The organism is Sphingomonas sp. PL-96 (assembly GCF_020707215.1).
Classification (GTDB): Bacteria; Pseudomonadota; Alphaproteobacteria; order Sphingomonadales; family Sphingomonadaceae; genus Sphingomonas.
In genome coordinates this window covers 115,344-171,254 of the sequence record NZ_JAJFET010000005.1, presented here as the reverse complement: position 1 = coordinate 171,254, position 55,911 = coordinate 115,344, and the positions used below count along the sequence as shown (strand labels likewise).

Sequence of the window (55,911 nt, the reverse complement as noted above, 5' to 3'; positions counted from 1 at the left end):
GTGGATGGCCGCGAAGGGCTGGCCGATCATCGGCACCACCAGCTCGGCAATGCCGAAGGCGACCGGGTTGAGGAAGGCGGCGCAGGCGACCAGCACCGCGGCCAGGCCGACCAGCGAGTGAAAGGCGGCGACCAGCTGTGGCATCGCCGTCATCGCGATCCGGCGCGCGGTGGTGAGGCCGATGACGGCGCCGAGTGCGATGGCGCCGAGAATTTCGAGCAGCGTCAGCGTGTCGATACGCGCAAAGAGCGGGCCGGTCGCAGCGACGGCCCCGCTGGGATCGGCCAGAACCAGCCCCAGCGTCTGCACTGGCATATGGGTCACCAGCGTCGTGACCACCGCGATCGTCATGCCCGCCATGCCGAGCCGGTTGCCGCGCCGCGAGGTGGCGGGGGAGGAGAGGCCCCGCAGTGCGAGAATGAAGCACACGCCTGCGATCAGGTAGGCGAGAGCCACCCAGGGGTTGACCGAAGTTCCGTGTTCCATCCTGAACCCCTTGTTCCGTCACCCCGGCCTTCGCCGGGATGACGACTAATGCGATGACGACGAGTGCCTGGCGGCAGCCTCCGGCCGTTCCTTCTTCTTGTACATGGCCAGCATGCGTTCGGTGACCGCAAAGCCGCCGAAGATGTTGATGCTCGCCAGCACCACCGCCAGCAGCCCCAGCCATTTGGCACCGGGCACGCCTGCCGCGGCGGCTGCGACCAGCGCGCCGACGATGATGACGGAGGAGATTGCGTTGGTGACCGCCATCAGCGGCGTGTGCAGCGCCGGGGTGACCGACCACACCACATAATAGCCGACGAAGCACGCCAGCACGAAGATCGACAGGATCGAGACGAAGTCCATGGCCTTGCCCTTTCGTCAGCGGCTCGCGGGGATCGCGCGCAGGCAGGCTTCGAACGCCGCCATTGCCGCCGGATCCCCGTCTGCGACCGTCACCCATTCTCCGTGCGACGCGACCGCGCCGCCCAGCATCAGATTGTCCTGGTGGCCGAAATCCTCGACCACCGCTTTGGCATCGTCCCCGACCAGCGCACGCATGCGGGTGGCGAAATCCCCCACGGCCGAGGAATAGCCATGGATCGGCCGGTCGAGCGCGGCGAAGAAGCCGAGTTCGAACGCAGTGCCGGCATCCGCGCCGACCCCGCGGAACGGCGTCAGATTGGCGACGATCGCATCGGCCGAGCGCATCAGCGCCAGGTTGGCGCGATAGATCGCCACGCCCTCGTCGAAAGTGCCGCTGGCCGAAGGGCTCGCCTCCACATCGAACGGAAAGATCCCCTCGAACCCCAGCGCGGCGCAGAGGTCGAGCTTGGCGCGGGCGATTGCGGGGGCGTTGGCCAGGAACACGTCCGGGCCGGCAAGATAGAGGCGCTTCGCCATTCTGGGGTCAGGCCTGAAGCAGCCGGGGATGCACCACGGCGCCATCGCGGGTGAGGCGAATGCCCTGAGTTACCTCGTCCTCGTCCGGCAGCACCGGACGCCCGGCATCCTTGTCCCAATAGGCCGAGAGGAAGTTGTAGAGGTTGCGCGCGAACAGTGCGGAAGTGTCGGCGGCGAGCCGGCTCGGCACATTGCGATGGCCGAGGATGCGGACACCGTGACGCTCCACCACTTCGCCCGCGACCGCGCCCTCGACATTGCCGCCCTGCTCGACCGCGAGGTCCACCACGATGCTGCCGGGTCGCATCGTCTGGAGCTGGGCGTCGGTGATGAGCCGCGGGGCGGGGCGGCCGGGGATCAGCGCGGTGGTGATCACCACGTCCTGCTTCGCCAGGTGACTGGACACCAGCTCGGCCTGCGCCTTCTGGTACTCGGGCGACATTTCGGTGGCATAGCCGCCCGAACCCTCACCCTCGATGCCGGCGACATTCTCCACAAAGATCGGCTTGGCGCCCAGCGACTGGATCTGCTCGCGGGTGGCCGACCGCACGTCGGTGGCGGAAACCTGCGCGCCCAGCCGGCGTGCGGTGGCGATCGCCTGGAGGCCCGCCACGCCCACGCCCATCACGAACACGCGCGCGGCCGAAACCGTGCCCGCAGCCGTCATCATCATCGGGAATGCACGGCCATAGGCGGCGGCCGCATCGATCACCGCCTTGTAGCCGGAAAGGTTCGACTGCGAGGACAGGATGTCCATCGACTGGGCGCGCGTGATGCGGGGCATCCACTCCATCGCCAGCGCCTCGATCCCGAGCGCGGCATAGCCGTCGACCCGCGAGCGCTCACCGAACGGATTGAGCCCCGCCACCAGCCAGGCACCGGGCCGGATGCCGGCAAGCGATTCGGGGGCAGGCCCCCGCACGCCCAGCACCACGTCCGCGCCAGCCAGTATCTCGGCCCGGCTGCCGATCGTCGCACCTGCCGCGGCAAAGTCGGCGTCTGCAACCGAGGCGTTGCTTCCGGCTCCCGCCTCCACCGCGACGCTCGCGCCGAGCTGGACGAACTTCTTCACCGTTTCGGCAGTGGCGGCCACCCGCCGCTCGTCCGCGGCGGTTTCGGACAGAACGGCGATCTTCATCAGCCGGCGATCAGCCAGACGACCAGCGCGGCGATCAGGAGCACGACAATCGTCCCCCATTTCACCAGCCAGAGGAATCCGCTGTACGTTTCCTTATGGGCAGTCAGGTCGCCATTGCCGGCCATGCTCGGATCCCTAACAGTCTGCTGTGGTGACAAGCTTAGCTGCACCATGGCAAAGCGCCAAGTGCCCCGCGTGCAGCCTTAAGCGACCCTTTACCGTCTATGCTATAGCGCTGCCGCGACAAGGCTTGGGGAGTCGGGGATGACGCGCAACGGCCAGCGCCTGCTGATGGTGATTGACGACGATCCTGCCCAACGCCGCCTGGTTTCGGTGATCGGCGGGCGCCGCAACTGGCGGACGATCTTCGCCGACGACATCGATTCGGCACTGGAGCTGCTCGCAACTCCGGAAGGGCTCGCGCTGGATGCCATCCTGCTCGACCATGAATTCCCGGAAACCGAGGCGGAGCTCGCCGGGCTGATCGCGGCCCTGCGCCGCAACCGCCCCGCGCTGCCGCTGCTGATGCTCACCGCCGATGGGTCGGTGGCGCAGGCGGTCGCGGCGATGCGCGCCGGCGCCAGCGACTTCCTGGTAAAGCCGCTCGCGCCCGAACGGCTGCTCGCGGCGCTGGATGCAGCGGCCGGGGCCGGCGAGGCGGGCGAGCTCCGGCCGTTGGCGGAAAAGCTGTCGATGCCGCTCGCCTTTGACGAGGTGGTGGGGTCGGCGCCCCAGTTCCGTGCCGCGCTGGCGATCGCGGCCAAGGCGGCACGCGCGCGCGTGCCCGTGCTGATCGAGGGCGAAAGCGGCGTCGGCAAGGAAGTGCTGGCAGAGGCGATCCATGCGGCATCCCCCCGCGCGCGCCGGCAGATGGTGCATGTGAATTGCGGCTCGATTCCTGCCAACCAGATCGAAAGCGCGCTGTTCGGGCATGAAAAGGGCGCGTTCCCGGGCGCTTTCGAGCGTCGGACGGGCCGGTTCGAGGAAGCGGACGGCAGCACGCTGTTCCTGGACGAAGTGGGCGAAATGCCGCTGGCGGTGCAGGCGAAGCTCCTCGACGCGATCGTGGCGGGCGAGGTGCGACCGATCGGCGCTCCGTATGCGCGCAGCGTCGACGTGCGCGTGATCGCGGCCACAAACCGGACGCTTGCCGACGAGGTCGAGGCAGGGCGGTTCCGCGAGGACCTCTATTATCGCCTCAACGTCGTCCAGCTGACGATCCCGCCGTTGCGCGAGCGGCCCGGGGACGTCGCCCCGCTCGCTCGCCATCTGCTCGCTCGGATCGGGCGGCAGCCGGGGCTGCGGCCGCTCGGCATCACCGACGATGCGCTGGCACTGCTCGCCGGCTATGGCTGGCCCGGCAACGTCCGCCAGCTCCAGAACGCGCTGTTCCGCGCCGCGGTGCTGTGCGAGGGCGATGCGCTTACCCGCGCCGACTTCCCGCAGATCGCGCAGCTTTCCGACGAGGAGACGATCCGCCGCCCGGCACCGCTGCGCCCGACGGAGGCCGGGGTGACGCTGTTCCGCCCCGACGGCAATCTGCGCGCGCTCGACGAGATCGAGGCGGACGTGATCCGGCTCGCGATCGGCCATTATCGCGGCCGGATGAGCGAGGTTGCGAGGCGGCTCGGGATTGGCCGCTCCACCCTATACCGCAAGCTCGGCGAGCTGGGGATCGACCAGAGCGCGGCGTGAGGTCCGGCTAGTAGCGGATGACGTTGAAGGACGCTCGCCGATGCTCCGATACGGAGCTTCGGCGAGCTCAGCCCCACCTCGGCACATAGGACTTAGAGGTATCCGGCTCTAGAGGCAGCGCCGCGGCCCGTCTGCGATGGCGCGGGCACGCTCGTTCTGGCCGGGGCCGGGCGGGATCCTGTCCGAGATGCAGGGCGTCGGAAGCAAGGACACGGGCACGAGGTAGGACGTCGGCCGCGTCGGCTCGTTCGGGTCCTCCACCACCGCATAGCGCAGCACGATCGCGTCGGGGCGAAACGCGCCATTCTCCTCGCGACCGCGCCACTCGATCCGGTCGCCCAGCTTGCTGAACCCGCCGCTCGATGCGGCGACCAGGCCGAGGCGATGTTGCTTGCCGTTACGCAGCAGCATCATTTCCTCGCGCGCGTCTCCATCGACAACCTCCAGCCGATAATCGGCAAGTCCCGGGCAGGCGACACGGGAATAACCCTCTTCCGGAACCAGTTCGATCGTCTGGCACGATTGGAGGCTGGTGTAGCGCGACACGCGGGCAGGTGGCGCTGCGGTTGCAGATGGCGTGGGTGACGGCAGCTGCGAGACGATAGGCGGCGAAGGCGAAGCCGTGGCGGGCGCAACGGTGTTGGGCGGGGCGTCCTCGGGTGCGTCGCCGCATGCGGCGAGTGCCGCCGGGAGCAGGAGCGGGATGGCCCGGATCGCGTGTGGCTTCGGCACGGCCGCTCCCTTCTTGCTGAATGGCCTGGCGAAGATGCCGCAAGGCGGCGATCCTGCCTACCCCGCCAGCGCCGTGTCGCGCAGGCCGCGCCACACGCGCAGCGCCTGCACCGTATCCCCCACGTCATGGACGCGGATCAGCTGCGCGCCGGCATCCGCGCCCTTCAGCGCCAGTGTCAGCGAACCGCCCAGCCGCTGGTCGGCAGGCGCCTCCTTCGAGAGCGCACCGATCATCCGCTTGCGGCTGGCGCCGAGCAGGACCGGGCAGCCCAGCCCGTGGAAGATCGCGAGGCCGTTCACCAGCGCGAGATTTTCGGCCAGCGACTTGCCGAAGCCGACGCCGGGGTCGACCAGGATGTTGGCGCGCGCGACGCCGCCGGCGACCACCGCCTCGACCCGCTGTTCCAGCCAGTCGAACACGTCGGTGAGCACGTTGCGATACCCCGGCCGCGCATGGCCGCCGGTTGCCGGATCGGGCGAGTGCATCAGCACCACCGGGCAGCCGGCGCGGGCAACCACCTCAAGCGCGCGAGGCTCGAACAGCAGGGCGGCGACATCGTTGACGATGTGTGCGCCTGCCGCCAGCGCCGCCTCCATCACCGCGGCCTTGCGGGTGTCGATCGAAATGGGAGTACCGCTTGCGGCCAGCCGCTCGATCACCGGCACCACGCGGGCGATCTCGTCTCCTTCCCACACGGTCGCGGCACCGGGGCGAGTCGATTCGCCGCCGACGTCGATCAGCGCTGCGCCGGCTTCGGCCATGCGATGGCCTACCGCGGCGATGCTCGCGGGATCGGCACCGTTGCGGCCGCCATCCGAAAAGCTGTCGGGCGTGCAGTTGAGGATGCCGGCGACCAGCGGCTGGTCGAGCCGCAGCATGCGCGCGCCGCAGGCGATCGGCGCGCGCGGCGCGGTGATGCGGGCGTGGAGCAGTTGCAGCCGTTCGGCCTGAGTGGTCGAGACGCGCTCCAGCAATGGGGGGAAGTCGGCGAGCGGCACTGTGGCGCGGAAGCCGGGGGCCAGCAGTTCGTACGCAGCAAACCACTGCATCCCGCCCGCCAGCCGCGCGGCCTGCCCGTCGAGCCCGACGGGCGTGTCGACGAAGTGGATCGGTCGGAGGTGCAGGCGGGCGGCGGGCGGAGGCAGCGTCATGCCCCCGCTTTCGCGCAGTGTCGGTCGGGCTGCAACGGTGCCAACGTCGTGCTTCTGCGAAAGCAGGAGCACGGGTTCTATGTGTCGTCGCCCACCCTTACGGCTGCGTCGCCAGCAGATACGTCTGGCGCAGCGTGTCGATCGCCTGGAGGCGACCCTCATGCTCGTGGTGCCAGAAGGTCCAGCCGTTGCACGAGGGCGCGCCCTGGAGCGTGGCACCCAGCTTGTGGATCGAGCCGCTCTCCACGCCGCAGGCGAGCGAGCCGTCGGCGCGGACCACCGCCTGGAAGCGGCGCTTGGCGTCCGTCAGCACCAGGCCGGGCGCAACCATGCCGTTTTCCACCAGCGTGCCGAACGCCACGCGCGGCGCGCCCTTGGGCGCCTGCATCGTGCGCAGCGAGGATTCGTCGAGCGGCAGCGCCTCGGCGATGCGCTGGGTCGCGGCGTCGATGTAGACGCCTTCGCGCTCGATGCCGATCCAGCGGCGGCCCAGCCGCTTGGCGACGGCGCCGGTGGTGCCGGTGCCGAAGAACGGGTCGAGCACGACGTCGCCGGGATGGGTGGCGGCCAGCAGCACGCGATAGAGCAGCGCCTCGGGCTTCTGGGTCGGATGGACCTTGTGCCCGTCCTTCTTCAGCCGCTCCGGCCCGCCGCAGATCGGGAATTCCCAGTCGGAGCGCATCTGCAGCTCGTCATTGAGGGTCTTCATGCTGCGATAGTTGAAGGTGTACTTCGACTTCTCGCCCATCGACGCCCAGATCAGCGTTTCGTGCGCGTTGGTGAAGCGGGTGCCGCGGAAGTTCGGCATCGGGTTGGCCTTGCGCCACACGATGTCGTTGAGGATCCAGAAGCCCAGGTCCTGGATCGTCGCACCCACGCGGAAGATGTTGTGGTAGCTGCCGATCACCCAGATGGTGCCATCCGGCTTCAGGATGCGGCGCGCCTCGGCAAGCCAGTCCTTCGTGAAGCGGTCGTAGCTCGCGAACGAATCGAACTTGTCCCATTCGTCGGTGACGGCGTCGACATGGCTGCCGTCGGGACGGTTGAGATCGCCGCCGAGCTGGAGGTTGTAGGGCGGATCGGCGAAGATCATGTCGACCGACGCGGTCGGCAGCGCACGCATGTGCGCGATGCAGTCGCCTTGCAGGATGGTGTCGAGCGGCAGTGCCGCGCGCGGTTCCGCTGCCGTCTTTAGCGACCGCGCCCGCACTTTCTCCAACACCCCCATCGATTCACGCCCCCTTGTTGTTGCCCACACTCCTGCGGATCGGCGGACTCGGGTCAAGCAAACAATTTTTAACCAGAATCCCGGCGATTCCACGGACATGCGCCGCACCGACGCCAAGCGGAAGATGTTGAGTCCGAGAAGGCCGCCATGCCCCACTGCTGGTGGGTGTGGCGCAAAGGACTCAGCCGACGCTTTCCAGCGGCAGCCAGGCCTGGGCGACCGGCGCGAACGAGCGGCGGTGCAGCGGCGTCGGCCCGAGCGACTTCAGCGCATCCAGGTGCGCGCGCGCCGAATAGCCCTTGTTCGATGCCCAGCCATAGCCGGGGTGGCGGGCGTCGGCCTCGATCATGATGGCGTCGCGGTGGTGCTTGGCGACGATCGAGGCGGCCGCGATCGACAGGCACAGCGCATCGCCGCCGACCAGCGCGCGCGAGGGGTGCGGCCAGTCGGGGCAGCGGTTGCCGTCGACCAGCACCATGCCCGGCGCCACGCCCAGCGCATCGACCGCGCGGTGCATCGCCAGCATCGTCGCCCAGAAGATGTTGATCGAATCAATCTCCTCGACGCTGGCGATGCCGATGCCGACCTTGGCGCAGGCGAGGATCTCCGCGCACAGTCGCTCGCGTCGCAGCGCCGTCAGCGCCTTGGAATCGTCAATTCCGTCGGGGATGCAATCGGGGTCGAGTACCACGGCGGCGGCGACGACCGGGCCGGCGAGCGGGCCGCGGCCGGCCTCATCGACGCCGGCGACCGGGCCGGGGTGGAGACGTTCGTGCGAATAATCAGGCATTTGCGATGCGCCATGGCGGAAACCGCCGCATCTCGCCAGCCTGATAGAGGCAGACGGAATTGCCCGCAGGATCGGTGAGCCGCGCCTCGCGCCAGCCCCAGGGCTGCTCGGTCGGTTCCTGGTTAAAGGCGATACCCTGCTGGCGCAGGTAGCGGACGGCAATGTCGAGGTCGCCGACCTCGAAATAAACGGTGGGGCGGTCGGCGCCCTCGACCATCTCGATCGAAAAGGTCGCGCCCCCCTCGCTCTCGAATCGCGCATAGCGCCGGCTGGAGCGGACGATCTGGCGCAGGCCCAGCATGCGGTAGAAACGCTCGCTTGCGGCGAGGTCGGTCGCGGGCACCGTCACCTGGTTGAGCATCGGCGACCAGCGGCTGGCGTTGAGGTCGAGCCGGACGCCCTGCTGCGCCATCGGGCCGTGGCCGTCGCCGAGCGGCTCGGCCCCCAGCATCGCGATGCGCACGAAGCGGCGCGCGCGTGCCACCGCTTCGGTCAGGCTCCACTCGCCGGCGAGGCCGCAGGCGATGGCGGTCGACAGCGTGCAGCCGGTGCCGTGCGTCGCGGCGCTGTCGATGCGCGGATCGCTCCATTCGACGACCGGCGGCCCGCCCGGTTCGGCAGGGTAGAGCCGGTCGACCACGGTCGGACCATCGTCATGCCCGCCCTTGGCGAGCACCGCGCACCCGTGGGCGGTGGCAAGCCGGCGCGCCGCCTCGGCCCGTGCCTCCACCGTCGCAAGCGGCGCGTCCGCGAGGGCTTCCAACTCGGGGATGTTCGGGGTGACCAGCGTGGCGCGGTCCATCAGCCGCTCGAAGGCGGCGATGGTGGCGGCATCCGCCAGCCGGGCGCCGCTGCTCGCGACCATGACGGGATCGAACACCACCGGCACGCCCGGCAGCTGCTCCAGCCGCTCGGCGAGCGCGAGCGCGGTGCGAGCGGATCCGATCATGCCGATCTTGATCACGTCGACGCCGATGTCGGAGACGACCGAATCGATCTGCGCCAGCACCATGTCGTTCGGGATCGGATGCACGCCGTCGACGCCGAGCGTGTTCTGCGCGGTGATCGCGGTGATCGCGGTCATGCCATGGCCGCCGAGCATGGTGACGGTCTTCAGGTCCGCCTGGATGCCGGCGCCGCCGCCTGAATCGGACCCGGCGACGATCAGGATGCGCGGCATCGTCACGCCGCGTGCCGCCGTGTCGTGGAGGCAGGATGGTCCTTGAGCGCCTTGCCCACGCGCGCCGGGCGGTCGAGCAGCTCGCCGCCGCAATTGGGGCAGTGCTCGTCCAGCTCGTCCGCGCATTCGGCGCAGAAGGTGCATTCGAACGAGCAGATGAACGCGCCGCCCTGGTTGGGGGGCAGGTCCATGCCGCAGCGCTCGCAATCGGGACGCATCTCCAGCATCAGGCGGCCGCCTTCTGCACGGCGTCGCAGATGCGGGTGACCACCGCCTCCACCTGCGCGCGGTCGTCGCCCTCGGCCATCACCCGGATTACCGGCTCGGTGCCGGACGGGCGGATCACCAGCCGGCCGCGCTCGGCCAGCTCGGCCTCGGCCGCAGCGATGGTCTCGGTGACACGCGGGTGCTCGAGCGGCTTGCCGCCCGAAAAGCGCACGTTGCGCAGCAATTGGGGAAGCGGATCGAAGCGGTGCAGCACTTCGCTGGCCGGCGCACCCGCGCGGGTGACTTCGGCGAGCACCTGAAGAGCTGCGACCAGCCCGTCGCCCGTCGTCGCATAATCGGACAGGATGATGTGGCCCGACTGCTCGCCGCCGACATTGTAGCCGGATGCGCGCATCTTCTCGAGAACATGGCGGTCGCCAACCTTGGTGCGGACCATGCCCAGGCCCTGTGCCGCCAAGTGCCGTTCGAGCCCCAGGTTGGACATGACGGTCGTGACCAGACCGCCGCCTTTCAGCCGCCCCTGCCGTGCCCAGCCGGCGGCGATGGTGGCCATCAGCTGGTCGCCGTCCACCACGCGGCCGGTCTCGTCCACCACGATCAGCCGGTCGGCATCGCCGTCGAGTGCGATACCGATCGCCGCGCCGGACGCGACCACGGTCTCCGCGAGCAGTGCGGGCGCGGTCGAGCCGACCCCGTCGTTGATGTTCTTGCCGTTGGGCGTAACGCCGATCGCGATCACGTCGGCGCCCAGCTCCCACAGGGCGGAGGGGGCGACCTGATAGGCGGCGCCGTTCGCGCAATCGATCACGACCTTGAGCCCGTCGAGGCGCAGGTTTTCCGGAAAGGTCGCCTTGGCGAAGTGGATGTAGCGGCCGCGCGCGTCCTCGACGCGGCGGGCGCGACCGATCTCTTCGGAGGGTGCGAGTGCCACCTCGCCGTCGATCAGCGCCTCGATCGCGGCTTCGTCCGCGTCCGAGAGTTTGAAGCCGTCCGGCCCGAACAGCTTGATGCCGTTGTCCGCATAGGGATTGTGGCTGGCCGAAATCATCACGCCCAGGTCGGCGCGCATCGAGGTGGTGAGCATCGCCACCGCCGGGGTGGGCATCGGCCCCACCAGCACCACATCCATGCCGACCGAAGTGAAGCCCGCGACAAGCGCGTTTTCGAGCATATAGCCCGACAGGCGGGTATCCTTCCCGATCACGACGCGATGACGATGGTCGCCGCGCAGGAAGTGGGCCCCGGCGGCCATGCCGACCTTCATCGCCATCGCCGCAGTCATCGGCGCGCAATTGGTGGCGCCGCGAATCCCGTCCGTACCGAAATATTTTCTTGCCATCGGCTCAGCTGCCCTCAGGTTGTGCCGCTTTCGTCGCGCGTGGATAGCGCGCGTTTTGATAAAGGGCGAGCATGTCGCAAGCGGCGCGTATTCTTGTGGGACTGGTGGCCGGGCTGGCGCTGGGGGTGATCCTCGCGTCGCAGGCGCCGGATGCGGCGATTGCCGGCATCGGCGTGGCGGAGCCGATCGGTACCGCCTGGCTCAACGCGCTGCGCATGACGATCGTACCGCTGGTGGTGGCGCTGCTGGTGACCGGCGTCGCCCAGACCGCCGAGGCGGCACGCGCCGGCCGCATCGCGACACGCTCGATCCTGCTGTTCGTCGTGCTGCTGTGGAGCTTTTCGGCGCTGGGGGCCGGCGTGACGCTGGGGCTGCTCGACTGGTTTCCGCTGTCGGACACCGCGGCCGCCGCGCTGCGGACCACCTTTGGCCAGGCTGGGCCGAGTGCCGAGGTGCCGCCCTTTACCCAGTTCCTGGTCGCCATCGTGCCGACCAATCCGGTCGCGGCTGCGGCGAACGACCAGTTCCTGCCGCTGATCCTGTTCACGCTGGTGTTCGCCTTTGCGCTCACCCGGCTGGGCAGCGAGCCGCGCCAGCTGCTGGTGCGGCTGTTTCAGGGGCTGGCGGACACGATGCTGATCGTGATCAACTGGGTGCTGTGGCTGGGGCCGATCGGCGTGTTCGCCCTCGGCTATGTGGTCGGCGCGCGCGCCGGCACCGCGGCCTTCGGGGCGCTCGTCCATTATGTGCTGATCGTGATGGCGGTCGGCATGGTGGTGTGGCTGCTCGCCTATCCGTTGGCGATGTTCGGCGGGCGCGTGCCGCTCGGCCGCTTCCTGCGCGCGACCGCGCCGGCCCAGGCGGTGGCGATCAGCACCCAGTCCTCGCTCGCCTCGCTGCCGGCGATGCTGCGCGGATCGGAGGAGGCGGGGGTGCCCGTCGCCACCTCTGGCGTAGTGCTGCCGATGGCGGTGGCGCTGTTCCGGGCGACGGGTCCTGCGATGAACGTCGCGGTCGCCGTTTATGTCGCGCATGTGTTCGGCGTCGAGCTCGGCGCCGGGCAGATCGCGGCGGGCATCGCCGCGGGCGCGATCACGACCATGGGCGCGGCAAGCCTGCCGGGTCAGATCAGCTTCGTCTCCTCGATCGCGCCGATCGGCGTGGCGATGGGCGTGCCCGTCGAGCCGCTCGCGCTGCTGGTGGCGGTGGAGACCTTTCCCGACCTCGTCCGCACGCTTGGCAACGTGACCATGAACCTGGCGGTGACCAGCGTGATCTCGGAGCGGGTCGCGGGCGGGTCGGTGCGGACCGAGACGGATGCGCTGCTCTCGGGAGGGGAGGCGGTGCAGGTTCGCTAGAGCACCGACCCGCTCATTCTTCCCGTGCTCCCGCGAAGGCGGGAGCACGGGGTTCCACACGCTAGCCTGGTCCTGCGTAGCCCTGGATCCCGGCCTGCGCGGGGGTACCCGCGCGGAGGGTGCCCGCCTCAGCGCATCAGCACCAGTTCCTCAGCCATGCTCGGGTGCAACGCCACCGTCTGGTCGAACGCGTCCTTGGTGAGGCCGGCCTTCACCGCCACGGCCGCCGCCTGCAGGATCTCGGGCGAATCCGGGCCGATCATGTGCAGGCCGACGACACGGCCGGTCTCGCTCTCGCAGATCATCTTGTAGAGCGCGCGCTCGTTGCGGCCGGCCAGCACGTTCTTCATCGGGCGGAAGTCGGACTGGTAGACCTTGACCGAGCCGAGCTTGGTCTTGGCCTGCGCCTCGGTCAGGCCGACACCGGCCATCGGCGGGTGGCTGAACACGGCGGAGGGGATGTTCTCATAGTCGACCCGGTGCGGCTTGCCGCCGAACACCGTGTCGGCGAACGCCTGCCCCTCGCGGATCGCCACGGGGGTCAGCTGCACGCGATTGGTGACGTCGCCCACCGCATAGATGCTGTCGCAGCTCGACCTGCTGTCCTCGTCGACCTCGATCGCGCCCTTGTCGTCGAGCTTGATGCCGGCGGTCTCCAGCCCGAGCCCCTCGGTGTTCGGTACGCGGCCGGTTGCGAACATCACGCAGTCGACGGTGATCGGCTCATGGTTGGACATGGTGACGGTCAGGCAGCCGTCCGCGCCCTTTTCGATGCGTTCGAACTCGGCGTTGAAGCGAAAGTCGATGCCCTTGAGCATCGAGATCTGGAGCAGCCGGTCGCGGATGCTCTCGTCATAGCCGCGCAGGATCACGTCGCTGCGATTGATCAGCGTGACCTTGCTGCCGAACTCGTTGAAGATTCCAGCGAATTCATTGGCGATATAGCCGGCGCCGGCGATCAGGATACGCTTGGGCACGGCATCGAGGTGGAATGCCTCGTTGGAGGTGATGCCATGCTCATGGCCGTCGAAGACCGGGATCGCCGGACGCGCGCCGACCGCCACCAGGATCTTGCCCGCCGTGATGGTGCGGCCGGACGCCAGCTTGACGGAATGCGGGCCGGAGACGGTCGCGCGTTCGCCGATGATCTCGACGCCGTGGTTGGTCAGCGTGGAGGTGTAGGCGCCGTTGATCCGGTCGACTTCGCTGAGCACATTGTCGCGCAACCGCGGCCAGCTGAAGTTGCACGGCTCCGGCACGTCCCAGCCGAACTGCTTGGCGTCCCGCAGATCCTCGGCGAAGTGCGCGCCATAGACGAGCAGCTTCTTGGGCACGCAGCCGCGGATCACGCAGGTGCCGCCGACCCGATACTCCTCCGCGATCGCCACCTTGGCACCATGGGCGGCGGAAACGCGCGCGGCGCGCACCCCGCCCGAACCGGCGCCGATGACAAAGAGGTCGTAGTCGTAATCAGCCATGATGCTCGCCTGCAGGAAGGGGCGCGGGGATTGCCCGCGAAAGAAGTGCGCCTGTAAACGTGTGGTCGGCGCGGGGGCGGTGCAATGCCTCCCCCGCGCCGGCCACGGTGCGCGCTTAGCCCGCGAGCCCGGCGCGGCGCAGCAGGTCGGTGGTCGACGCGTCGAACGCCTGGCCGCCCTTGTCGGCCGCCTTGGCCATTTCCTTGCCGAGCTCGACGCCGAACTGGTCGAACGGGTTGATGCCCAGCAGCACCGCCGAGACAAAGGTGCGATGCTCGTAAAAGGCGATCAGCGCGCCCAGCGTGCGTGCGTCCACCCGGTCGAGCAGCAGCGTCGACGACGGACGGTCGCCCGGATAGGCGCGCGCCTGGTCCTCATTGCCGCGGCCGGCCATCAGCGCCGCGCCCTGGGCGAGCACGTTCAGCAGCAGCTGGCGGTGATGGCCTTCGTTCAGCGAATCGCCGGCCTCGATCGCGGCGACGAACTCGACCGGAACCAGGTGCGTGCCCTGGTGAAGCAGCTGGAACACCGCATGCTGCGCGTCGGTGCCGACGCCACCCCAGGTAATCGGCGCGGTCGGGCGGGTGACGGGTGCGCCGTCGGCGGTCACGCGCTTGCCGTTCGACTCCATCTCCAGCTGCTGGAGATAGGAGGGCAGCAGCCGCAGCCGCTCGTCATAGGCGAAGGTGGCGCGGGTCTGCGCCTTGCGGACCTGGGTGTAGTAGAGGTCGGCAAAGGCCGCGAGCACCGGCGCGTTGCGCAACGGCTCCGACAGGCGGAAGTGGCGGTCCATCTCGGCCGCGCCCTCCAGCAGCTCCTCGAACACGTCCCAGCCAAGGCCGATCGCGGCCGGAAAGCCGATCGACGACCACAGCGAATAGCGGCCGCCGACGCTTTCGGAGAAGGGCAGCACGCGAGTCTCGTCCACGCCCCATTCGATCGCCTGTTCGGGGTTGGCGGTCAGCGCGATCACCTTGCCATAAGGATCCTCGACGCCGTTCTCGGTCATCCAGCCGATCGCGCTTTCGGCGTTCAGCATCGTCTCGGTGGTGGTGAAGGTCTTGGACGCGATCACCAGCAGCGTGGCGTCAGGATCGAAGTCCTCGATCGCCTCTTCCAGCGCGACGCCATCGACGTTCGAGACGATCGCCACGTCATAGCGGTCCGAGTCGCGGCCGAGCGCATCCATCAGCAGGTCGGGGCCGAGCGCCGAGCCGCCGATGCCGACGTGCAGCACATGGCGGATGGGCCCAAGCGCATCCGCCTCGATCGCATCGATCAGCGCGCGGGTACGCGCGTGGAAGCTGCGGGCCAGCGCCACGGTCTCCGGATTGCCCTCGCCGCGCTGGGCCGGGTGCTCGGCGGCGCGGCCTTCGGTCGCGTTCACGACCTCGCCCGCGAACAGCGCGTCGCGGCGTGCGGCAAGCCCGGCGGCTTCGGCCAGCTGCGCGAACGCCTGGAGGCCGGCGGCGTCGAGATGCGTCTTGGACCAGTCGAAATGGATGCCCGAGACGTCGAGCGTCAGCGCGTCGAGCCGGTTCGGCTCGGCTTCGAACAACTCGGTCAGCGGCTTGGGGCTGAGGGCCTCCACGGCCTGCCAGGCGGTGTCCGTCATGCAAATTCTCCTTGGAGCCGTCGTCCTGCGGCGACCTAGCGCGGCACAGGCCGCTCGGCTACTCCCAACAGGCCGGCTTGACGTGGGCTGGACTCCCCCGCACAGCATGCGCCATGGCCAGCAAACCCGCCGCCCGTGCTCCGCGCTCCGAACTGCGCGAGACGGTGCTGTTCTTCGTGAAGCTCGCGATCTTCGTGTTCGTGATCCGCAGCTTCTTCTTCTCGCCCTTCAACATTCCGTCGGGGTCGATGCTCCCGCGGCTGCTGATCGGCGACTATCTGTTCATCACCAAGTGGAACTACGGCTATTCGCGGCACAGTCTGCCGTGGAGCCTGCCGCTGATCCCGGGACGCGTGTTCGCCAGCACGCCCGAGCGCGGTGACGTGGTGGTGTTCAAGGCGCCCCCGACCGCCGAGGACAATTGGGTCAAGCGCGTCATCGGCCTGCCAGGCGACAGCGTGCAGATGCAGCACGGCCAGCTGTTCCTGAACGGCAAAGCGATCCCAAAGCAGCGCATCGGCGACTTCGTGCTGCCGGTCTCGCCCAATTTCGGCTGCCGCTTCGAATTCCAGGACGAGGACGCGGCCGGCAAGCCGATCTGCCGCTATCCGCAGTTCGAAGAAACGCTTCCCAACGGCAAGCGCTACCGCGTGCTCGATCAGACGACCACCGCGGCGGACGACACGGGCGTCTACAAGGTGCCGGCCGGCCATGTCTTTCTGATGGGCGACAATCGCGACGACAGCGCCGACAGCCGCTTCCCCGCACTGCCCAACCAGGGCATCGGTTTCGTGCCGATGGAAAATCTGGAGGGCAAGGCGGTGGTGAACTTCTGGTCCACCGACGGCAGCGCCCAGTGGCTCCTGCCCTGGACCTGGGTGAGCGCGGCGCGCTTCGACCGGATCGGGGAAGGCTTCTGAGCACGCCGCCTCTCAGCCCCTGGCTCGCCGACACCTTTGGCTGCGACGGTCTGCCGCTGCCGCCGTTCGAACGCGCGCTGACGCACGGCAGCCATGCCGGGGACAGCTATGAACGGCTCGAGTTTCTGGGCGACCGGGTGCTCGGCCTGCTGATGGCCGAGTGGCTGTTCGAACGCTTTCCGGACGAGCCCGAGGGCAAGCTGTCGCGGCGTATCAACGCACTGGTGACCGGCGCCGTCTGTGCCGAGCTGGCGCGCGAGCTGGGCGTGGTGCCGCATCTGCGGCTCGGCAAGCAGGCTCGTGACGACGGCGCGACGCAAAGCGACAATGTGCTGGGCGACGTGATGGAGGCGCTGATCGGCGCCTTTTACCTCGAGGCCGGGCTGGAGGCGACGCGCAGCTTCGTGCGCCGCATCTGGGCTGACCGCATCGAAACTCAGGTGCGCGCCCCCAAGCATCCCAAGTCTGCGCTGCAGGAATGGGCCGCGTCGCACGACCGGCGGCCGCCCGAATATACCGTGGTCGACCGCTCCGGCCCCGGCCATGCCCCGCGCTTCACGGTAAAGGTCGCGATCGGCAAACTCGCCGAGGCGTCCGCGCAGGGGACGTCGAAGCAGGAAGCCGAAACCGCCGCCGCCAAGGCGCTGTTGCGCCAGCTGGAACGGTAGTCAGAACGCGCCGTTTGTCCTGAGTAGCCATTGAGCGAAGTCGAAATGGCGTATCGAAGGACCGCCACCCGTGCTTCGATACGGGGCTTCGACTTCGCTCAGCCCCTACTCAGCACGGACGGTTCTGCTCGAAGCCATCCTGCTCTAGGCTTGCGTTGACCGGCGCGGGCCGCACCCCCATTCTCCCTTTTCCTCTTCGTCAGGCTTGCACATGAACCTTTCTTCCCAACGCTGCGGCCTGGTTGCCGTGGTCGGCGCGCCCAACGCGGGCAAGTCCACGCTGGTCAACGCCATGGTTGGCCAGAAGGTCGCGATCACCAGCGCCAAGGCGCAGACCACGCGCACCCGGCTGATGGGCATCGCGATCGAGGGCGATACCCAGCTTCTGCTGGTCGATACGCCCGGCATCTTTGATCCGCGCCGCCGGCTCGACCGGGCGATGGTGGCCGCCGCGTGGGAAGGGGCGGAGGGCGCCGATGCGATCGCGTTCGTGGTCGATGCCAAGGGCGGACTTGGCCCCAAGGTCACCGACATCGCCGAGCGGCTGGCCCATCGCCGCGAGCCCAAGCTCCTCATCCTCAACAAGGTCGACATCGCCGACAAGCCGCGGCTGCTGACCCATGCGGCGCGCCTCAACGAGCAGATGGGCTTTGACGAAACCTTCTTTGTCAGCGCCCAGACCGGCGACGGCGTGCCGGAACTGAAGGCCGCGCTCGCCGGCCGTATGCCCGAGGGCCCGTGGCACTTCCCCGAGGACCAGGTCTCCGACGCGACCGACCGCATGCTCGCGGCCGAAATGACGCGCGAGCAGATCTACCACCAGCTCCACGCCGAGCTGCCCTATGCGATCGCAGTCGATACCGAGCTCTACAAGGAGCGCGAGGACGGGTCGGTCGAGATCCACCAGCAGATCCTGGTCGGGCGCAAGAGCCAGCGCGCGATCGTGCTGGGCAAGGGCGGCACCCGCATCAAGGAAATCGGCGCCAAGGCGCGGGCCGAGCTGCAGAGCGTGATGGGCGTGCGCGTCCACCTCTACCTCCACGTCAAGGTGAAGCCCGACTGGGAGGAGGACCGTACCCTCTATCGCGACATCGGCCTCGACTGGGTGGAGTGAGGGTCAGCGCTGCGTCAGCACCGCCTCCACCCACTCCGGGACCAGCCGGGTAGCGGGGCCGAGGCGGGTTTCGTCGAACCAGTGACTGCCGGCGGAGCGCTCCAGGTTGAGCTCCAGCGTGGCGGCGCCGAAATGCGCGGCCATCTGGACGAAGCCTGCGGCGGGATAGACCGCGCCCGAAGTGCCGATCGACACGAACAGGTCGGCCTCCGCCAGCGCCGCCTCGATCCGATCCATCTCGTACGGCATCTCCCCGAAGAACACGATGTCGGGGCGCAGCGCCCGGGCACCACAGGCGGGGCACACCGCACCCGGTGGGAGCTCGGTACCATGCGGGCTCCGGGCGCCACAGGCCGCGCACAGCGCCGAGCGCAGTTCGCCATGCATGTGCAGCAGCCGCCGGGCGCCGGCGCGTTCGTGCAGATCATCGACATTCTGGGTGACGATCAGCAACTCGCCCGGCCATTCGGCATCGAGCCGCGCCAGCGCCTGATGCGCGGCATTGGGCTCGACCGTCTCCAGCGCCGCACGCCGCAGGTCATAGAAGCGGTGCACCAGTGCCGGGTCGGCGGCGAGTGCCTCAGGGGTGCAGACGTCCTCGACGCGATGCCCTTCCCACAGGCCGCCGGGTCCGCGAAAGGTGGCGAGGCCGCTCTCGGCGGAGAGGCCCGCGCCGGTGAGGACAACGATGTTGCGGGGGGTGGTCATGTCCCTTCCTAACGCAGTTGGGCAACGCAGCCATTCCACAAAGCGGCTTGAAGCGAGGACGACGTGCGACTAGCTGCCTGCCGCAATGCAACAAATGCTTGAACTGGCCCGTTCCACCCCCGTGAGCGACACCCAAGAAGACCGCGCGAGCATCAGCGACATCCTGCGCTTTGCGATGATGCAGCGCATCTGCGTGTCGGTGGTGTACAACAACATGGACATGCTGCTGGCCCCGCACATGCTGTGGACCAAGCATGGCGACCTGCACGTCGATGCGGTCACCGTCGAGCGCGCGGGCGGCGCGCCCAAGATCGCGAAGCTCGGCACGTTCAAGCTCGCCGGGCTCAACAGCGTGGCGCTGACCTCGCGGCTGTTCGAACCCTTCGCCGAGTTCAACGTGAACGACCCGAAATACGCCGAAGCGCCGGTCGCGCATATCGCCGCCTGATCCGTTTCGCTGCCGTCTCGGCTTGTCGGGACCGGCGGTATTCTGCAAGGAGCCCGCGGTCCCGGCGTGCGTTGGGCTGAGGGGCGCAAGAGGCGGAGCGGACATGGCTAGCATTGGCATCTATGGGCGGCTGGGTCGCATGGGACAGGCGATTGCGGCCGTGATCCCGGAGCTGGGCGCGACCCTGGCCGGCGGCGCCGATGCGGGCGAGAACCCGGAGGCGATCGCGCGCAAAGCCGATGTGCTGGTCGACTTTTCGGCCGCCGTCGCAGTCGATGCCCATCTCGATGCGGCCCTGGCGACCGGCACGCCGATCCTGATCGGAACCACCGGCCTTACCCATGCGCAGCATGCGCGCATCGACGCGGCAGCCCAGCAGATCCCCGTGCTCCAGACCGGCAACACCTCGCTCGGCATCGCGCTCCTGTCGCGGCTGGTGCGGGAGGCGGCCGGGCGGCTGGGCGCGGACTGGGACGTGGAGATCGTCGAGACCCACCATCGCATGAAGGTCGACGCGCCGTCGGGCACTGCACTGATGCTGGGCGAGGCGGCGGCGGCCGGCATGGGCGTTGCCATGGCGGACGTGGGCGTGCTCGGACGGGCGGGACTGGTCGGTGCGCGCGCGGCAGGCACGATCGGCTTTGCAGCGGTGCGTGGCGGCCGCGTGGTTGGCGACCATCAGGTGATCTTTGCGGGCGAGGGGGAGCGGATCGAGCTTGGCCACCGCGCCGACGACCGCGCGATCTTTGCGCGTGGCGCGGTCAAGGCGGCGCAGTGGCTCGTGACCCAGGCGCCGGGCCGCTACGGCATGGATGCGGTGCTGGGCCTTTGAAGCGGGCCGACGTCTTCGAATTCTACCGGCGGCTGGCCGAAGCCAACCCGCATCCCGAGACTGAGCTCGAATCGGTCAACAGCTATACCCTGCTGGTCGCGGTCGCCCTGTCCGCCCAGGCGACCGACGTCGGCGTGAACAAGGCGACCCGCCGGCTGTTCGCAGAGGTCGACACGCCCGAAAAGATGGTGGCGCTCGGCGAGGACGGGCTCAAAGAGCACATCAAGACGATCGGCCTGTTCAACACCAAGGCCAAGAACGTGATCGCGCTGTCTCAGGCGCTGATCGACCACCATGGCGGCGAGGTGCCGGCGAGCCGCGAGGCGCTGGAGACGCTGCCCGGCGTCGGGCGCAAGACCGCCAATGTGGTGATGAACGTCGCGTTCGGGGCGGAAACCTTCGCGGTCGACACCCATATCTTTCGGGTCGGCAACCGCACCGGTTTGGCCAAGGGCAAGACGCCGCTGGCGGTGGAGCTGGTGCTCGACCGGGTGACGCCGCAGCCGTTCCGGTTGCACGCGCACCACTGGCTGATCCTGCACGGCCGCTATGTGTGCAAGGCGCGGACGCCTGAATGCTGGCGCTGCATCGTTGCGGATCTCTGCGCCTACAAGCCGAAGACGCCGGTGCCGGCGAAGCGCAGCGCCGCCGCTCTGAACTGACGCTGCGAGCCCCACACAGCTGCCGGACCGTGAGGACCGGCAGCCGGGGCTCTCCCAAGCCGGTTAGAAGCTGTAGGCCAGGCCGACCGAGCCCAGCCACTGGTTGCGGTCGCCCGCGATGCTGGTGACGGGGCTCTGTGCGAAGTCGTTGAGCATGCGGCGATAGACGACACCGCCGAACGCCTGCAGGCCGTTACGCAGGTCACCGGTCAGCGACACCGCGCCGATGCTGCCGAGCGTCCAGTTCTTCCAGCCGCCGCGTGCGTTGTACACGGGCAGGCCGCTGTCCTCGCTCTCCTGCGGGCTGATGCCGAAGTAGCTGCGCGCATAGCCGCTTTCCGCACGCTCGGCGGAGACGAACACGCTGATGATCGAGCGGGTGCTGAGCGGGGTCATGTAGCTGACGGTGGGCGTGAAGATGCCGGCGGAGTGCGCGCCGCTCACGCCCTTGCGATAGCTGACCGAGGCGGACAGGCGGTCGAACTCGCTGGTGATCACGCCGGTCTGGGCAATGCCGAGGTAGCCGCCGACCTCGATCGCGGTCTTGCGCTTGCCGAGCGCCTTGATGCGATCGTCCTCGATGCCCTTGGTGCTGGCGCGGTTGGTGTTGATCGCCGCTACCGGGCCCGCCTGGAAATCAATGCCCGGGCCAAAGTTGTCCGGCACCAGGTCGACGCTCAGCCGGTTGCCGATCAGCAGGAAGTTGAATCCGGAAACGCGGCCGATCGCGGCGGGAACCGGCGAGACGCCATAGTCGTCCGACCCTTCGTAATCGGGAAGGTATCCGGCGCCGAGGCCGACCATGGCGAAGTCGCCGCCGTTGTCGGTGTTGGGAGTGCTCGCGGAACCCGCGCTATCCTGAGCGAATGCCGGGGCGGCGCCCAGTGCAGACAAGGAAAGCGCCAGGGCGGCGGCAGTACGGAAGATCTTGGCCAAGGACAGGTGCCTTTATGGAATGTTGCCGACGCGTAACGCTACCCTGCAGTCTTGGCTCCCGCGCTCGGTTTCAAAACAAATAACGCATCCGCACCTGTTGCCGATTGGCATCACCTGCCAGCGTGAACCGCGCTGACGCAAAGCGCGGCGGACCGAACCCGAGCCCGGGATTCTGCGAAAAGCCGAACCCCTCCCGCGGGATCCCGGCGATGGTGTCCAGCTTGCCATTGGCGTTCTCGTCATGGACCACCGACAGGGCGTAGCTGCCCGGCGCCAGTCCCTCGATACGGATCACCTGCTGGCCGGCGGGCGCGGAGCGCTTCACGGCATGGGGATCGTTCGCGCACTTCGGGAAGCTCCTGGCATCGGCAGTGACGCACAGCCGGACCATGCCCTTGGCGGAGCGCAGCCCGCTGAGCGTTATCTCAAGCGCGGCGGTCGGTGCTCCCCCCGTCAGCAGCACCAGCGCCGCTGCCCCCCAGCCGAACCGCACCGCCGTTCGGCACACGCGCATGGTCATTCTTGTTCTTTCCAAAGCTGCCAAGTCCGTCGTCGGTGCCGCACAGGCGGTCCCAGAAGCGGAAGTAGAGGCCGAAGTTGCAGCCATAGCGCTGGTGGTGGCGCTGATGATGGCTGGCGGTGATCAGCCACTTGCCGAGCGGACCGTCCCAGACGGCGCGCGGGAAGATTTCCCACCCCATGTGGTTGGTGACGCCCATCACCGTCATCACCGTCAGCACCACGCCCAGCGCCCCGACGTGGATCGGGATCAGGAACACCAGCAGCGGGATGACAAAGGCGCCGGTCAGCGCCTCGATCGGATGGAACGCCATGGCTGCCCAGGCGGTCGGCGGGCGGCTGGCGTGGTGGACCGCATGCGCCACGCGGAACACCCGCGGGCGGTGCATCCAGCGATGGCTCCAGTAGAACCACGTGTCGTGGAGAAAGAGGTAGAGCAGCACCGACAGCGGCAGCCACCACAGCGGCCGGTCGTGCACGTCGGCATAGATCCGGGTCCAGCCGCGGTTCTGCCATCCCCAGGCGACGACGCCGGCCGGAATGCCGTAGATGGCGGCGGAGATCAGGCTCCAGCGGATCTCCTTCACGATCTGCCGGTCGAGTCCCTGGTAGAGCCCCGGCTGTCGCAGCCGGGTCGCGAACGCAAAGCCGCCCGACGCCAGCAGATAGCGCACGCCCACGATTCCCGTCATCGCGAGCGCGGACAGCAGGATGGCGAGGGCAACCGACATGCCTGGCGCTGTAGCGGTTCCGCTGGCCCGGCGCCATGGCGCGCTGCCCTTTCGCCCCGTCGGAAGCTCGGCTAGGCGAGGAACATGCCGACCCACCATCATTGCGACCTGGCGATCCTGGGCGGGGGGCTTGCCGGCGGGCTGATCGCGCTGGCGCTGGCCGAGCGCCGGCCGGAGCTGTCGATCCGCCTTGTCGATGCGGGGACTCGGTTCGGCGGCAATCACCTCTGGTCCTTTTTCGACAGCGACGTGGATCCGGCCGATCGCTGGATCATCGCGCCGGTCGTTGGCCACCGCTGGCACGGCTATGACGTCGCGTTCCCCGGACACCGTCGCACCCTCGACGCCATCTATCACAGCGTGGAGTCGGCGCAGCTCGACGCGGTGCTGCGCGCATCGCTGCCGGCAGAGGCGCTGCTCACCGGCCGCCGCGTGCTGGCGGCGAGCGCGACCGCAGTGGTGCTCGACGATGGCGAGCGGATCGAGGCCAGGGGCGTGATCGACTGCCGGGGCCCGGGCGACCTTTCGCTGCTCGACTGCGGCTGGCAGAAGTTCCTGGGCCAGGAACTGGTGCTGGAGCAGCCGCACGGCCGCGACCGGCCCGTCGTGATGGACGCGCGTGTCGAACAGCTCGACGGCTATCGCTTCGTCTATTGCCTGCCGCTCGGCCCCGACCGGATGTTCGTTGAGGACACCTATTACAGCGATGGTCCCGAGATCGACGTGGCGATTCTGCGAGAGCGCATCCGTGCCTATGCCGAGGCGCAGGGCTGGCGCATCGCCGAGGTGGCGCGCGAGGAGCAGGGCGTGCTGCCGGTGGCGATGGGCGGCGACTTCGACGAATATTGGCGCTCCACCCCGCCGGGCGCCAAGGCGGGGATGCGCGCCGGGCTGTTCCATCCGCTCACCGGCTATTCTTTGCCCGACGCGGTGCGGACGGCAGCGGCGATCGCGGCGGCGCCCGATTGTTCGGCCGACGCGTTGGCCGAGTTGACGCACGGGCTTGCGCGCACGACATGGCGCAGGCGCGGATTTTACCGCATGCTTACCGCCATGTTGTTCAGGGCAGCGAAGCCTGAAGCGCGCTATCGCGTGCTGGAGCGCTTCTATCGCCTGGACGCGCGGCTGATCGGACGCTTCTATGCCGGTCGGTCGATCTGGGCGGACAAGGCGCGCGTGCTCGCCGGCAGGCCGCCGGTTCCGGTGGCACGCGCGGTACGGGCGATTTGGAACATGCGGGCTGGCGGCCGGGAGAAACGGACTTGAGAACGGCAACGGTGATCGGCGCAGGATTCGGCGGCTTGGCGCTCGCCATCCGCCTGCAATCGGCCGGGGTCGAAACGACGCTGATCGAGGGCCGCGACAAGGCCGGCGGCCGCGCCTATGTGTTCGAGCGCGACGGCTTCACCTTTGATGCGGGCCCGACGGTGATCACCGATCCCGACTGTCTGCGCGAGCTGTGGCAGCTGTCGGGGCACGAGATGGCGTGGGACGTCACGCTCGAACCGGTCACGCCCTTCTACCGGCTGAACTGGGCGGACGGCACCAACTTCGACTATTCCAACGACGATGTGTCGCTACGCTCGGAGATCGCCAAGCTCGATCCGCAGGACGTCGACGGCTACGCGCGTTTCCTGGAATATGCCAAGGGCGTGTACGAGGAAGGCTATGTGAAGCTCGGCGCCAAGCCGTTCCTCGACTTCCGCTCGATGCTGAAGGCAGCGCCCGCGCTTGCCAAGTACCAGGCGTGGCGTTCGGTCTATGCGATGGTCTCGACCTTCGTGAAGAACGAAAAGCTGCGCCAGGCGCTGAGCTTCCACACGCTGCTGGTGGGAGGCAATCCGACCACGACCAGCGCCATCTATGCGCTGATCCACAAGCTGGAGCGCGACGGCGGGGTGTGGTTCGCCAAGGGCGGTACCAACCAGCTGGTGTCGGGCATGGTCGCCTTGTTCGAGCGGCTGGGCGGCGCGCTGATCCTGGGCGATCCGGTGACCGAGATCGAGACGCTGGGCGACCACGCTACCGGCGTCGTCACCCGCAGCGGAAAGCGGATCGCGTCGGATGCGGTGGCGAGCAACGCCGACCTGATGCACAGCTACAAGGACCTGCTGCGCAATTCCCGCAGCGCGCGGCGCACGACGGCACGGCTGGAGAAGAAGCGTTTCTCGCCCTCGCTGTTCCTGGTTCACTTCGGCATCAAGGGCACGTGGCCGGGCATTCCGCACCACATGATCCTGTTCGGGCCGCGCTATCAGGGGCTGTTGTCCGACATCTACGACCATGGCGTGCTGTCGGAGGATTTCTCGCTCTACCTCCACCACCCGACCGTGACCGACCCGAGCCTGGCGCCGGAGGGGCATTCGACCTTCTATGCGCTGGCGCCGGTGCCGCACATGGGCAAGCTGCCGATCGACTGGGACACCATCGGGCCCATGTACGAGAAGCGCATCCTGGATGAGGTCGGCCGTCGGCTGATCCCGGACATCCACGATCGGATCGTCACCAAGTTCAGCTATGCGCCGCCCGATTTCGCAAAGGACCTCAACGCGCATCTGGGCTCGGCCTTCTCGCTCGAGCCGATCCTGACGCAGAGCGCCTGGTTCCGCGCGCACAATCGCGACGACCATATCCCCAACCTCTATTTCGTGGGGGCGGGCACGCACCCCGGCGCCGGCATCCCGGGCGTGGTGGGAAGTGCGAAGGCAACCGCCTCGCTGATGCTGGAACGCGGCCGCTGACACGCGGCCGCGTCAACATTCCAAGGACAAAGTACGTGAAGCGACTGGCCATTTATTGCGGTTCGGCGACCCCGACGGACCCGGTGTATATCGACAATGCGCGTTTCGTCGGCCGCACGCTGGCGGAGCGCGGCATCGGCGTCGTCTATGGCGGCGGCCGGCTGGGCCTGATGGGCGCGGTGGCGGACGGCGCGCTGGAGGCGGGCGGCGAGGTGATCGGCGTGATTCCGACCGCGCTGGTCAATGCCGAGGTCGCACACCGCGGCTGCACCGAGCTGCATGTCGTCGAGACGATGCACCAGCGCAAGCAGGCCTTCACCGACCTGTCGGACGGGTTTGTCACCATTCCCGGCGGAACCGGCACCATGGACGAGCTGTGGGAGGCGATGAGCTGGGCGCAGCTCGGCTACCACAGCAAGCCGGTGGGGCTGCTCAACGTGGCTGGCTATTACGACGGGCTGATCGCGTTCGTGGACAAGATGGCCGAGGTCGGCTTCCTGCGGCCGATGCATCGCGACATCCTGCTGGTCGACGACCAGCTCGAGACGCTGCTCGACCGCATGGCGACCCACAAGGTGGCGAGCCCGATCTTTTCCATGTCGAGCAGCGAGCTCTGATCCCATGACCGCGGCCAGCGCCGACCGCCCGAGCCGCGACGCGATCGTCGCGACCGCGCGCGAGACGATCGGCGCGGGCTCCAAGAGCTTTGCGGCGGCGAGCCGGCTGTTCGACCGGCAGACGCGCGAGCGCGCCTGGCTGCTCTACGCCTGGGCGCGGGCGTGCGACGACCTGGCCGACGGGCAGGAGCTTGGCCACGGCATGACGGCGGTGGCCGATGCGCCCGAGCGGCTGGCGCAGATCACCGCGCAGACCGAGGCGGCGCTGGCCGGCGAATGGGTGGGTGACCCGGCGTTCGACGCGCTGCGCATCGTTGCCGCCGAAGCGCGGCTGCCGCACGCGCTGGTGCGCGACGTGATCGCGGGCTTCGCGCTCGATGCCCAGGAGTGGCGTCCGCGAACTGGGGACGACCTGTACCGCTATTGCTACCATGTCGCAGGGGCGATCGGCTGCCTGATGGCGGTGGTGATGGGGGTCGATCCGACCGACGAGGACACGCTCGATCGCGCCTGCGATCTGGGTATCGCGTTCCAGCTGTCCAACATCGCGCGTGACCTGTGCGAGGATGCAGCGGCCGATCGCTGCTACCTGCCGGTCGAGTGGCTGGTCGAGATCGACGTGCCGCCGGGCGAGCATATGAAGCCGCCGTTCCGCCCGCGCGTGGCGATGCTGGCGCGCCGGCTGGTCGACCAGTCCGAACGTTATGAGGCGAGCGCGCGCGAAGGCACGCCGGCGCTGCCGTTCCGCGCCGCCTGGGCGGTGCTGGCGGCGGCCGACATCTATGGCGGCATTGGCCGCGCCGTGCGGGCGCGGGGCGAGCAGGCCTGGGATCACCGGGTCACCACCTCCAAGGCGCAGAAGATCGGTGCGATCGGGCGCGCGTTTGTGGCGGCACAGGGGCGGGCGAGCCGCTATCCGCGACGCCCGCGCGATCCGGAGCTGTGGGTGCGACCGCGGCGGGGGTGAGGCGCTCGGCACCTTGATAGTCCCTGCGCAGGAGCACGGCTGAACGACACTCGCGTCAACGACGACGATGGTACTTCTGGAAGGAAAACCTGCCTCCCGGTTCCCGGCATTCGCCTGGGAACCGGAAGCAGTGTGGTGCGGTCGAGAAGACTCGAACTTCCACGGCCTTTCGGCCACAACGACCTCAACGTTGCGCGTCTACCAGTTCCGCCACGACCGCACATGAACACCATGGGGCAGAACCCCCGGCTGGTAGGCGAGCGCCCCTAGCAGTCGATTCGACGGCATGCAACCGGCTTTGTTCGAACAAGCGTCGCGAACGGCGCCACAGGGCGACTTTCGCGCGTCCGACGGCATCGCTAGAGCCATTTTTTCCGCCGTTCTTCCGAGTATTTCGTGTCCGCGACCGCACAACCTCAGATCCCGGCGCCGCGCGCGGAAGTGTGGCGACTGCTGGGGCTCGCCTGGCCGGTGATGTTGACCAGCCTCAATTGGACGCTGCTCCACATCACCGACGTGGTGATGGTGGGGCTGGCCGGCACCGGCGAGGTCGCGGCGCTCGGCGCGAGCCGGTCGCTCACCTTTGTCGGCATCGTCGTGGTGCTCGGCTGGCTGTCGGGCGTTCTGGTGTTTGCGGCCCGCGCCGACGGCGCCCGCGACCTGCCGGCGACCGGGCGCGTGCTGCACGAAGCGCTGATCGCCGCCATCCTCCTGGGGCTGGCGAGCGGCGGCGTGCTGTTCGCCTTTGCCGAGCCGCTGCTGCGCCTGCTCGGCGTCGCGCCGGCGCTCGCTCCGCCTGCAGCTGAAGTGGTGCGGGTGATGGCGCTCGCCTATCCGTTCCAGCTGCTCAGCATCGCCGCGAGCTTCTTCCTGGAGGGGATCAGCCGCCCGCGGCGGGTAACGGCGGTCAACCTGGGGGTGCTGCCGATCAACGCGCTGCTCGCCTGGGCGCTGGTCGCGGGCCATCTGGGGCTGCCGGCGCTCGGTGCCGTGGGCGCGGCGGCGGCGACCGCCATCGCCTCGGCGGTCGGTGCGGTGGTGCTGCTGGTCTGCGTCTTTCGCCTGCCGGACGCTGCCGAGCGCCAGGTCGGGCGCTGGCGCGGGATCGCGGCACCTCGGCTGGCAGGGGTGCGTGCGCTGTTGGGCTTCGGGCTGGTGCCCGCCGTCGCCTCCGGGCTGGAGCTGGTCGGCTTTGCGGTGCTGATCGGCCTGTCGACGCAGCTGGGGGCGGCGGCCGCCCATGCCTTTCAGATCGTGTTCTCGATCCACAACGTCACCTTTGCGGTCGCGCTGGGGCTGGGATCGGCCGCGGGCGTGCGCGCCGGCAATGCGGTGGGCGAGGGGGTGCCGCACCGGGCAATCGCGCGCGGCGGGCTGGCGGCAATGCTGGCGGCCGGGGCGACCGGGTTGCTTGCCGCGGCGCTGCTGCTGTCCACGGGCTGGCTTACCGGCCTGTTCCCCGCAACCGGCGAAGTGCATCTGCTGGCGGCAGCGATGCTGCTGCGCTGGGCGCCGTTCATCCTGTTCGACGGGGTGCAGGTGGTGCTGGTGTATACGCTCAGGGCATTGGGCGACCAGGTGACGGCCGGCGTGAACAGCATCCTCGCCTTTTTCGTCGTCACGGGCGGAGCCGGCTGGCTGCTGGTCCATGCCGGGGTCGGCCCGCTGGCGCTCGCCTGGGCATCGGGCGTGGGGATGCTCGTGGCGACGCTGCTTCACGGCGGGCGCCTCGCCTGGCTGGCGCGGCGGCTGCGCCGGGCGGCGGATGGGGCAGGGAGCAGCCGTCCGGCTCAGTCCCCCGTTGGTTTCGAGTAGCCGTCGAGCGTGTCGCGACGGCGCATCGGGAAAGCGGTCGCAGCTCTCTCGACACGGGCTCCCGACACGCTCGATCCCTGCTCGAGACAAACGGGTGGGGAACGGACAAACGGGGGAATGGGAAAGGACGGACGGTCAGACGCCAGGCCGTGCCCCCGCCGCCGCCTAGATCCCGTTGACGAAGCTCAGTTCGAGCATCTTGGAGTTCGCCGGCACGTCGAGTTTGGCCGAGTTGAACAGGATCGTGCCGCTCGGGCCCAGCTCGCGCTGCGAGGGGGTGATCGTCCAGCTGTAGACGACGCGTTCGCCCTGGTCCTTTAACTCCACGCGAATGTCGGGCACGCGCTGGCGCTCGCCGGTCGGGTTCACGACCTTGCCGGAGATCGCGAACAGCTCGTTTCCGCTCGACAGGTTGCGGCGCTCGATCTGCTTGTCCGCGAACAGCAGCGGCGTGTCGATGCGGCCGATCGGCAGGCCGATCCTTGCGGCGATCCCCGGCGTGCCGAGATAGAGGATCGCGGCAATGCCGGCGAGCATGGCCAGGCTGGCGGCAACGGCCGCGGCGGTCCAGCGGCGGAACGGGTTGCGGCGCGGGCGGAACGGCGGGCGCGGGGCAAAGGCGTCATATTGGCGCGGCTCGCCGCGTTCGGCACGCTCGCCCTCCGGGTCGATATAGCGGTGCGCGGGCTGGACGGCGGCAGGCGCTGCTTGCGGAGCAGGCGCTGCGGCTTGCGGTGCAGGCGCGGCTACCGGCTCCGGCGGGGGTGCCGCCGCTGCGACAGGAGCGGCCGCTGCGACCGGCGCCGCCTCCTGCTCGGGCGCCGCCTGGGCCACGCCCAAGTCCAGGAGCGCGGGACGCTGGAACCAGCTGTGCTTGCAGCTGGCGCAGCGCACCGTGCGTCCCTCGGGCCCAATCGCCTGATCGGGCACCACATAACGCATATGGCATTGGGTGCACTCAAGGATCATCGACGCAGCAGTTCCGATCGGGGCATGCCGATCCTAAGCATGCGAGAAGCCGTGCTGGCAAGGGCGGAGCGCGCCCTGCGCTTGAGCAGGTCCGGCGGCTGTGCGATGGCGGCGCCCGCGAAGCTTCAAACGGGGTGGCCGGCGTCGGCGATGGCCAATATCGTACAGTTCGAGAATGTCGGTCTTCGCTACGGCAACGGCGCAGAGACGCTGTCGGACGTGAGCTTCACGCTGACGACGGGCTCCTTCTATTTCCTGACCGGTGCGTCGGGGGCGGGCAAGACTTCGCTCCTGAAGCTCCTCTATCTTGCCCAGCGGCCCAGCAGGGGCGTGATCCGGCTGTTCGGCGAGGACGCCGTCACCTTGCCGCGTGGCCGCCTGCCGGGCTTTCGCCGGCGCATTGGTGTCGTGTTCCAGGACTTCCGCTTGGTCCCGCACCTGTCGGCCTATGACAATATCGCCCTGCCGTTGCGGGTGGCGGGCGTTCCGGAGGCGGACGTGGCCGTGCCGGTCAACGAGATGCTGGCCTGGGTCGGCCTTTCCGATCGCGCTGACGCCCCTCCGCCGACGCTGTCGGGTGGCGAGCAGCAGCGGATCGCGATCGCGCGCGCGGTGATCGGTCGGCCCGAGATCCTGGTGGCCGACGAGCCGACCGGCAACGTCGATCCCGACATGGCCGAGCGGCTGCTCCATCTGTTCGAATCGCTCAACCGGCTGGGCACCACCGTGGTGGTGGCGACCCATGATTATGAGCTGCTCCAGCGGATCCCGGCGGCGCGCATGATGCGGCTGGAAAAGGGGCGGCTGATCGACCCGACCGGCGAGATGCGCTTTCCGCCGCGCCCGGACGGGCCGCGCTGATGGCGATGCGCGCAAGCGACCGCCGGCTGCTCGGCGACCGCCAGGGGCGGCGCACGATGGTGTGGATCATGGCGATCATGATCTTTCTGACCGTGCTCGCCGCCGCGATGGGCTTGTCGGTATCGGGTGCCGGACGTGCGCTCGACCGGCAGCTGGCCGGGCGATTGACCGTACAGGTGGTGGAGGCGGACGCGGCCAAGCGCGATGCTGCCGTTCGTCGGCTGCTGGCGGGGCTGCGCCGTGCGCCAGTGGTGGCCAAAGCGGCGGAGGTGGACCGCGCCGAGCTTGCCGAATTGATGCGGCCGTGGCTGGGCGAGGCTGGGCTCGACGCCGACCTGCCGATCCCGGCGATGGTCGACGTCGACCTCAACCAGAGCAGCGATGCCGCAGTGGCGGCGGTGACCCGGATCGCCAAGGCGGCGACTCCGGCCGCACGGGTCGATTGGCACGCGAGCTGGCTGGCGCCGGTGCGCGGGTTCCTGCGCACGCTCGGCTGGGTCGCCTTCGGGCTGGTGGCGGTGATGGCGACCGCTACTGCCGCCGTCGTGCTGCTGTCGGCGCGGGCAGGGCTGGACACGCATCGCGGGACGATCGACATCCTTCACATGCTCGGCGCCACCGATGTCCAGATTGCCCGCCTGTTCCAGCAGCGGATCGCCGTCGACACGCTGACCGGCGGGTTGATCGGCACCGTCGCCGGCCTTGCGGTCGTACTGGTGGTCGGGCTGCAGATCGGCACGCTGGAGTCGCAGGTGCTTGCCGGGCTCGGTCTGTCGGCGCTGGACTGGCTGCTGATCGTGGCAACGCCGATCGCCTTCATGCTGCTGGCGACGGTTGCGGCGCGGATCGCGGTGCTGCGCGCCTTGGGGCAGGTGCTGTGATCTGGCGGCTGCTCTCGGTGGCGGTGATCGGCTGGGTGCTGGGCTTTGCGCTCTTCACGGTGGCGCTGCCCCGGCCGGCGTCGGACACGCTCGTCACCGATGCGGTGGTCGTGCCGACCGGTGCTCCGGGCCGCATCGATCGCGGCCTTGCGGTCGTGCGCGCGGGAAAAGCCAAGCGGATGCTCGTGACCGGCGTCGACCCGGACGTCCGGCCTGGCGAGTTCGCCGTCGCCTACAAGGTGCCGACGCAGACCGTCACCTGCTGCGTCGATCTGGGGCGCGAGGCCGTCGACACCCGCTCCAACGCCGACGAGACCGCGGACTGGGTGCGCACCCACCGCTATCGCACGGTGCGGCTGGTGACGTCCGACTGGCACATGGCGCGGGCGGCGCTGGAACTGCGCTATGCGGTGGATGGCACGGTGGAGGTCATCCCGGACCCGGTCCCCGGCACGCCACGCTTCGGCATCCTGTTCGACGAATACAACAAATATCTCGTCCGTCGCGTCGTGCTGTTGCTGGGGGTTCGCCTATGATCGCGTGGCTGCGGACGCTGGCGTTCAACCTCGTCTTCTACAGCTTCACCATTGGCATCGTGACGACAGCGCCGCTGATGGCGCTGGCGGGGCCAAGCGCGCTACGGCGTCATGCGGAGACTTGGGCCCGGGTCCAGGGCGTGCTCGCCCGCTGGCTGCTCGACATCGAGGTGCGGGTGGAAGGCGAAGTCCCGCACGGGCCGTTCCTGTTCGCTGCCAAGCACCAGGCGATGTTCGAGACGCTGGAACTCGCCTGGCGGATCGGCGCACCGGTGATCGTGATGAAGCGCGAGCTCACCCAGATCCCGCTGTGGGGCCGGGCGGCGCAGCGCTATGGCAGCATCGGCATCGACCGGGCGGGAGGCGCCGACGCGCTGCGCGCCATGCTGCGTGAAGCAAAGGAAGCACGCCGCGCCGGACGCGCGGTGCTGATCTTTCCGGAAGGGACCCGCGTCCTGCCCGGAGAGACGCCGCCGCTGCGCTCGGGCTTTGCCGGCCTCTACAAGGCGCTGGCGATGCCGGTGGTGCCGGTCGCGCTCGACAGCGGGCCGCTGTGGCCGCGCAAGGGCGTGAAACGCGCGGGCACCATCACGCTGCGCTTCGGCACGCCGATCCCGGCCGGCCTCTCCCGCGCCGAAATCGAAGCGCGGGTCCATGCCGGTATCAACGCGCTGGAGCCGGCGTTCTCCGCCGACTGAGCCGTCAGATGCCGGCGTACCACTCATAGTCGGCGATATCCTCCCACAAGCCTCCCTTGCCGCCCGCGATGCCGTCGAGGCTCGCCACCGCCTCGATCCGCTCGATGTACTTGGCGTGCTTGTAGCCGAGCTGACGCTCGACCCTGAGGCGCAGCGGCGCGCCGTTGGGGATCGGCAGCAGCGCGTCATTCATGGCCCAGGCGAGGATCGTCTGCGGATGAAAGGCGTCGATCAGGTCGATCGATTCATAATAGGGGCGCCCGCCCAGCCGATCGGCGCAGTGGAAGACGAGGTAGCGCGCGCCATCGCGCAGGCCCGCAAGGTCCAGCAGGCGCGAGAGGCGCGGGCCGCTCCACTTGCCGATCGCGCTCCATCCCTCGACACAATCGTGCCGGGTGATCTGGGTGCGCGCGGGCATGGAGCGGATCTGCGCCAGTGAGAGCGACAGCGGCCGCGCAACAAGGCCGTCGATCGCGAGCCGCCAATCGGCGAAGTCGCTGGCCGCATGCGCTGCATAGGCCGGCGTGTCCGGCCGTGCGGTGCCGTTGGAGCGGAAAATCGGCGAGCGCTGCTCGGGCCGATATTCGGGAGCGAGCGCGTTGCGGGCGGTGAGCCCGCGCTGGAGCCAGCGCTGCGCGTCCTCGCCCTTGAACAGCAGGCCGCGAACCGCCGGCGTATCGGCGAGCTGGTCGCAGCCGGCGACCAGGCCCGCGGCGCCCGCGGTCATGCCGGCGAGCACGCGGCGGCGGGTGAGGATGCGGCTCATGGCTGTTCGTCCTCGGGCACGCGCCACCAGCCGGTGATCATGGAGCGCACTTCGTTGATCGGGCCGGCGAGGATCACCAGCACCAGGTGGACGACCGTGAACAGCGTGATGGCGGTCGCGGCGAGGAAGTGGATCGAGCGGGCCGAGGCACGCCCTCCGAACAGGTCGAGCAGCCAGGGCCAGGCCGCGTTCATTCCCGGCGAGAGGGTCAGCCCGGTCAGGATCACGAGCGGCAGCGCGCCGAACAGGATCGCGACATAGCTGAGCTTCTGAAAGCTGTTGTAGTCGCGCGGCGATTCCGGGGCATGAAACCGGAAGGCGAGATGGACGCGGAAATCCGCCCACAGATGCCGGCGCGACAGCTCGCCGCGGCGGATCGCCAGGTCGCGGGCGATGTGGCGGTTGACGAGGCTGCCGAGCAGAAAGACCAGCAGCCCGAAGCCGAGCACCAGCGCAAAGAACAGGTGCCACCGGCGTGCGAGCGCGAGGTTGTAGGTCGAGGGGATGGTGATCCATCCCGGGAACCGCTCGAACCGGATCCAGGCACGATCGAAGTTTGCGCCATATTCTCCCCAATAGAGCTGCGGATGGGCGTTCAGGATCATCAGGCCGCTGCCGATCAGGATGAAGATCGCCACCGCATTGACCCAGTGCCAAAGTCGCGTGAGCGGACGATGGCGATAGACGGCGCGGGGTGAAGGCTGGGTCACGGGCGGCAGGATAGAGGCTGGGGCGGGCGGCCGGTAGCCCCCGGGCGCGTTCGCGCGTTAGGATCCGCCATGACCGACTTTCACTTCTACGAACCCGCCGCCGGCCACCGCCTGCCGCACGATCCGTTCAACGCGATCGTGGCACCCCGGCCGATCGGCTGGATCAGCACGCTTGGCGCCGACGGGCGGCGCAACCTGGCGCCCTACAGCTTCTTCAACGCCTTCAACTATCGCCCGCCGCTGATCGGTTTTTCCTCACAGGGGCGCAAGGACAGCCTCGCCAACTGCGAGGCGACGGGCGAGTTCGTCTGGAACCTCGCGACCCGTGCCCAGGCGGAGTCGATGAATGCGAGTGCCGCTGCCACCGAAGCCGACGAGTTCGCGCTCGCCGGGCTCGATGCGATACCCTCGCGGCTGGTCGCGCCGCCGCGGGTGGCGGGCAGTCCGGTGCAGTTCGAATGCAAGGTGACGCAGATCGTCCGGCTGGAGACCAAGGAAGGGCACGCGCTCGACCAGTGGCTGGTGCTGGGCGAGGCGGTGGGCATCCACATCGACGTGGGCCTGCTTGAGGACGGCATCTACCAGACGGCCCGCGCCCGCCCGATCGTGCGCGGTGGCGGCCCCACCGACTATTTCGAAATCGCCGAGGACGCCCTGTTCCACATGCGCCGGCCGGGGTGATCAGCCGTAGGCGCGCCAGAAGAAGACGGCAGTCGTCACGCCGGTGACGGCCAGCGTCCACAGCCGGATGACGCGCGGGGAGAGGCGCTCGCCCAGCCAGGCGCCACCCAGGCCGCCGGCGATGCCGCCCAGCAGCATCGGCACGCACGCCCACCACGCGACCAGCCCGAACGCCACGAAGACGATCGCCGCCGCGAAATTGGCGGTCGCCAGGATCAGCGTACGGGGTGCGGCCATGTGCTTGGGCTCGGTGCCGACCAGCAGGCCGTAGACCGCGGTCATCATCATGCCGATGCCGCCGCCGAAATAGCCGCCGTAGATGCCGAGCAGCAGTTGGGCCGCAATCAGGCTGGTGGCACCGATCGTCACCCGCGCGCGCAGCCATGCCGCGCCGCGCTGCCCCGCAGCGATCGCGCCAAAGGCGAACAGCAGCAGCCACGGCACGATCGCGTCAAAGGCCGTGGGCGGCGTGACCACCAGCAGATAGCTGCCGGCTAGCGCCGCGATGAAGTTGACCGTGTTGAGCAGGCGGATCGGCACGCCGCCGAGCGGGGCCAGGCCACGCCGATAGGTCCAGGCGCTCGCCATCGCCGCGGGCTGGAGCGCAACATTGCTGGTCGCGTTGGCGACGGTGGACGGCAGGCCGATCCCGATCAGCGCAGGCATGGTCGCAAACGCCCCGCCGCCGGCCAGCGCGTTCATCGCGCCGCCGACGCAGCCGGCCGCCCCGGCGAGCGCCATCGCACCCCAATCCATTTGGATCAGCCCAGTGCGGCCATCTTCTCCTCGGCCTCGCGATCCAGCTGCGCGCGGCTCTTCTTTTCGGCGGCGGTCTTCAGCTGGCCGCAGGCCGCGTCGATGTCACGGCCGCGGGGGCGGCGTACCGGTGCCGAAATGCCCGCCTCGAACACGATGTCCGAAAAGGCGTTCACGCGCGCCGGCGTCGAGCATTCGTACGGCGCACCCGGCCAGGGGTTGAACGGGATCAGGTTCACCTTGGCGGGCAGCTGGTACTTGCGCAGCAGGCGGACGAGCTCATGCGCGTCGGCGTCGCTGTCGTTCTTGTCCTTCAGCATCACATATTCGAAGGTGATGCGCCGGGCGTTGTTGGCACCGGGATAGTCGGCGCACGCCTGCAGCAGCTCCTCGATGCCGTACTTCTTGTTGAGGGGCACGATCTCGTCGCGCACTTCCTTGGTCACCGCGTGGAGCGACACCGCCAGGTTGACGCCGATCTCCTCACCCGCGCGGGCCATCATCGGCACCACGCCGGAGGTGGAGAGCGTGATGCGCCGCTTCGACAGGGCCAGGCCGTCGCCGTCCATGACGATCTGCAGCCCGGTCTTCACCTCGTCGAAGTTATAAAGCGGCTCGCCCATGCCCATCATCACGATGTTGGTGAGCATGCGGCCCTCCGGGCTCGACGGCCATTCGCCCAGCGCATCGCGCGCGAGCATGACCTGGCCGACGATCTCGCCCGCGGTCAGGTTGCGCACCAGCCGCATCGTGCCGGTGTGGCAGAAGCGGCAGTTGAGCGTGCAGCCCACCTGGCTCGACACGCACAGCGTGCCGCGATCGGCGTCCGGGATGAACACCATCTCGTAATCCTGAGCGTCGGGTGAGCGCAGCAGCCACTTGCGCGTGCCATCGGACGAGACCTGTGCCTCGACCACCTCCGGCCGGCCGACGACGAACCGCTCGGCCAGCCACGGGTGCTGCGCCTTGGCGATGTCGGTCATCTGGGTGAAGTCGGTGGCGCCGCGATTATAGATCCAGTGCCACAGCTGCTTGGCGCGGAGCTTGGCCTGCTTGGGCTCCAGCCCTGCGGCTTCGAGCGCCTCCCGGATCGCCGGCTTGGACAGGCCGACCAGGTCGACTCGGCCGTCCGGGCGCGGCGCCTTGGCCGTTGCGCGGGGCACGGGCACGGGATCGATGTGCCCCGGAATGGGCATGGGCGGCGTCGACACTGTCAGCATGGGCGCGCATATAGTCGAATTTCCGCGCGATTTCCATGCCCTTGGCTGACCCGTCCGGCCTGGCGTCAACCGGGCATGCAGGCGAGGGCGGCGGCGTCGATCGCGGTGGCCGCGCCTGTCAGCGTATAGACGTCGACAAACGGGCTGCCCCCGTCCGCCACGCTCTCCACGCTCATACTGCGGCCCGAGCGCATGGCGGCCACGATCGCGCGGTCGGCGGCGGGGTCCGGCGCCCAGGCATCCTGCGCGCCGGCACGCAGCGGGAAGCGGCGTTCGCCCACCGACAGCGTCACCTGGGCGGAGGGCGCCCGTTTGCGGCTCAGCCGCAGGTGCAGCTGGTTGCGGACATGGGCGCCCGGCCAGTGCGCGACGCTGACGAACGGGTAGAGGCTGGTGCGGCGCGAGATCGGCTTGGTGATCGCATAGCAGCGCCGCGGCGCCGCGTCGGCGAACGCACCCCAGCGCCCGAAGATGCCGATGGTGCGCCGCCCGTCCGGAACCGGCGTCGGGCTCGCCTGCGCCAGCGCTGCGGCCGCCAGCAGGGTGGCGATCACGCCGGTGCTGCGTGCGCGGCGCCGCCGCTGCCACGGTGGACCAATGTTTCGACACCGCCCTCGATCCTGACGATCGAGCCTTGCGGCAGGTCCGGGGCCACCGGTGCGGCAAATTGCGGCAGCACGTCCATGCCCGTCATCACCCCGCGCAGGATGCGGCTCGACATGCCGTGCATGATCACCAGCCGGTCTCCGGGATCGTCGTTCGTATCGGCAAGCCAGCCCGACACGCGCACGGCTATTGCGTCATACCATTCGCCGCCGGGGGGCGGGCGCCGGTAGAGACCATGCTCCAGGTCCAGGAAGTCGGCCGATTCCTGCGCCACCTCATGATAATAGCGGCCGCTCCACTGGCCCATGCCGATCTCCACCAGCCGCGCGTCGGTGTGCGCCTGGTGCCAGTCGAGCTCCAGATGCTCGGCGATGATCGCCAGCGTCTGAAGCGCGCGCCCGGCGGTGGAGGCCCAGAGCGTCAGCTTCGGACGCGGGCCGAGCAGTTCGCGCAGCGCGGCGCCCATCGCATCCGCCTGGGCAAAGCCGGCGCGGGTAAGCGGCGTGTGCGGATGATCGCCCTGCATCCGCCGGGCCACGTTGTAGACGGTCTCGCCATGCCGCGCGATGTAGTCGCGCCCCAGCCGTGTCGCGTTCTGCGGTGCCTTGTTCGCCATGGTCCCGTCTTCAAGCCCCTGTTGCGGGAATGCAACGAAAATCCCTGTTTAGCTGAGGTTCATGAAACCGCGGGCGGCTCCGCCTATTTGAGCACTCTGCCCGGCGTACCTCGGGCAGCAATGTATGGAGTTTGTTATGCGTTACGTCGCTCTGGGCCTGCTGGCCGGTTCCACTGCTTTTGCCGCGCCGGCCATGGCGCAGGACGTCAACCCGAACTTCACGGGCCCGCGCGTTGGCGTGGTCGCCGGCTATGACGCGGTGCGCCCGGGCAGCAGCGAGGATTCGGACATCGACGGCGATGACCAGACCGTCGACGGGTTCCTCTATGGCGTGGACGTCGGCTACGACTTCGCCGTGTCGGGCGCCGTGGTGGGTGTCGAGGCCGAACTGACCGATTCGACCGGCAAGACCAAGACCAACACCAGCGACCCTGAGTATTTCGGCTATGGCCGGGTGGCACCGGGCCGCGACATCTATGTCGGCCTGCGCGCCGGTCTGCTCGCCACCCCGCAGACCCTGGTCTATGCCAAGGCCGGCTACACCAACGCCAAGCTGAACGTGCAGGGCGTGAACGGCGATGTGGACTTGGACCGCAACTATGAGCTCGACGGCTATCGCGTCGGTGCGGGCGTCGAGCAGTCGATCGGCACCAACACCTATGCCAAGCTCGAGTATCGCTATTCGAACTATTCGAGCGCGGACTTCCGCTTCGACGGCAACACCACCGACAGCTTCGACGTGGATACCGACCGCCACCAGGTGCTGGTTGGCGTCGGCATGCGCTTCTAAGCGACGGCCGCTTGCGCGCTCGCCCGGGCGGCGGTTCCGCCCCAAGGCGCGCGCAATCGGAGACAAGGAGGGCCGGAGCAGCTTGCTCCGGCCCTTTTTTGCGCGCTAGAGGTGGCGCAATGGACCAAATGCCACCCGCCGGGTGGCCAGGACGAGGGCGGGCGCCCGGGGGTTTTGAGAAGATGAAGGCGACGATCGAACGCGCGACCCTGTTGAAGGGGCTGAGCCACGTCCAGTCCGTCGTCGAGCGGCGGAACACGATTCCGATCCTGTCGAACGTGCTGATCGAGGCGGCGGAGAGCGGCACGATGCGGCTGATGGCAACCGACCTGGACCTGCAGATCGACGAGACGATCGCAGCCGCGGTCGACCAGCCCGGCGCGATCACCGTGTCGGCGCACACGCTGTTCGACATCGCGCGCAAGCTGCCGGAGGGCGCGCAGGTGCAGCTGCAGGCGGCCGAGGGCCGGCTGACGGTGGTCGCGGGCCGTGCCCGCTTCAACCTGGCGACGCTGCCGCGCGACGACTTCCCGGTGATCGCCGAGGGCGAGCTGCCGACGCAGTTCGAGCTGCCGGCGGAAATGCTCAAGCAGATCATCGACAAGACGCGCTTCGCGATCTCCACCGAAGAAACGCGCTATTATCTGAACGGCATCTTCCTGCACGTATCCGAGGACGGCACCGGCGAGCCGGTGCTGAAAGCGGCGGCCACCGACGGCCACCGGCTGGCGCGCGTCACGCTGCCGCGCCCGGAGGGTGCCGACAAGATGCCGGACGTGATCGTGCCGCGCAAATGCGTGGGCGAGCTGCGCAAGTTGCTCGAAGAGGTCGACGGCTCGGTCGGGGTCTCGCTGTCGGGGTCCAAGATCCGCTTCGATCTTGGCCAGGCGATCCTGACCTCCAAGCTGATCGACGGCACCTTCCCCGATTATTCGCGTGTCATCCCGACCGCGAACGACAAGCTGCTCAAGCTCGACCCCAAAAGCTTCATGGAGGGCGTCGACCGCGTGTCGACCATCGCCACCGAAAAGACCCGCGCCGTCAAGATGGCGGTCGATCGCGACAAGATCACGCTGTCGGTGACCAGCCCGGAAAATGGCGCCGCGGCCGAGGAAGTGCCGGGCGACTATAGCTCGATGCCGTTCGAGATCGGCTTCAACAGCCGCTATCTGCTCGACATCCTGGGCCAGATCGAGGGCGACCTGTGCGAGGTGCATCTCGCCGATGCCGCCGCCCCGACGCTGATCCGCGAGAACGACAAGTCGCCCGCGCTCTACGTGCTGATGCCGATGCGGGTGTGATGCGCGCTTCGGCGCACCTCTAAGCGGGCCTGTCCGGCATCTCGGCAAAGGGCGGTCGCTTGCGGCTCCCTCTGCAAGGGGGGTCACCCTCGTGGGTTCTTAACGTCGCCCCGGCCGCAACCGGAGCGCTGGCAGAACGCGTCCGGGCTCCTGCAAAGGCAGGAGCCCGGGGTTCCGGACGTAGTCATCCGTTGTTCTACCCGGCCCTGGATTCTGGCCTGCGCAGGAATACGGCAGCACCAAAGGCCCTTGGTGCGCCTTTCGTGCAGGTCCCGGCGCCGGGGCTACCATGCGGAATGGTCATCCGGCCCGATACGCCCCGCGGGCCTGCCGCTATTTCGCCAGCGCGGCGCTGGCGCGGGCCTTGCCTTCGTCGCGGATGGCGCGGGCCTTTGCCTCGGCCTGTTCCTGTACCAGCTTGGCTTCGCGTTCCTGCGCCTCGGCACGGACCTGAAGGCGCTGGGCGTCATAGCCGCCGCCCTGGCCGGCCTGCTGGCGCAGCTGTTCGGCCTCCGCCTTCATGCCCGCCGCGACATTTCCGGCCTGCGCCTCGATCGCATCGGCCTGGGCTTCGGCGGCGTCGCGCAGCTGGTCGGCCTCGCGCTCCTGCGGCGTCTGTGCGCCGCATGCTGCCACCGTGAGTGCCGCCGCTGCGACCAACCATGATTTCCGCATCACCATCCCCTTTTCTCGAAACTCGCTAAGGGCAATTCCCTGAAGCCCGGAAGGTTGCGTCGCGCTTCTCCGCAGCTTGCGCTACAGCGGCGCCCCTGATGCTCGCGCGCCTCTCCCTGACCGACTTTCGCAATCACCAGGATGCGGTGCTGGCGCCGGGGCCTGGCTTCGTGGTCCTGTCCGGCGACAATGGCGCGGGCAAGACCAATGTACTGGAGGCGGTATCGCTGCTCGCCCCCGGCCGGGGGCTGCGGCGCGCGCCGTTGTCGGAAATGGCGCGGCAGGGCGGCAGCGGCGGCTTCGGCGTGGCGGCGGTGCTGGCGGACGACACCGCGCTTGGCACCGGCACACGCGCCGATGCGCCGGAGCGGCGGCTGGTGCGGATCAATGGCGCGCCGGCAACCGCAATGGCGCTCGCCGAGTGGCTGACGGTGCTGTGGCTGACCCCGGCGATGGACCGGCTGTTCGTGGAGCCGGCAGGCGAGCGGCGGCGCTTCCTCGACCGGCTGGCGCTGGCGCTGGCGCCCGGGCACGCCGCCCATGCCAGCCGCTATGAAGCGGCGATGCGCGAGCGCAACCGGCTGCTCGCCGACGACCGTCCCGCCGATCCGGAGTGGCTGGCGGCGCTGGAGGCGCGGATGGCCGAGCATGGCGCGGCGATCGACCGTGCGCGCCGGGCGACCGTGACGATGCTTGCCGACCGCATCACCGCGAGCCCTGCCGGCGCCTTCCCGCGCGCCGGCCTGGCGATCGAAGGCTGGGGCGGGGATGCGGATCGGCTGCGTGGCGAACTCGCCGCCGGCCGCGCCCGCGATGCGGCGGCCGGGCGCACCCTCGCCGGGCCACATCGCTCGGACCTGGCGGTGGTGCATCTGGAAAAGGGGCAGGCGGCGCATCGCTGCTCGACCGGCGAGCAAAAGGCGCTGCTGCTTGGCCTCGTCCTTGCCCATGCCGCGCTGGTGGCGGAGCGCGCCGGGCGGCCGCCGCTGCTGCTGCTGGACGAAGTGGCGGCGCATCTCGATCCCGGCCGCAGGGCGGCGTTGTTCGACCGGCTGGCAGGCGGCGGACAGGTCTGGCTGACGGGCACGGAGCCGGGACTGTTCGACGCGATCGGGACCGAAGCCACGCGCTTCCATGTCGCCGACGGGCGGGTCATCGCCGGCCAACCTTGACTTTTTGCAAGCGCAGGCGCATCTGCAGCACCGCAGCGACGCTTAACCAAGCAGCGTGATCCGGCCTTGCGGCCGAGGCTCGCGTCGCGCTCACCGGCTTCCCAAGTCACGCGGGTCGCATTTTTGCCCCGCCTCCCGTGCGTGCCGTCTGGCCGCGCGTGCCGGCTACTGACAGGTTTTCCATGTCCTTCCAGTCCCTTGGTCTTTCCAAGCCGCTTCTCGATGCCCTGGCTGAGAAGAACTACACCGAACCCACCCCGATTCAGCGCGACGCGATTCCGATCGTGCTGGAACAGCGCGACCTGCTCGGCATCGCCCAGACCGGCACCGGCAAGACCGCGGCGTTCGTGCTGCCGTCGCTCGACCTGCTGGTAAAGGCGAATGTCCGCCGCAAGCCGATGCGCTGCCGCATGCTGGTGCTGGCGCCGACCCGCGAGCTGGTGAGCCAGATCGCCGACAATGCGCGCACCTATGCCAAGTACACCAAGCTGAACGTCGCGACCGTGTTCGGCGGCGTGCCCGTCGCCCGCAACATCCGCGACGTGGCGGCTGGCGTCGACATCCTGGTTGCGACCCCGGGCCGCCTGCTCGACCTGATCGACCAGCGCTGCCTGGCGCTCAACGAACTCGAGATCCTGGTGCTCGACGAAGCCGACCAGATGCTCGACCTGGGCTTCATCCACGCGCTGCGCCGCATCGTGTCGATGGTGCCGAAGGATCGCCAGACCCTGTTCTTCTCGGCTACCATGCCCAAGGACATCCGCGATCTGGCGGACAAGTATCTGACCAGCCCGGCCGAGGTGAAGGTGGCGCCCGTCTCCTCCACCGCCGAGCGCGTGGAGCAGTACGTCACCTTCGTGCAGCAGCAGGAAAAGCAGGCGCTGCTGACGATGTTCTTCCGCAACAACAAGATCGACCGCTCGCTGGTGTTCACCCGCACCAAGCATGGCGCCGATCGCGTCGTGAAGCTGCTGGCTGCCAACGGCATCGCCTCCAACGCGATCCACGGCAACAAGTCGCAGCCGCAGCGTGAGCGTGCGCTGGGCGAGTTCCGTTCGGGCAAGGTGCCGATCCTGGTTGCGACCGACATCGCCGCGCGCGGCATCGACGTGTCGGGCGTGAGCCATGTCGTCAACTTCGAGCTGCCGAATGTGGCGGAGCAATATGTCCACCGCATCGGCCGCACGGCGCGCGCGGGTGCCGACGGCATCGCCTTTGCCTTCTGTGCCGAGGACGAGCGTCCGTACCTGCGCCAGATCGAGAAGCTGACCCGTCAGAAGATCGACGTGGTGCCGCTGCCGGAGAACTTCCTGGCGGAAGCCGAGAAGATCAAGGCGACGCGCGCACCGCATGCGCCCGACCGGCCCGAGCGCGCTCCGGGCGATCGCCAGCTGCCGCGTCCGCGCGCCACGCACAGCGCCAAGCCTGCGGGCTCGGGCCGTGGTCCGGTCGGCAATCCGTCGCGCGGTGGTGGTCAGGGCAGGCCTGCGGGCGACCGCCCTGCAGGCGAGCGTCCGGCGGGGGGACGCCCCGGCGGTGGCCAGCGTCCCGGTGGTGGCCAGCGCCGTGGAAGCGGGGGGCGCGGTGGTCGCCCCGGCGGCGGGGGACAGGGCGTCGGGCGCTAAGGCGCCTTTCGGCCGGCTTTCTTCAGGATGATCCGCTCGTCCTGAGGAGCCATTGAGCGAAGTCGAAATGGCGTATCGAAGGACCCTCTCAGGTGCTTCGATACGGTGCTTCGACAAGCTCAGCCCCTGCTCAGCAAGAACGGGGTTCAAGTACCGCATACTCGGCTGAGGGCACCGATTCATCGCCGCGGCGTTGACCCGGTGATGCGGCACTGCCTCCACATTCCGACTGCGGCCGTCCGCTGATGCCCGTCTGGCTCGAAGGCGGTCTCTGGGGCCTGCTCGGCGGCTCCGCCTTGTTGCTGGGTGCCGGGATCGCCTGGCTCGTCCATCTGCCGCAGCGGCTGGTCGCAGCGGTGATGGCGGTCGGATCGGGCGTGCTGATCTCGGCCGTTGCCTTTGACCTGATGGACGAGGCCTTCGCGCGGGGCGGGCTCGATTCCACCGCGGCCGGCTTTGTCGGCGGTGCGGCGCTCTACACGCTCGGCAATGTCTGGCTGTCCGGCCGTGGCGCCCGGCACCGCAAGCGTTCCGGCGCGGAAAGCACGGAATCGCAGCCGCAGGCGAGCGAGGGCGGCGGGGCCGCGATCGCGCTTGGCGCGCTGCTCGACGGCATTCCGGAATCGATCGTCATCGGCATCAGCCTGATCGGCGGGGCGGGGGTGAGCACCACCGTCGTCGCCGCAGTGTTCCTGTCGAACATCCCTGAGGGCCTGTCGTCCGCCGCCGGCATGAAGAAGGCGGGTCGTTCCGCGGCCTATGTGTTCGGCGTGTGGGGCGCGATTGCGCTGGCAAGCGGGATTGCGGCGCTGCTCGGCAACCTGCTGCTGGCAGGGGCGAGCGAGGACGTGGTCGCGCTGATCACCGCGGTCGCGGCCGGCGCCATCCTCGCGATGCTGGTGGACACCATGATCCCCGAGGCGACCGAGAACACCCATGAATATTCGGGCCTGATCGCGGTTGCCGGTTTTCTCGCCGCTTTCTGGTTGAGCAAGAGCGGCTGAGGACGCTGCCACGCCCGCATTTTGCTTCCGTTCCGGGGGCCGAATCCCTATATCCTCGGTATGGCGACAAACCCCAATACCAACGATTACGGCGCGGATTCGATCAAGGTCCTGAAGGGCCTGGATGCGGTGCGTAAGCGCCCCGGCATGTACATCGGCGACACCGACGATGGTTCGGGCCTCCACCACATGGTGTTCGAGGTCAGCGACAACGCGATCGACGAGGCGCTGGCCGGCCATTGCGACCGGGTGCTCATCACGCTCAACGCCGATGGCTCGATCTCGGTCGAGGACAATGGTCGTGGCATCCCGACCGGCATCCACGCCGAAGAGGGCGTGTCGGCGGCCGAGGTCATCATGACTCAGCTGCACGCCGGCGGTAAGTTCGAGAACACGTCCGACGACAACGCCTATAAGGTCTCGGGCGGTCTGCACGGCGTCGGCGTGTCGGTGGTAAACGCGCTCTCCGAATATCTCGACCTCACCATCTGGCGCGATGGCGAGGAGCATTACATGCGCTTCCGCCACGGCGATGCCGAAGCGCCGCTGAAGGTCGTGGGCAAGGTCGAGGGCAAGCGGGGCACCCGCGTGACCTTCCTTCCCTCGACCGAAAAGGTGCCGGGCGATGGCGGTACCTTCAAGAACCACATCGAGTTCGATTTCGACAAGCTGGAGCATCGCTATCGCGAGCTGGCGTTCCTGAACTCGGGCGTCCGGCTGGTGCTGGTCGACGCGCGGCACGAGGAGCCGCGCGAGGTGGAGCTGTTCTACGAGGGCGGCATCGCCGCCTTCGTGAAATGGCTCGACCGCAACAAGCAGCCGCTGATGCCGGATCCGGTCGCGATCACCGGTCACCGCGACGACGTCGGCATCGACGTCGCGCTGGAGTGGAACGACAGCTATTATGAAAACGTGCTGTGCTTCACCAACAACATCCCGCAGCGGGATGGCGGCACGCACCTGGCGGCGTTTCGTGCAGCGCTGACCCGCACGATCAACAACTATGCCGACAAGTCGGGCGCGCTGAAGAAGGAGAAGGTCTCCCTCACTGGCGACGACATGCGTGAGGGGCTGACCGCGATCGTCTCGGTCAAGCTGCCGGACCCCAAATTCAGTTCGCAGACCAAGGACAAGCTGGTCAGCTCCGAAGTGCGCCAGCCGCTCGAATCGCTGATGGCCGACAAGCTGGCGGAGTGGCTCGAGGAAAATCCGCAGGTTGCCCGGCAGATCATCCAGAAGGTGATCGACGCCGCTGCCGCGCGTGAGGCCGCCAAGAAGGCGCGCGAACTCACTCGGCGCAAGGGCGTGATGGACATCGCCTCGCTTCCCGGCAAACTCGCCGACTGCCAGGAGCGCGATCCCGCCAAGTCCGAGCTGTTCCTGGTGGAGGGTGACTCCGCCGGCGGCTCCGCCAAGCAGGGCCGCGACCGCCACTTCCAGGCGATCCTTCCGTTGCGCGGCAAGATCCTGAACGTCGAGCGCGCGCGCTTCGACCGGATGCTCGGCAGCCGCGAGATCGGGACGCTGATCCAGGCGATGGGCACCGGCATCGGTCGCGACGACTTCAACCTGGAGAAGCTGCGCTACCACAAGATCGTCATCATGACGGACGCGGACGTCGACGGCGCCCATATCCGCACGCTGCTGCTGACCTTCTTCTATCGCCAGATGCCGCAGATCATCGAAGCCGGGCATCTCTATATCGCCCAGCCGCCGCTCTATAAGGCGACCAAGGGTCGGTCCGAGGTCTACCTCAAGGATGACGCCGCGCTCGACGCCTATCTGGTGGATGGCGGCATCGCGACTCAGGTGCTGGAGACGGCGAACGGCGCCCGCAGCGGTTCCGACCTAAAGACCCTGGTCGAGCATGCCCGGCGCATGCGCACGCTGATGCGCTACGTGCCCCGCCGCTACGCGCCCGAGATCGTCGAGGTACTGGCGTTGTCCGGCACGCTCGATCCGGAAGCATCGCGTGCCGAGCGGGAGGCGCGGCTGGCCGATGCGGTCCGGCGGCTCGACAGCACCGATGGCGACGCGCGCTGGAGCGCCACCATTTCCGAAGAGGGCGCGCTGCACTTCCGCCGCGTGTGGCGCGGGGTCACCGACCATCATGTGATCGAGGCAGCGTTCCTGACCTCGGCCGAGGGGCGCAAGCTCCACACGCTGACCGCCGAGGAAGCGGCGAGCTATGCCGCGACCGCCAAGCTGGTGCCGGCGCGTGGCGCCCATGCGAACGACGCGGACAACCCCGTCGCCGACCTGGAGGAGAGCGAGGCCGCGCCGGTTACCGCCGCCAAGGGTGAGGCGCTGATCGCGCGGCCGAGCCAGCTGCTCGACGCGATCCTGTCGGCCGGGCGCAAGGGCCTGTCGATCCAGCGCTACAAGGGACTGGGCGAGATGAATGCGGAACAGCTGTGGGAAACCACGCTCGACCCGCAGAACCGCTCGATGCTGCGCGTCGCGATCGAGCAGGCGGACGTTGCGGACGAGATCTTCACCCGCCTGATGGGCGACGTGGTGGAGCCCCGCCGCGAGTTCATCCAGGAAAATGCGCTGAGCGTCGCCAACCTCGACGTCTAGGATCGGCCAGGGCTGTGCCGGCATCCGTCCGGCACAGCCTGTGCTCCGCGTGTTCCCACCGAAACGGACATAATCGCTCGCTCTCGCGTCGGGTATCCGTAGTTCCTGCGACTGCGGCCCGGCGCTTTGGCGGTATACCGATTCGCGTGCCTCGCACGGGCCAGCGTCAATGGGCCGCCGAAGCGAACCGCGTGCATCCGCTCCTGCGACGTTCCGCTCGTCCTCCGACGTCTCTTCCCGTTCCGCGGCATGTGCCGGAAGTCCGCATCGCCTGCTTCCGGTTCCATCCTACGAATGGGGGAAACTGGATGCCGTCGCACGCCACGACTGACAGCGGATCGAACATACCCGGCGAGAACGGCGCCGGGCGCCCTCGCCCTCGCCGGAGCGCGTCCGCATCGGTCGAGCGCCGGGATGGGGCCTCTCCTCCGCCGATGTCCGAGGAACAGCGACTGGTCTGGCTGGATCTGGAACGATCGCCCGACCCGTGCATCTACAACGAGACCTGCACGCTCCACTGCCTGGGTGACTACGACCACACGGCCATGATGCGCAGCGTGCAGGCGCTGGTGCAGCGGCACGAAATACTGCGGACCAGCTTTGACGCGCCGCCGGGGGGCGACCTCCTGCAACACGTCCAGCCGGACGCCGAACTGGTCTTCCCATTCCACGACCTGTCGGCGATGCCGGCGGACGAGCGCGTTGCCGAGGCCGCGCGCATCGCCGCGACGGATGCGCGCACCCCCTTCGAGCTGTCGGCGACACCGCTGTTGCGCGGCCGCGTCTTTCGCATCGGCCCGAACGATCACCGCATCTATTTCACGATCCACCACCTGCTGTTCGACGGTGATTCGCTCCAGCGCGTGCTGATGCCCGAGCTGGTCGAGATCTATGAGGCTGCACGGGAGGGGCGGGAGCCCGCGATCAAGCCCTTGTTGCTCCAATATGGCGACTATGCCGCCTGGCAGGGAAGTGCCGCGGCGCGTGTTCGCCACGCCGACCAGCTGGCCTATTGGCAGCACAGGCTCTCCGGCGAATTGCCTGTGGTCGATCTGCCCGCGGACCGCCCCCGTCCCGCCGTGCGCAGCGGTGCGGGCGCGGCAGAGACGGTGGTGATCGCTGCCGACCTGCTCGCTCGGTTGCGGCACGCCGGCCGGCAGGCGGGCGTCTCGCTCTACATGATGGTGCTCGCCTCCTATGCGGCCGTGCTGCACCGCTGGAGCGCGCAGGAGGATGTGACGATCGGCGGCATCGTCTCCACGCTGCGCCGGCCGGAGCTGCGGGGCACCGCCGGCTTCTTCCTCAACACCGTGGTGCTCCGCCTCGCGCCAGCGTCCGACTTGTCGTTCCGGAGCCTGCTGCTTCAGGTGCGCGACCGCGTGCTGGAGGCGATCGACAATGCCGAGGTTCCACTGGGCCTCGTCGCCCGCAGCCTTTCCACGGGCCCGCGCGACGGGCGCGACGGATTGTTCCAGGCGGCGCTGTCGATGCAGCCGCCGCCGCCGCCGCTCCGCTCAGGCTGGCGGCTCTCCGCCATCGACGTGCCGGTCACCACCACCAAGTTCGACCTGTACCTGGAGGTCGAGGAGCGGGACCGCGAACTGGACGCGCGGCTGATCTACAGCACGGACCTGTTCGATGCGGACACCGCGCACCGCATGGTCGGCCACTGGCAACGCATGCTCGCAGCGATGGCAGACGCGCTGGACGCTAGCGTCGGAAGTGTCGAAATCCTGGCACCCGACGAGCGGGAGGCCGTCCTGCATGCCGCGTGTGGCGAGGCGGTGGCGACGGAGTCGGACACGCTGCACGGCCGGATCGCGCGGACGATCGCAGCCACCCCGGACGCCACAGCCGTGATCCACGGCAGCGATAGGTGGAGCTACGCGCGCCTCGATGCCCGCGCGGCGGCGCTCGCCGCGGCACTGATCCAACGCGGCGTCGGGCGGGGCGACCTGGTCGGCCTGCTTGTGCAGCGATCCGCGGACATGATCGCGACGGTGCTGGCGATCCTGCGGACGGGCGCCGCCTATGTGCCGCTGGACCCCGCCTTTCCGGACGCGCGGCTGGCGGAGATCGCGGCGGATGCAAAGCCCCGACTGATCGTCACGCAGGCTTCGCTCGCGGCACGGGTGGCAGGGACGACGCTCCTGGTCGAGGATGTCGCAGCCGCGCCGGCTACGGCAGAGCCGGCGGTCGACGGCCGGCCCGACGATCTTGCCTATATCCTCTACACCTCGGGATCGACCGGCGTGCCCAAGGGGGTGGAGATCGCGCACCGGTCCGTCGTCAACGTGATGGACGCGCTGGCGCAGGATCCCGGCTTCGGGCCCGCCGACCGGCTGCTGGCAGTGTCGAGGCTGACGTTCGACATGTCGGTGCCCGACGTGTTTCTGCCGTTGATGCTGGGCGGCACCCTTGTCGTCGCCGACGAAGGCGCAGTTACCGATCCCGAGCTGCTGCGCCGCCTGATCGAGACGCATGACTGCACCTTCATGCAGGCGACGCCGGCGACCTGGCGCAGCCTGTTCGCTTCGGGATGGGCGGGGCACCAGGGCATGCGCATCCTGTGCGGGGGGGAGGCGTTGCCGCGGGACCTTGCCGACCGCATCCTGGCGTGCGGGATGCCGTTGTGGAACGGCTATGGCCCGACCGAGGCGACCATCTACACGACTCTCGAGCGCGTCGGGGCAGAGGGGCGGATCACCATCGGCCGCCCCATCCGCAACGTTCGTGCCCTGGTGCTGGACGGCCGGGGGGAGCCGGTGCCGTGCAACGTGCCGGGAGAGCTTCACATCGGGGGCGCAGGGCTCGCCCGGCGCTATCGCGACGCCGATCTGGACCGGCGGTCGTTCGTCCGGCTGCCGGTATCTGGCGGCGCCCGCCTCTATCGGTCCGGCGACCTCGCCAGGACGTTGAAGGACGGCCGCATCGAGTGGCTGGGGCGGCGCGACGGACAGATCAAGATCCGTGGTTTTCGCATCGATCTTGGCGACGTGGAGGCGGCGCTGCTCCGCCATCCCGATGTCGCGGCATCGGCGGCGAACAGCTTTCGCGCTCCGTCCGGGTTGAACGAACTGGCCGGCTATGTCGTGGCTCGGCCTGGGCGGACGTTCGACCCGCCGGCGCTTCGCGACGTTCTCCTGGGCCTTCTCCCCGCCTATATGGTGCCCACGCGCTACGTGCCGCTGGCGGCGCTGCCGACCACCTCAAGCGGCAAGCTCGACCGACGGGCCCTTCCCCAGCCGACCGAGCGGCACATGGTCGCGGCGGCAGAGGCCGGGCCGCTCGAGGACGCACATGAGCAGCGGCTTGGTGCCATCTGGGCGGATGTGCTGGGCGTGGACGCCGTCGGGCCGCAGGACGATTTCTTCGATCTTGGGGGCCATTCGCTGCTCGCCGCACGGATGCTGGGCCGGGTGGCGGGCGAGTTCGGGCGGCGCCTGCCGATGTCCGTCTTGCACCATGCCGCAACCGTCCGGCGAATGGCGGCGCTGCTGCGGGACGAGGGCGCGGCGCCGGTGCAGCCGCGGCTGCTTACCGTCCAGGCCGGCGCCGATCAGCGGCCGCTGTTCTGGATCGATGCGGTGCCGAATTTCCGCCCGGCGCTGTTCCGGCCGCTTGCCCGCGCACTGGGCCCGCAGCGCCCGCTGATCGGCCTTCCGATCGACCTGGAACGGCACCGCGACCTCCAGGGGGTGGACCTGGCGACGCTTGCGGAGGACCTGGCCGAAAGCCTCTTGTCCTCTGGTGCGGAGGCGCCGTTCCTGATCGGGGGCTATTGCAACGGCGGCGCCTGCGCGCTTGCCGTGGCGGAACTGCTGCGCCGGCAGGGTCACGAGGTCGCCCTGGTGGTCATGATCGATGCGTCGAACCAGGCGCACACCCGCAGTCGGCTGTGGCGATGGCGCCGGGACGTGGTGCGCGCCCGGCGGCTGCGGGGCGCGGCGCGCGCTGCCTTTATCCGCGAGATTTTGTCCGATCGCCTCGCGCGCGGGCGGCGGCGCCTGTTTGGCGAGCGGGACGAGGTGGATCGGCATCTCGAACTGAACGACCGTATGAACCGCATCGTCCGCGCTTTTGACCCGTTCCCGTACGCCGGCCCGGTCGTGCTGCTCCGGAGCGAGGACTATGATGAGGAGGCGATCGCGGGATGGAGCGCGGCGATCCCGGACACGCTGGACGTACAGGGCGTGCGCGGCGGCCATGTCACGGTGCTGGAATGGCCGGCCGTCGAGGAACTGGGCGCCGTGCTGTCCGAGCGGCTTGCCGCGGCCGAGCGCGCCGGCGGGCCGGAACATGGGCTCCCCGTCACCCGTGCCCGGCGCAACGAACCATCTTTAACGGATGCTTCCGGGCAATAAATGGTATGATCGGGTTGACCCTTGCAACTTCGCAGCGCAGCAAATGCGCATGGCCAGCCTCCTCCCGATCACCAACAATCCCGACATCCGCTTTCTGGGTCGCCTGCTGGGCGACGTGATTCGCGCCTATGGCGGCGAGGATCTGTTCAAGCGGATCGAATATATTCGCGCGACCTCGGTCGATCGTCACCGCGGCGTGGCAGGTGCGGATGCGATCGACCCGGGCCTCGACCGGCTGAGCCTGGACGAGACGATCGCGTTCGTACGAGGCTTCATGCTGTTCTCGATGCTCGCCAATCTTGCCGAGGACCGGCAGGGCGTGGCGGCCGAGCAGGGCGCCGACGTTGCCCATGCGCTCGACCGTCTCGCCGAGCATGGCATCGGCCGCGACGCGGTGCTGGCGCTGCTCGACGACGCGCTGGTGATGCCGGTGCTCACCGCCCACCCGACCGAGGTGCGGCGCAAGAGCATGATCGACCACCGCAACCGCATCGCCGAACTCATGCTGTTGCGCGACGGCGGCACCGAGGAGACGGAGGAGGGCGACCAGGTCGAGGAAGCGATCCTGCGGCAGATCGCACTGCTGTGGCAGACGCGGGTGCTGCGCCGCGAGAAGCTGTACGTGGCAGATGAGGTCGACACGGCGCTCAGCTACCTGCGTGACGTGTTCCTGCCGACGCTGCCGGCGCTCTATGCGCGCTGGGAGCGGGTGCTGGGCGCGCGGCCGGCGTCGTTCCTGCGGCCGGGCAGCTGGATCGGCGGCGATCGCGACGGCAACCCCTTTGTGACGGCGGACTCGCTCCGGCTGGCGCTGTCGCGCTCGGCCGAGGCGGTGCTCGGCTATTATCTCGATGCGGTGCACGCGCTGGGCGCCGAGCTGTCGATCTCGACCGAACATGCGGCGGTCGAGGGCGCCGTCGAGGCGCTGGCGGAGGCGAGCGGCGACACCGCGGCCAGCCGCGCCGACGAGCCGTTCCGCCGAGCGCTGTCCGGCATCTACGCGCGGCTTTCCGCCACCTATCAGGCGCTGACCGGCAAGGCCCCGCCGCGCGCCGCGGCGCTGCGCGGCGAGCGCTACCCGGACCCGGCGGCGTTCCGCAGCGACTTGGCCGCGATCGCCCATGCGCTCACCACCGGCGGCAACGGGCCGCTGGCGAGCGGCGGCGCCCTCGGCCGGTTGATCCGCGCGGTCGAGACCTTCGGCTTCCACCTTGCGACGCTCGACATGCGCCAGAACAGCGCGGTCCACGAACGGGTGGTGGCCGAGCTCCTCAAGGCCGGCGGGGTCGAAGCCGACTATGCCGGGCTGGATGAGGAGGCGCGCATCGCGCTGCTGCGCCGCGAGCTGGCGAGTCCGCGGCCGCTGACCTCGCCCTATGTCACCTATTCGGACGAGACCGCGTCCGAACTGGCGATCCTCCACGCCGCGGCGGAAGCGCATGGCCGCTACGGCCGCGACTGCATCCGCCACTATATCGTGTCCATGGCGCAGTCGGTGTCGGACCTGCTGGAGGTCCATCTGCTGCTGAAGGAAGCCGGGCTCTATGTGCCGGGTGTGCCGCCGCAGGCACACATCATGGCGATCCCGCTGTTCGAGACGATCGGCGACCTGGAAGCCGCGCCCGAGATCATGCGCGCCTGGTTCGCGCTGCCCGAAGTGGCGGCGGTGGCGAGCGCGCGCGGGCACCAGGAAGTGATGATCGGCTATTCCGATTCGAACAAGGACGGCGGCTATCTGACCTCCACCTGGCAGCTCAGCCGCGGATCGACCGCGCTGCAGCCCGTGTTCGAGGAAGCGCGCCTGGGCATGCAGCTGTTCCACGGCCGCGGCGGCGCGGTGGGGCGGGGCGGCGGATCCGCGTTCGCCGCGATCCAGGCGCAGCCGCCCGGCACGGTCCAGGGCCGCATCCGCATCACCGAACAGGGTGAGGTGATCGCGGCCAAATACGGCACGCGGGCAAGCGCCACCACCAATCTGGAGGCGATTGCCTCGGCCACGCTGCTCGCGAGCCTGGAGCCGGAACGGCTGGCGGCTGCGGACTATGAGCGGTTCGCTGGCGCCATGGACCAGCTGTCGGACACCGCCTTCCACGCCTATCGCGGGCTGGTGTACGGGACCGAGGGTTTCCGGACGTTCTTCCGCCAGATGACGCCGATCAGCGAGATTGCCGGCCTCAAGATCGGATCGCGCCCGGCAAGCCGCAAGAAATCGGACGCAATCGAGGACCTGCGCGCCATTCCCTGGGTGTTCAGCTGGGCGCAGGCGCGGGTGATGCTGCCGGGCTGGTATGGCGTGGGCCAGGCACTCGCCGGCTTCGAGGACAAGGGGCTGCTGCGTGAGATGGCGGCAGGCTGGCCGCTGTTCGCCGCTACGCTTGCGAACATGGAGATGGTGCTGGCCAAGTCCGACATGGGCATCGCCGCGCGCTATGCCGGGCTGGTCGAGGACCGGGCGCTGGGCGAGACGATCTTTGGGCGCATTCGCGACGGCTGGCAGGCGACGCATGACGGGCTGCTCACCGTCACCCGCCAGACCCGGCTGCTGGAGAAGCACCCGGCGCTGGAGACGTCGATCCGGCTGCGGCTGCCCTATATCGAGCCACTCAACCTGCTGCAGATCGAGCTGCTGAAACGCCATCGTGCCGGCGAGGAGGATGCGCGGATCGGCGAGGGTATCCTGTTGTCGATCAACGCGATCGCGACGGCGTTGCGCAACAGCGGGTAAACCTCGACCCAGCCAGAACCGCTTGTCCTGAGTAGCCATTGAGCGAAGTCGAAATGGCGTATCGAAGGGCCGCCCCCAGGTGCTTCGATACGGGGCTTCGACAAGCTCAGCCCCTACTCAGCACGAACGGTTTTTGCTTTATGTCCCCCCTCACGACCTGGGCGGAGCGAGCAACGACCTTCTTCCGTTTGCTTCGAGCTTGTCGAGAAGCGGTGGCGGGGTGCTGTGGCTGCTTCTCGACAGGCTCGAAGCGAACGGGAGGGGACACCCGGACCAACACCGCAGCGCCCGTGGCCCTGGGCTCCTGCCTGCGCAGGAGCACGACGTCTTACCGCTCGCGCGTTGCCGCGAACCGCACCTTCGGGTAGCGATCCGCCACATACCCGACTTCCCACGCCGACTTGGCGAGGAACACCGGGTTGCCGTCGCGGTCCTTGGCCATGGCGGTGCGGTTGAGGTCGGCGAACGCCTTCAGGTCCGCCGGGTCCTCCGCCGACACCCAGCGCGCGGTGTCGAACGGCGCCGGTTCGAGGCCGGCGGCCACCTTGTACTCGGCATCCAGGCGGCTGAGCAGCACCTCCAGCTGGAGCTGGCCGACCACGCCGATGATCCAGTTGGAGCCGATCTCGGGATAGAAGACCTGAGTCACGCCCTCTTCGGCCATGTCGTCCAGCGCCTTGCGCAGCTGCTTGGTCTTGGTCGGGTCCTTCAAGGCCACGCGGCGCAGGATTTCGGGCGCGAAGTTGGGAAGCCCCGTGAAGCGCACGTCGGCCCGCTCCGACAGCGTGTCGCCGACGCGCAGCGTGCCGTGGTTGGGGATGCCGATGATGTCGCCCGGGAACGCCTCGTCCGCCAGCTCGCGCTCGCGGGCGAAGAACAGGATCGGGGAATGCACCGCGATCGGCTTGCCGTGACCGCTCGGCGTCAGCTTCATGCCGCGCTTGAAGGTGCCCGAGCACAGCCGCATGAATGCGATGCGGTCGCGGTGGTTGGGGTCCATGTTGGCCTGAACCTTGAACACGAAGCCGGTGACTTCCGGGTTGCTCGGGTCGACCGGCGCGGGCTCGGCCGGCTGCGGGCGCGGCGGCGGTGCGTGTTCGGCAAGCGCCTTGATCAGCGAGTCGACGCCGAACTCCTTGAGTGCGGAGCCGAAATAGACGGGCGTGAGGTCGCCGTTGCGATACGCCTCGCCATCGAAGTCGGCATAGCCGGCCATCGCCAGCTCCGCATCCTCGCGCAGCTTCGCCAGCCCCTCGGCCGAGAGCAGTTCGTCGAGCTTGGGATCGTCGAGGCCGGTGGTCTCGACCACCTTGCCCTGGAACTCGCGGCTCGGTCCCTCGGGCAGCAGCAGGCGGTTGCTGCGCAGGTCGTAGATGCC

At 68.8% G+C, this 55,911-nt stretch carries 53 protein-coding genes and 1 tRNA gene (2 of these 54 running past the window's edge); 26 read left to right on the top strand and 28 right to left on the bottom strand.

The features are described from left to right. The 5 genes in view from LK533_RS11270 to LK533_RS11250 are tightly spaced (at most 45 nt apart) and all read right to left on the bottom strand, a layout consistent with a single transcriptional unit that may run on beyond the window. Positions 1–486 carry the 5' end (the start) of an NAD(P)(+) transhydrogenase (Re/Si-specific) subunit beta gene (locus tag LK533_RS11270; RefSeq protein WP_229362996.1) on the bottom strand. It extends 1,032 nt beyond the left edge of the window, so 486 of the gene's 1,518 nt are visible here — the first part of the coding sequence; the start codon lies at positions 484–486; the stop codon falls past the left edge of the window. 45 nt (positions 487–531) lie between these two features. Continuing rightward, a complete protein-coding gene (locus LK533_RS11265; protein WP_229362995.1) occupies positions 532–849 on the bottom strand; it encodes an NAD(P) transhydrogenase subunit alpha in 318 nt (105 codons plus the stop codon). A gap of 15 nt (positions 850–864) precedes the next feature. Continuing rightward, a complete protein-coding gene (locus tag LK533_RS11260) occupies positions 865–1,386 on the bottom strand; it encodes a nucleoside 2-deoxyribosyltransferase (protein WP_229362993.1) in 522 nt (173 codons plus the stop codon). A gap of 7 nt (positions 1,387–1,393) precedes the next feature. Then, positions 1,394–2,524, bottom strand: coding sequence for a Re/Si-specific NAD(P)(+) transhydrogenase subunit alpha (locus LK533_RS11255; RefSeq protein WP_229362991.1), 1,131 nt, complete (start codon positions 2,522–2,524; stop codon positions 1,394–1,396). Next, positions 2,524–2,649, bottom strand: coding sequence for an aa3-type cytochrome c oxidase subunit IV (locus LK533_RS11250; RefSeq protein ID WP_229362990.1), 126 nt, complete (start codon positions 2,647–2,649; stop codon positions 2,524–2,526). Before LK533_RS11250 ends, LK533_RS11255 begins: the two co-directional genes overlap by 1 nt. A 139-nt stretch (positions 2,650–2,788) precedes the next feature. Between LK533_RS11250 and LK533_RS11245 the strand changes: the two genes are divergently transcribed. Beyond that, positions 2,789–4,219 carry a sigma-54-dependent transcriptional regulator gene (locus LK533_RS11245; RefSeq protein WP_229362988.1) on the top strand — a complete coding sequence of 477 codons (1,431 nt, stop codon included), beginning with the start codon at positions 2,789–2,791 and terminating at the stop codon, positions 4,217–4,219. A gap of 108 nt (positions 4,220–4,327) precedes the next feature. Here LK533_RS11245 and LK533_RS11240 read toward each other — a convergent pair whose 3' ends face one another. The 7 genes from LK533_RS11240 to glmM all read right to left on the bottom strand — a co-directional run bounded on the left by LK533_RS11240 (position 4,328) and on the right by glmM (position 10,868). Then, complete coding sequence (locus LK533_RS11240; protein WP_229362987.1) at positions 4,328–4,951, bottom strand: hypothetical protein; 624 nt, start codon at positions 4,949–4,951, stop codon at positions 4,328–4,330. A gap of 57 nt (positions 4,952–5,008) precedes the next feature. Continuing rightward, on the bottom strand, positions 5,009–6,103 hold the full coding sequence (folP, locus tag LK533_RS11235) for a dihydropteroate synthase (protein WP_229362985.1): 1,095 nt from the start codon (positions 6,101–6,103) through the stop codon (positions 5,009–5,011). A 97-nt stretch (positions 6,104–6,200) separates the two neighbouring features. Further along, positions 6,201–7,331, bottom strand: coding sequence for a site-specific DNA-methyltransferase (locus LK533_RS11230; protein ID WP_324255292.1), 1,131 nt, complete (start codon positions 7,329–7,331; stop codon positions 6,201–6,203). A 181-nt stretch (positions 7,332–7,512) separates the two neighbouring features. Beyond that, entirely contained in the window at positions 7,513–8,121 is a 609-nt protein-coding gene (locus LK533_RS11225; RefSeq protein ID WP_229362983.1) for a ribonuclease HII, read from the bottom strand. After that, positions 8,114–9,301, bottom strand: coding sequence for a bifunctional hydroxymethylpyrimidine kinase/phosphomethylpyrimidine kinase (thiD, locus tag LK533_RS11220; protein ID WP_229363140.1), 1,188 nt, complete (start codon positions 9,299–9,301; stop codon positions 8,114–8,116). The genes LK533_RS11225 and thiD overlap by 8 nt, the downstream gene beginning before the upstream one ends. A 2-nt stretch (positions 9,302–9,303) precedes the next feature. Continuing rightward, positions 9,304–9,528, bottom strand: coding sequence for a DUF1272 domain-containing protein (locus LK533_RS11215; RefSeq protein ID WP_229362981.1), 225 nt, complete (start codon positions 9,526–9,528; stop codon positions 9,304–9,306). Next, positions 9,528–10,868 carry a phosphoglucosamine mutase gene (glmM, locus tag LK533_RS11210; RefSeq protein ID WP_229362979.1) on the bottom strand — a complete coding sequence of 447 codons (1,341 nt, stop codon included), beginning with the start codon at positions 10,866–10,868 and terminating at the stop codon, positions 9,528–9,530. The genes LK533_RS11215 and glmM overlap by 1 nt, the downstream gene beginning before the upstream one ends. Positions 10,869–10,939: 71 nt before the next feature. Here glmM and LK533_RS11205 point away from each other — a divergent pair, with 71 nt between their 5' ends. After that, entirely contained in the window at positions 10,940–12,226 is a 1,287-nt protein-coding gene (locus LK533_RS11205) for a dicarboxylate/amino acid:cation symporter (protein WP_229362978.1), read from the top strand. 128 nt (positions 12,227–12,354) lie between these two features. Here LK533_RS11205 and gor read toward each other — a convergent pair whose 3' ends face one another. Together gor and pgi are read right to left on the bottom strand one after the other, a co-directional pair. Next, positions 12,355–13,704 carry a glutathione-disulfide reductase gene (gene gor / locus LK533_RS11200; protein WP_229362977.1) on the bottom strand — a complete coding sequence of 450 codons (1,350 nt, stop codon included), beginning with the start codon at positions 13,702–13,704 and terminating at the stop codon, positions 12,355–12,357. A 115-nt stretch (positions 13,705–13,819) separates the two neighbouring features. Then, on the bottom strand, positions 13,820–15,319 hold the full coding sequence (pgi, locus tag LK533_RS11195; RefSeq protein WP_229362976.1) for a glucose-6-phosphate isomerase: 1,500 nt from the start codon (positions 15,317–15,319) through the stop codon (positions 13,820–13,822). A gap of 113 nt (positions 15,320–15,432) precedes the next feature. On the opposite strand from pgi, the gene lepB reads away from it, so the two are divergent. The 3 genes from lepB to era all read left to right on the top strand — a co-directional run bounded on the left by lepB (position 15,433) and on the right by era (position 18,021). Continuing rightward, positions 15,433–16,239, top strand: coding sequence for a signal peptidase I (lepB, locus tag LK533_RS11190; RefSeq protein WP_229362975.1), 807 nt, complete (start codon positions 15,433–15,435; stop codon positions 16,237–16,239). Continuing rightward, positions 16,236–16,907, top strand: a complete 672-nt coding sequence (rnc, locus tag LK533_RS11185; protein ID WP_229363139.1) for a ribonuclease III — start codon at positions 16,236–16,238, stop codon at positions 16,905–16,907. The genes lepB and rnc overlap by 4 nt, the downstream gene beginning before the upstream one ends. A gap of 211 nt (positions 16,908–17,118) precedes the next feature. Beyond that, positions 17,119–18,021, top strand: a complete 903-nt coding sequence (gene era, locus LK533_RS11180) for a GTPase Era (protein WP_229362974.1) — start codon at positions 17,119–17,121, stop codon at positions 18,019–18,021. Positions 18,022–18,024: 3 nt separating this feature from the next. Here the strand turns inward: era and LK533_RS11175 are convergent, their stop codons facing one another. Continuing rightward, entirely contained in the window at positions 18,025–18,729 is a 705-nt protein-coding gene (locus tag LK533_RS11175; RefSeq protein WP_229362973.1) for an NAD-dependent deacylase, read from the bottom strand. 121 nt (positions 18,730–18,850) lie between these two features. Here LK533_RS11175 and LK533_RS11170 point away from each other — a divergent pair, with 121 nt between their 5' ends. The 3 genes from LK533_RS11170 (at position 18,851) to nth (ending at position 20,671) form a co-directional block, all read left to right on the top strand. Continuing rightward, a complete protein-coding gene (locus tag LK533_RS11170; protein WP_229362972.1) occupies positions 18,851–19,177 on the top strand; it encodes a hypothetical protein in 327 nt (108 codons plus the stop codon). A 103-nt stretch (positions 19,178–19,280) separates the two neighbouring features. Beyond that, on the top strand, positions 19,281–20,009 hold the full coding sequence (gene dapB, locus LK533_RS11165; RefSeq protein WP_229362971.1) for a 4-hydroxy-tetrahydrodipicolinate reductase: 729 nt from the start codon (positions 19,281–19,283) through the stop codon (positions 20,007–20,009). Beyond that, entirely contained in the window at positions 20,006–20,671 is a 666-nt protein-coding gene (gene nth, locus LK533_RS11160) for an endonuclease III (RefSeq protein ID WP_229362970.1), read from the top strand. Before dapB ends, nth begins: the two co-directional genes overlap by 4 nt. Before the next feature lie 63 nt (positions 20,672–20,734). On the opposite strand, the gene LK533_RS11155 is transcribed toward nth, so the two are convergent. The 3 genes from LK533_RS11155 to LK533_RS11145 all read right to left on the bottom strand — a co-directional run bounded on the left by LK533_RS11155 (position 20,735) and on the right by LK533_RS11145 (position 22,857). After that, positions 20,735–21,607 (bottom strand): MipA/OmpV family protein, encoded by an 873-nt coding sequence (locus tag LK533_RS11155; RefSeq protein WP_324255291.1) that lies wholly within the window; start codon positions 21,605–21,607, stop codon positions 20,735–20,737. A gap of 70 nt (positions 21,608–21,677) precedes the next feature. Further along, positions 21,678–22,121: a DUF2141 domain-containing protein gene (locus tag LK533_RS11150; protein ID WP_267495368.1), complete on the bottom strand. Its 444-nt coding sequence runs from the start codon at positions 22,119–22,121 to the stop codon at positions 21,678–21,680. After that, positions 22,033–22,857, bottom strand: coding sequence for a sterol desaturase family protein (locus LK533_RS11145; protein ID WP_229362967.1), 825 nt, complete (start codon positions 22,855–22,857; stop codon positions 22,033–22,035). The genes LK533_RS11150 and LK533_RS11145 overlap by 89 nt, the downstream gene beginning before the upstream one ends. A gap of 84 nt (positions 22,858–22,941) precedes the next feature. Between LK533_RS11145 and crtY the strand changes: the two genes are divergently transcribed. The 4 genes from crtY to LK533_RS11125 are packed head-to-tail and all read left to right on the top strand — an operon-like array spanning position 22,942 to position 27,182. Beyond that, a complete protein-coding gene (gene crtY, locus LK533_RS11140; protein WP_229362965.1) occupies positions 22,942–24,123 on the top strand; it encodes a lycopene beta-cyclase CrtY in 1,182 nt (393 codons plus the stop codon). Beyond that, positions 24,120–25,598 (top strand): phytoene desaturase, encoded by a 1,479-nt coding sequence (locus LK533_RS11135; protein WP_229362963.1) that lies wholly within the window; start codon positions 24,120–24,122, stop codon positions 25,596–25,598. The genes crtY and LK533_RS11135 overlap by 4 nt, the downstream gene beginning before the upstream one ends. 35 nt (positions 25,599–25,633) lie before the next feature. Further along, positions 25,634–26,215, top strand: coding sequence for a TIGR00730 family Rossman fold protein (locus tag LK533_RS11130; protein WP_229362962.1), 582 nt, complete (start codon positions 25,634–25,636; stop codon positions 26,213–26,215). A gap of 4 nt (positions 26,216–26,219) precedes the next feature. Continuing rightward, a complete protein-coding gene (locus tag LK533_RS11125; protein ID WP_229362960.1) occupies positions 26,220–27,182 on the top strand; it encodes a phytoene/squalene synthase family protein in 963 nt (320 codons plus the stop codon). A 133-nt stretch (positions 27,183–27,315) separates the two neighbouring features. Here LK533_RS11125 and LK533_RS11120 read toward each other — a convergent pair. Continuing rightward, positions 27,316–27,402 (bottom strand) — tRNA-Leu (locus LK533_RS11120). A gap of 176 nt (positions 27,403–27,578) precedes the next feature. On the opposite strand from LK533_RS11120, the gene LK533_RS11115 reads away from it, so the two are divergent. Further along, positions 27,579–28,997, top strand: a complete 1,419-nt coding sequence (locus LK533_RS11115; protein WP_324255290.1) for an MATE family efflux transporter — start codon at positions 27,579–27,581, stop codon at positions 28,995–28,997. 165 nt (positions 28,998–29,162) lie between these two features. Here the strand turns inward: LK533_RS11115 and LK533_RS11110 are convergent, their stop codons facing one another. Beyond that, complete coding sequence (locus tag LK533_RS11110; RefSeq protein WP_229362958.1) at positions 29,163–29,966, bottom strand: zinc-ribbon domain-containing protein; 804 nt, start codon at positions 29,964–29,966, stop codon at positions 29,163–29,165. Between the two features lie 150 nt (positions 29,967–30,116). On the opposite strand from LK533_RS11110, the gene ftsE reads away from it, so the two are divergent. Genes ftsE through LK533_RS11090 form a run of 4 tightly spaced genes read left to right on the top strand, consistent with a single transcriptional unit; the run spans position 30,117 to position 32,942 of the window. Then, on the top strand, positions 30,117–30,827 hold the full coding sequence (ftsE, locus tag LK533_RS11105) for a cell division ATP-binding protein FtsE (protein ID WP_229362956.1): 711 nt from the start codon (positions 30,117–30,119) through the stop codon (positions 30,825–30,827). Next, entirely contained in the window at positions 30,827–31,708 is an 882-nt protein-coding gene (locus LK533_RS11100) for a cell division protein FtsX (protein ID WP_229362954.1), read from the top strand. Before ftsE ends, LK533_RS11100 begins: the two co-directional genes overlap by 1 nt. Beyond that, a complete protein-coding gene (locus tag LK533_RS11095) occupies positions 31,705–32,244 on the top strand; it encodes a YdcF family protein (RefSeq protein ID WP_229362953.1) in 540 nt (179 codons plus the stop codon). The genes LK533_RS11100 and LK533_RS11095 overlap by 4 nt, the downstream gene beginning before the upstream one ends. Continuing rightward, entirely contained in the window at positions 32,241–32,942 is a 702-nt protein-coding gene (locus LK533_RS11090; protein WP_267495354.1) for a lysophospholipid acyltransferase family protein, read from the top strand. Before LK533_RS11095 ends, LK533_RS11090 begins: the two co-directional genes overlap by 4 nt. Before the next feature lie 4 nt (positions 32,943–32,946). Here LK533_RS11090 and LK533_RS11085 read toward each other — a convergent pair whose 3' ends face one another. Both LK533_RS11085 and LK533_RS11080 read right to left on the bottom strand, forming a co-directional pair. Beyond that, a complete protein-coding gene (locus LK533_RS11085) occupies positions 32,947–33,708 on the bottom strand; it encodes a molybdopterin-dependent oxidoreductase (RefSeq protein WP_229362951.1) in 762 nt (253 codons plus the stop codon). Beyond that, positions 33,705–34,418, bottom strand: a complete 714-nt coding sequence (locus LK533_RS11080) for a cytochrome b/b6 domain-containing protein (RefSeq protein ID WP_229362949.1) — start codon at positions 34,416–34,418, stop codon at positions 33,705–33,707. Before LK533_RS11080 ends, LK533_RS11085 begins: the two co-directional genes overlap by 4 nt. A gap of 69 nt (positions 34,419–34,487) precedes the next feature. Between LK533_RS11080 and LK533_RS11075 the strand changes: the two genes are divergently transcribed. Then, a complete protein-coding gene (locus LK533_RS11075; RefSeq protein ID WP_229362947.1) occupies positions 34,488–35,099 on the top strand; it encodes a flavin reductase family protein in 612 nt (203 codons plus the stop codon). Here the strand turns inward: LK533_RS11075 and LK533_RS11070 are convergent, their stop codons facing one another. The 4 genes from LK533_RS11070 to LK533_RS11055 all read right to left on the bottom strand — a co-directional run bounded on the left by LK533_RS11070 (position 35,100) and on the right by LK533_RS11055 (position 38,297). Next, complete coding sequence (locus LK533_RS11070) at positions 35,100–35,840, bottom strand: sulfite exporter TauE/SafE family protein (RefSeq protein ID WP_229362945.1); 741 nt, start codon at positions 35,838–35,840, stop codon at positions 35,100–35,102. A gap of 20 nt (positions 35,841–35,860) precedes the next feature. Next, positions 35,861–37,075, bottom strand: coding sequence for a 23S rRNA (adenine(2503)-C(2))-methyltransferase RlmN (rlmN, locus tag LK533_RS11065; protein ID WP_229362943.1), 1,215 nt, complete (start codon positions 37,073–37,075; stop codon positions 35,861–35,863). A gap of 65 nt (positions 37,076–37,140) precedes the next feature. After that, positions 37,141–37,629, bottom strand: coding sequence for a hypothetical protein (locus LK533_RS11060; RefSeq protein ID WP_229362941.1), 489 nt, complete (start codon positions 37,627–37,629; stop codon positions 37,141–37,143). Next, positions 37,626–38,297, bottom strand: coding sequence for a histidine phosphatase family protein (locus LK533_RS11055; protein ID WP_229362939.1), 672 nt, complete (start codon positions 38,295–38,297; stop codon positions 37,626–37,628). Before LK533_RS11055 ends, LK533_RS11060 begins: the two co-directional genes overlap by 4 nt. 136 nt (positions 38,298–38,433) lie before the next feature. Here LK533_RS11055 and LK533_RS11050 point away from each other — a divergent pair, with 136 nt between their 5' ends. Both LK533_RS11050 and dnaN read left to right on the top strand, forming a co-directional pair. Then, the gene (locus LK533_RS11050) at positions 38,434–39,087 is read left to right on the top strand and encodes an outer membrane protein (RefSeq protein WP_229362938.1); all 654 of its coding nucleotides are present in this window, start codon (positions 38,434–38,436) and stop codon (positions 39,085–39,087) included. A gap of 182 nt (positions 39,088–39,269) precedes the next feature. Beyond that, positions 39,270–40,388 (top strand): DNA polymerase III subunit beta, encoded by a 1,119-nt coding sequence (gene dnaN / locus LK533_RS11045; protein WP_229362936.1) that lies wholly within the window; start codon positions 39,270–39,272, stop codon positions 40,386–40,388. Positions 40,389–40,721: 333 nt separating this feature from the next. Here the strand turns inward: dnaN and LK533_RS11040 are convergent, their stop codons facing one another. After that, positions 40,722–41,063, bottom strand: coding sequence for a hypothetical protein (locus tag LK533_RS11040; RefSeq protein WP_229362934.1), 342 nt, complete (start codon positions 41,061–41,063; stop codon positions 40,722–40,724). Between the two features lie 98 nt (positions 41,064–41,161). Here LK533_RS11040 and recF point away from each other — a divergent pair, with 98 nt between their 5' ends. The 6 genes from recF (at position 41,162) to ppc (ending at position 54,533) form a co-directional block, all read left to right on the top strand. After that, positions 41,162–42,235, top strand: a complete 1,074-nt coding sequence (gene recF / locus LK533_RS11035) for a DNA replication/repair protein RecF (RefSeq protein ID WP_229362933.1) — start codon at positions 41,162–41,164, stop codon at positions 42,233–42,235. Between the two features lie 182 nt (positions 42,236–42,417). Further along, positions 42,418–43,860: a DEAD/DEAH box helicase gene (locus LK533_RS11030; protein ID WP_229362931.1), complete on the top strand. Its 1,443-nt coding sequence runs from the start codon at positions 42,418–42,420 to the stop codon at positions 43,858–43,860. 245 nt (positions 43,861–44,105) lie between these two features. Continuing rightward, positions 44,106–44,864 carry a ZIP family metal transporter gene (locus tag LK533_RS11025; protein WP_229362930.1) on the top strand — a complete coding sequence of 253 codons (759 nt, stop codon included), beginning with the start codon at positions 44,106–44,108 and terminating at the stop codon, positions 44,862–44,864. Between the two features lie 60 nt (positions 44,865–44,924). Beyond that, on the top strand, positions 44,925–47,444 hold the full coding sequence (gyrB, locus tag LK533_RS11020; RefSeq protein WP_229362929.1) for a DNA topoisomerase (ATP-hydrolyzing) subunit B: 2,520 nt from the start codon (positions 44,925–44,927) through the stop codon (positions 47,442–47,444). A 434-nt stretch (positions 47,445–47,878) separates the two neighbouring features. Further along, positions 47,879–51,808 (top strand): non-ribosomal peptide synthetase, encoded by a 3,930-nt coding sequence (locus tag LK533_RS11015; protein WP_229362928.1) that lies wholly within the window; start codon positions 47,879–47,881, stop codon positions 51,806–51,808. Between the two features lie 49 nt (positions 51,809–51,857). Continuing rightward, a complete protein-coding gene (gene ppc / locus LK533_RS11010; RefSeq protein ID WP_229362927.1) occupies positions 51,858–54,533 on the top strand; it encodes a phosphoenolpyruvate carboxylase in 2,676 nt (891 codons plus the stop codon). A 328-nt stretch (positions 54,534–54,861) separates the two neighbouring features. On the opposite strand, the gene LK533_RS11005 is transcribed toward ppc, so the two are convergent. After that, positions 54,862–55,911, bottom strand: partial view of a peptide chain release factor 3 gene (locus LK533_RS11005; protein WP_229362926.1) — the 3' portion only. 522 nt of this gene lie beyond the right edge of the window; only the last 1,050 of its 1,572 coding nucleotides appear in the window; its start codon lies beyond the right edge, outside the window — the gene reads right to left on this strand; its stop codon occupies positions 54,862–54,864.

Excerpts from the sequence above, each read along its gene's own strand:
- LK533_RS11265 (WP_229362995.1), bottom strand. The coding sequence starts at position 849 with ATGGACTTCGTCTCGATCCTGTCGATCTTCGTGCTGGCGTGCTTCGTC.
- LK533_RS11260 (WP_229362993.1), bottom strand. The coding sequence starts at position 1,386 with ATGGCGAAGCGCCTCTATCTTGCCGGCCCGGACGTGTTCCTGGCCAAC.
- LK533_RS11255 (WP_229362991.1), bottom strand. The coding sequence starts at position 2,524 with ATGAAGATCGCCGTTCTGTCCGAAACCGCCGCGGACGAGCGGCGGGTG.
- LK533_RS11250 (WP_229362990.1), bottom strand. The coding sequence starts at position 2,649 with ATGGCCGGCAATGGCGACCTGACTGCCCATAAGGAAACGTACAGCGGA.
- LK533_RS11245 (WP_229362988.1), top strand. The coding sequence starts at position 2,789 with ATGACGCGCAACGGCCAGCGCCTGCTGATGGTGATTGACGACGATCCT.
- folP (WP_229362985.1), bottom strand. The coding sequence starts at position 6,103 with ATGACGCTGCCTCCGCCCGCCGCCCGCCTGCACCTCCGACCGATCCAC.
- LK533_RS11230 (WP_324255292.1), bottom strand. The coding sequence starts at position 7,331 with ATGGGGGTGTTGGAGAAAGTGCGGGCGCGGTCGCTAAAGACGGCAGCG.
- LK533_RS11225 (WP_229362983.1), bottom strand. The coding sequence starts at position 8,121 with ATGCCTGATTATTCGCACGAACGTCTCCACCCCGGCCCGGTCGCCGGC.
- thiD (WP_229363140.1), bottom strand. The coding sequence starts at position 9,301 with ATGCCGCGCATCCTGATCGTCGCCGGGTCCGATTCAGGCGGCGGCGCC.
- LK533_RS11215 (WP_229362981.1), bottom strand. The coding sequence starts at position 9,528 with ATGCTGGAGATGCGTCCCGATTGCGAGCGCTGCGGCATGGACCTGCCC.
- glmM (WP_229362979.1), bottom strand. The coding sequence starts at position 10,868 with ATGGCAAGAAAATATTTCGGTACGGACGGGATTCGCGGCGCCACCAAT.
- LK533_RS11205 (WP_229362978.1), top strand. The coding sequence starts at position 10,940 with ATGTCGCAAGCGGCGCGTATTCTTGTGGGACTGGTGGCCGGGCTGGCG.
- gor (WP_229362977.1), bottom strand. The coding sequence starts at position 13,704 with ATGGCTGATTACGACTACGACCTCTTTGTCATCGGCGCCGGTTCGGGC.
- pgi (WP_229362976.1), bottom strand. The coding sequence starts at position 15,319 with ATGACGGACACCGCCTGGCAGGCCGTGGAGGCCCTCAGCCCCAAGCCG.
- lepB (WP_229362975.1), top strand. The coding sequence starts at position 15,433 with ATGGCCAGCAAACCCGCCGCCCGTGCTCCGCGCTCCGAACTGCGCGAG.
- era (WP_229362974.1), top strand. The coding sequence starts at position 17,119 with ATGAACCTTTCTTCCCAACGCTGCGGCCTGGTTGCCGTGGTCGGCGCG.
- LK533_RS11175 (WP_229362973.1), bottom strand. The coding sequence starts at position 18,729 with ATGACCACCCCCCGCAACATCGTTGTCCTCACCGGCGCGGGCCTCTCC.
- dapB (WP_229362971.1), top strand. The coding sequence starts at position 19,281 with ATGGCTAGCATTGGCATCTATGGGCGGCTGGGTCGCATGGGACAGGCG.
- LK533_RS11150 (WP_267495368.1), bottom strand. The coding sequence starts at position 22,121 with ATGCGCGTGTGCCGAACGGCGGTGCGGTTCGGCTGGGGGGCAGCGGCG.
- LK533_RS11145 (WP_229362967.1), bottom strand. The coding sequence starts at position 22,857 with ATGTCGGTTGCCCTCGCCATCCTGCTGTCCGCGCTCGCGATGACGGGA.
- crtY (WP_229362965.1), top strand. The coding sequence starts at position 22,942 with ATGCCGACCCACCATCATTGCGACCTGGCGATCCTGGGCGGGGGGCTT.
- LK533_RS11125 (WP_229362960.1), top strand. The coding sequence starts at position 26,220 with ATGACCGCGGCCAGCGCCGACCGCCCGAGCCGCGACGCGATCGTCGCG.
- LK533_RS11110 (WP_229362958.1), bottom strand. The coding sequence starts at position 29,966 with ATGATCCTTGAGTGCACCCAATGCCATATGCGTTATGTGGTGCCCGAT.
- ftsE (WP_229362956.1), top strand. The coding sequence starts at position 30,117 with ATGGCCAATATCGTACAGTTCGAGAATGTCGGTCTTCGCTACGGCAAC.
- LK533_RS11100 (WP_229362954.1), top strand. The coding sequence starts at position 30,827 with ATGGCGATGCGCGCAAGCGACCGCCGGCTGCTCGGCGACCGCCAGGGG.
- LK533_RS11090 (WP_267495354.1), top strand. The coding sequence starts at position 32,241 with ATGATCGCGTGGCTGCGGACGCTGGCGTTCAACCTCGTCTTCTACAGC.
- LK533_RS11085 (WP_229362951.1), bottom strand. The coding sequence starts at position 33,708 with ATGAGCCGCATCCTCACCCGCCGCCGCGTGCTCGCCGGCATGACCGCG.
- LK533_RS11075 (WP_229362947.1), top strand. The coding sequence starts at position 34,488 with ATGACCGACTTTCACTTCTACGAACCCGCCGCCGGCCACCGCCTGCCG.
- LK533_RS11070 (WP_229362945.1), bottom strand. The coding sequence starts at position 35,840 with ATGGCGCTCGCCGGGGCGGCCGGCTGCGTCGGCGGCGCGATGAACGCG.
- rlmN (WP_229362943.1), bottom strand. The coding sequence starts at position 37,075 with ATGCTGACAGTGTCGACGCCGCCCATGCCCATTCCGGGGCACATCGAT.
- LK533_RS11055 (WP_229362939.1), bottom strand. The coding sequence starts at position 38,297 with ATGGCGAACAAGGCACCGCAGAACGCGACACGGCTGGGGCGCGACTAC.
- LK533_RS11050 (WP_229362938.1), top strand. The coding sequence starts at position 38,434 with ATGCGTTACGTCGCTCTGGGCCTGCTGGCCGGTTCCACTGCTTTTGCC.
- dnaN (WP_229362936.1), top strand. The coding sequence starts at position 39,270 with ATGAAGGCGACGATCGAACGCGCGACCCTGTTGAAGGGGCTGAGCCAC.
- LK533_RS11040 (WP_229362934.1), bottom strand. The coding sequence starts at position 41,063 with ATGCGGAAATCATGGTTGGTCGCAGCGGCGGCACTCACGGTGGCAGCA.
- recF (WP_229362933.1), top strand. The coding sequence starts at position 41,162 with ATGCTCGCGCGCCTCTCCCTGACCGACTTTCGCAATCACCAGGATGCG.
- LK533_RS11030 (WP_229362931.1), top strand. The coding sequence starts at position 42,418 with ATGTCCTTCCAGTCCCTTGGTCTTTCCAAGCCGCTTCTCGATGCCCTG.
- LK533_RS11025 (WP_229362930.1), top strand. The coding sequence starts at position 44,106 with ATGCCCGTCTGGCTCGAAGGCGGTCTCTGGGGCCTGCTCGGCGGCTCC.
- gyrB (WP_229362929.1), top strand. The coding sequence starts at position 44,925 with ATGGCGACAAACCCCAATACCAACGATTACGGCGCGGATTCGATCAAG.
- LK533_RS11015 (WP_229362928.1), top strand. The coding sequence starts at position 47,879 with ATGTCCGAGGAACAGCGACTGGTCTGGCTGGATCTGGAACGATCGCCC.
- ppc (WP_229362927.1), top strand. The coding sequence starts at position 51,858 with ATGGCCAGCCTCCTCCCGATCACCAACAATCCCGACATCCGCTTTCTG.